The sequence below is a fragment of the Alkalibaculum bacchi genome, from assembly GCF_937875145.1.
GTDB lineage: Bacteria > Bacillota > Clostridia > Eubacteriales > Alkalibacteraceae > Alkalibaculum > Alkalibaculum bacchi_A.
Genome location: NZ_CALNCS010000107.1, coordinates 1 through 52859, shown reverse-complemented (window position 1 = coordinate 52859; position 52859 = coordinate 1). Strand labels below are relative to the sequence as shown.

49 protein-coding genes, 1 tRNA gene and 1 riboswitch are annotated in these 52859 nt (G+C 35.4%); of the genes, 7 read left to right on the top strand and 43 right to left on the bottom strand.

What is annotated here, in order from left to right; translation table 11 throughout:
* The 4 genes from Q7P22_RS07190 to Q7P22_RS07175 form a co-directional block, all read right to left on the bottom strand.
* A partial coding sequence (locus tag Q7P22_RS07190) for a cobaltochelatase subunit CobN (RefSeq protein ID WP_303862468.1) occupies positions 1-2544 on the bottom strand: 2544 nt, incomplete at its 3' end.
* A gap of 25 nt (positions 2545-2569) precedes the next feature.
* Positions 2570-3616, bottom strand: coding sequence for an ATP-binding protein (locus tag Q7P22_RS07185; RefSeq protein ID WP_303862465.1), 1047 nt, complete (start codon positions 3614-3616; stop codon positions 2570-2572).
* Positions 3617-3623: 7 nt separating this feature from the next.
* Entirely contained in the window at positions 3624-5552 is a 1929-nt protein-coding gene (locus Q7P22_RS07180) for a VWA domain-containing protein (protein WP_303862463.1), read from the bottom strand.
* A gap of 424 nt (positions 5553-5976) precedes the next feature.
* Positions 5977-6336 (bottom strand): DUF134 domain-containing protein, encoded by a 360-nt coding sequence (locus tag Q7P22_RS07175; RefSeq protein WP_303862461.1) that lies wholly within the window; start codon positions 6334-6336, stop codon positions 5977-5979.
* Between the two features lie 186 nt (positions 6337-6522).
* Between Q7P22_RS07175 and Q7P22_RS07170 the strand changes: the two genes are divergently transcribed.
* Positions 6523-6876, top strand: coding sequence for a NifB/NifX family molybdenum-iron cluster-binding protein (locus Q7P22_RS07170; RefSeq protein WP_113921158.1), 354 nt, complete (start codon positions 6523-6525; stop codon positions 6874-6876).
* A 274-nt stretch (positions 6877-7150) separates the two neighbouring features.
* Here the strand turns inward: Q7P22_RS07170 and nspC are convergent, their stop codons facing one another.
* From nspC to pyrR, 8 genes are all read right to left on the bottom strand, one after another.
* The gene (nspC, locus tag Q7P22_RS07165; protein WP_303862457.1) at positions 7151-8284 is read right to left on the bottom strand and encodes a carboxynorspermidine decarboxylase; all 1134 of its coding nucleotides are present in this window, start codon (positions 8282-8284) and stop codon (positions 7151-7153) included.
* Complete coding sequence (locus Q7P22_RS07160) at positions 8284-9483, bottom strand: saccharopine dehydrogenase family protein (protein ID WP_113921156.1); 1200 nt, start codon at positions 9481-9483, stop codon at positions 8284-8286. Before Q7P22_RS07160 ends, nspC begins: the two co-directional genes overlap by 1 nt.
* Before the next feature lie 16 nt (positions 9484-9499).
* Positions 9500-10345, bottom strand: coding sequence for an agmatinase (speB, locus tag Q7P22_RS07155; protein WP_113921155.1), 846 nt, complete (start codon positions 10343-10345; stop codon positions 9500-9502).
* Positions 10346-10348: 3 nt separating this feature from the next.
* A complete protein-coding gene (gene speE / locus Q7P22_RS07150; RefSeq protein ID WP_303862455.1) occupies positions 10349-11200 on the bottom strand; it encodes a polyamine aminopropyltransferase in 852 nt (283 codons plus the stop codon).
* Positions 11201-11224: 24 nt separating this feature from the next.
* The gene (locus Q7P22_RS07145; protein WP_113921218.1) at positions 11225-12667 is read right to left on the bottom strand and encodes an aminotransferase class I/II-fold pyridoxal phosphate-dependent enzyme; all 1443 of its coding nucleotides are present in this window, start codon (positions 12665-12667) and stop codon (positions 11225-11227) included.
* A gap of 21 nt (positions 12668-12688) precedes the next feature.
* Positions 12689-13456, bottom strand: coding sequence for an adenosylmethionine decarboxylase (gene speD / locus Q7P22_RS07140; RefSeq protein ID WP_113921153.1), 768 nt, complete (start codon positions 13454-13456; stop codon positions 12689-12691).
* Between the two features lie 633 nt (positions 13457-14089).
* On the bottom strand, positions 14090-14728 hold the full coding sequence (locus Q7P22_RS07135) for an HAD-IA family hydrolase (RefSeq protein WP_113921152.1): 639 nt from the start codon (positions 14726-14728) through the stop codon (positions 14090-14092).
* Positions 14729-14926: 198 nt separating this feature from the next.
* Positions 14927-15460: a bifunctional pyr operon transcriptional regulator/uracil phosphoribosyltransferase PyrR gene (gene pyrR / locus Q7P22_RS07130; protein WP_113921151.1), complete on the bottom strand. Its 534-nt coding sequence runs from the start codon at positions 15458-15460 to the stop codon at positions 14927-14929.
* Positions 15461-15883: 423 nt separating this feature from the next.
* Between pyrR and Q7P22_RS07125 the strand changes: the two genes are divergently transcribed.
* Together Q7P22_RS07125 and Q7P22_RS07120 are read left to right on the top strand one after the other, a co-directional pair.
* On the top strand, positions 15884-16153 hold the full coding sequence (locus tag Q7P22_RS07125) for a hypothetical protein (RefSeq protein WP_113921150.1): 270 nt from the start codon (positions 15884-15886) through the stop codon (positions 16151-16153).
* Between the two features lie 21 nt (positions 16154-16174).
* The gene (locus Q7P22_RS07120) at positions 16175-17671 is read left to right on the top strand and encodes a 4Fe-4S dicluster domain-containing protein (RefSeq protein ID WP_303862448.1); all 1497 of its coding nucleotides are present in this window, start codon (positions 16175-16177) and stop codon (positions 17669-17671) included.
* A 166-nt stretch (positions 17672-17837) separates the two neighbouring features.
* Here the strand turns inward: Q7P22_RS07120 and Q7P22_RS07115 are convergent, their stop codons facing one another.
* From Q7P22_RS07115 to Q7P22_RS07080, 8 genes are all read right to left on the bottom strand, one after another.
* The gene (locus Q7P22_RS07115; protein WP_303862446.1) at positions 17838-18461 is read right to left on the bottom strand and encodes a carbonic anhydrase; all 624 of its coding nucleotides are present in this window, start codon (positions 18459-18461) and stop codon (positions 17838-17840) included.
* Positions 18462-18531: 70 nt separating this feature from the next.
* The gene (locus Q7P22_RS07110) at positions 18532-19371 is read right to left on the bottom strand and encodes a DMT family transporter (RefSeq protein WP_113919679.1); all 840 of its coding nucleotides are present in this window, start codon (positions 19369-19371) and stop codon (positions 18532-18534) included.
* Positions 19372-19643: 272 nt separating this feature from the next.
* Positions 19644-21044 carry a hypothetical protein gene (locus Q7P22_RS07105; RefSeq protein ID WP_303862441.1) on the bottom strand — a complete coding sequence of 467 codons (1401 nt, stop codon included), beginning with the start codon at positions 21042-21044 and terminating at the stop codon, positions 19644-19646.
* Positions 21045-21079: 35 nt separating this feature from the next.
* Complete coding sequence (locus Q7P22_RS07100) at positions 21080-22378, bottom strand: FAD-dependent oxidoreductase (protein WP_303862440.1); 1299 nt, start codon at positions 22376-22378, stop codon at positions 21080-21082.
* 254 nt (positions 22379-22632) lie between these two features.
* A riboswitch (Lysine riboswitch) is annotated at positions 22633-22808 on the bottom strand.
* 197 nt (positions 22809-23005) lie between these two features.
* Entirely contained in the window at positions 23006-24235 is a 1230-nt protein-coding gene (gene pepT / locus Q7P22_RS07095; RefSeq protein WP_303862438.1) for a peptidase T, read from the bottom strand.
* A gap of 315 nt (positions 24236-24550) precedes the next feature.
* Entirely contained in the window at positions 24551-25249 is a 699-nt protein-coding gene (locus Q7P22_RS07090) for a superoxide dismutase (protein WP_303862436.1), read from the bottom strand.
* Between the two features lie 408 nt (positions 25250-25657).
* Positions 25658-25732 (bottom strand) — tRNA-Gln (locus tag Q7P22_RS07085).
* Between the two features lie 602 nt (positions 25733-26334).
* A complete protein-coding gene (locus tag Q7P22_RS07080) occupies positions 26335-27348 on the bottom strand; it encodes a 3D domain-containing protein (protein ID WP_303862433.1) in 1014 nt (337 codons plus the stop codon).
* 256 nt (positions 27349-27604) lie between these two features.
* Here Q7P22_RS07080 and Q7P22_RS07075 point away from each other — a divergent pair, with 256 nt between their 5' ends.
* A complete protein-coding gene (locus tag Q7P22_RS07075) occupies positions 27605-29353 on the top strand; it encodes a phosphoenolpyruvate carboxykinase (protein ID WP_303862431.1) in 1749 nt (582 codons plus the stop codon).
* Between the two features lie 151 nt (positions 29354-29504).
* Here Q7P22_RS07075 and Q7P22_RS07070 read toward each other — a convergent pair whose 3' ends face one another.
* The 7 genes from Q7P22_RS07070 to Q7P22_RS07040 form a co-directional block, all read right to left on the bottom strand.
* Positions 29505-29699, bottom strand: a complete 195-nt coding sequence (locus tag Q7P22_RS07070; protein ID WP_170128148.1) for a CooT family nickel-binding protein — start codon at positions 29697-29699, stop codon at positions 29505-29507.
* Between the two features lie 255 nt (positions 29700-29954).
* Positions 29955-31229: a nickel-dependent lactate racemase gene (larA, locus tag Q7P22_RS07065; RefSeq protein ID WP_303862426.1), complete on the bottom strand. Its 1275-nt coding sequence runs from the start codon at positions 31227-31229 to the stop codon at positions 29955-29957.
* A 113-nt stretch (positions 31230-31342) separates the two neighbouring features.
* On the bottom strand, positions 31343-32929 hold the full coding sequence (locus tag Q7P22_RS07060; protein WP_303862423.1) for an L-lactate permease: 1587 nt from the start codon (positions 32927-32929) through the stop codon (positions 31343-31345).
* A gap of 123 nt (positions 32930-33052) precedes the next feature.
* On the bottom strand, positions 33053-34474 hold the full coding sequence (locus tag Q7P22_RS07055; protein ID WP_113919857.1) for an FAD-binding oxidoreductase: 1422 nt from the start codon (positions 34472-34474) through the stop codon (positions 33053-33055).
* 71 nt (positions 34475-34545) lie between these two features.
* Complete coding sequence (locus Q7P22_RS07050; protein ID WP_113919689.1) at positions 34546-35763, bottom strand: electron transfer flavoprotein subunit alpha/FixB family protein; 1218 nt, start codon at positions 35761-35763, stop codon at positions 34546-34548.
* 10 nt (positions 35764-35773) lie between these two features.
* Positions 35774-36562, bottom strand: a complete 789-nt coding sequence (locus Q7P22_RS07045; RefSeq protein WP_113919690.1) for an electron transfer flavoprotein subunit beta/FixA family protein — start codon at positions 36560-36562, stop codon at positions 35774-35776.
* Positions 36563-36778: 216 nt separating this feature from the next.
* Positions 36779-37912 (bottom strand): sugar diacid recognition domain-containing protein, encoded by a 1134-nt coding sequence (locus Q7P22_RS07040; RefSeq protein WP_303862416.1) that lies wholly within the window; start codon positions 37910-37912, stop codon positions 36779-36781.
* Positions 37913-38081: 169 nt separating this feature from the next.
* On the opposite strand from Q7P22_RS07040, the gene Q7P22_RS07035 reads away from it, so the two are divergent.
* The gene (locus Q7P22_RS07035; protein WP_113919692.1) at positions 38082-38462 is read left to right on the top strand and encodes a zinc ribbon domain-containing protein; all 381 of its coding nucleotides are present in this window, start codon (positions 38082-38084) and stop codon (positions 38460-38462) included.
* Between the two features lie 124 nt (positions 38463-38586).
* On the opposite strand, the gene Q7P22_RS07030 is transcribed toward Q7P22_RS07035, so the two are convergent.
* The 4 genes from Q7P22_RS07030 to Q7P22_RS07015 all read right to left on the bottom strand — a co-directional run bounded on the left by Q7P22_RS07030 (position 38587) and on the right by Q7P22_RS07015 (position 41272).
* Entirely contained in the window at positions 38587-39417 is an 831-nt protein-coding gene (locus tag Q7P22_RS07030; protein ID WP_113919693.1) for an undecaprenyl-diphosphate phosphatase, read from the bottom strand.
* Positions 39418-39581: 164 nt separating this feature from the next.
* Positions 39582-40214 carry a Fe-Mn family superoxide dismutase gene (locus Q7P22_RS07025; protein ID WP_303862412.1) on the bottom strand — a complete coding sequence of 211 codons (633 nt, stop codon included), beginning with the start codon at positions 40212-40214 and terminating at the stop codon, positions 39582-39584.
* Positions 40215-40514: 300 nt separating this feature from the next.
* Entirely contained in the window at positions 40515-41123 is a 609-nt protein-coding gene (locus Q7P22_RS07020) for an HDIG domain-containing metalloprotein (RefSeq protein ID WP_303862410.1), read from the bottom strand.
* Positions 41120-41272, bottom strand: coding sequence for a CPC_1213 family protein (locus Q7P22_RS07015; RefSeq protein WP_170128150.1), 153 nt, complete (start codon positions 41270-41272; stop codon positions 41120-41122). Before Q7P22_RS07015 ends, Q7P22_RS07020 begins: the two co-directional genes overlap by 4 nt.
* Positions 41273-41620: 348 nt before the next feature.
* Between Q7P22_RS07015 and Q7P22_RS07010 the strand changes: the two genes are divergently transcribed.
* Both Q7P22_RS07010 and Q7P22_RS07005 read left to right on the top strand, forming a co-directional pair.
* Positions 41621-42700, top strand: a complete 1080-nt coding sequence (locus tag Q7P22_RS07010) for a hypothetical protein (RefSeq protein ID WP_303862403.1) — start codon at positions 41621-41623, stop codon at positions 42698-42700.
* Between the two features lie 352 nt (positions 42701-43052).
* Entirely contained in the window at positions 43053-44036 is a 984-nt protein-coding gene (locus tag Q7P22_RS07005; RefSeq protein WP_303862400.1) for a uroporphyrinogen decarboxylase family protein, read from the top strand.
* A gap of 214 nt (positions 44037-44250) precedes the next feature.
* On the opposite strand, the gene Q7P22_RS07000 is transcribed toward Q7P22_RS07005, so the two are convergent.
* The 12 genes from Q7P22_RS07000 to ftsY all read right to left on the bottom strand — a co-directional run.
* Positions 44251-44628 (bottom strand): YraN family protein, encoded by a 378-nt coding sequence (locus tag Q7P22_RS07000; RefSeq protein WP_303862398.1) that lies wholly within the window; start codon positions 44626-44628, stop codon positions 44251-44253.
* Between the two features lie 167 nt (positions 44629-44795).
* On the bottom strand, positions 44796-45578 hold the full coding sequence (locus Q7P22_RS06995; protein ID WP_113919699.1) for a ribonuclease HII: 783 nt from the start codon (positions 45576-45578) through the stop codon (positions 44796-44798).
* A gap of 171 nt (positions 45579-45749) precedes the next feature.
* Entirely contained in the window at positions 45750-46595 is an 846-nt protein-coding gene (ylqF, locus tag Q7P22_RS06990; RefSeq protein ID WP_303862395.1) for a ribosome biogenesis GTPase YlqF, read from the bottom strand.
* A gap of 245 nt (positions 46596-46840) precedes the next feature.
* Complete coding sequence (gene lepB / locus Q7P22_RS06985) at positions 46841-47371, bottom strand: signal peptidase I (protein WP_303862393.1); 531 nt, start codon at positions 47369-47371, stop codon at positions 46841-46843.
* Between the two features lie 302 nt (positions 47372-47673).
* The gene (gene rplS / locus Q7P22_RS06980) at positions 47674-48015 is read right to left on the bottom strand and encodes a 50S ribosomal protein L19 (protein WP_113919702.1); all 342 of its coding nucleotides are present in this window, start codon (positions 48013-48015) and stop codon (positions 47674-47676) included.
* A 141-nt stretch (positions 48016-48156) separates the two neighbouring features.
* On the bottom strand, positions 48157-48849 hold the full coding sequence (gene trmD / locus Q7P22_RS06975) for a tRNA (guanosine(37)-N1)-methyltransferase TrmD (RefSeq protein WP_303862390.1): 693 nt from the start codon (positions 48847-48849) through the stop codon (positions 48157-48159).
* Complete coding sequence (gene rimM / locus Q7P22_RS06970) at positions 48846-49352, bottom strand: ribosome maturation factor RimM (protein ID WP_303862388.1); 507 nt, start codon at positions 49350-49352, stop codon at positions 48846-48848. Before rimM ends, trmD begins: the two co-directional genes overlap by 4 nt.
* Before the next feature lie 278 nt (positions 49353-49630).
* Positions 49631-49867: a KH domain-containing protein gene (locus Q7P22_RS06965; RefSeq protein ID WP_303862386.1), complete on the bottom strand. Its 237-nt coding sequence runs from the start codon at positions 49865-49867 to the stop codon at positions 49631-49633.
* A 21-nt stretch (positions 49868-49888) separates the two neighbouring features.
* Entirely contained in the window at positions 49889-50131 is a 243-nt protein-coding gene (rpsP, locus tag Q7P22_RS06960) for a 30S ribosomal protein S16 (RefSeq protein ID WP_113919706.1), read from the bottom strand.
* Between the two features lie 138 nt (positions 50132-50269).
* Positions 50270-51607: a signal recognition particle protein gene (ffh, locus tag Q7P22_RS06955; RefSeq protein ID WP_303862380.1), complete on the bottom strand. Its 1338-nt coding sequence runs from the start codon at positions 51605-51607 to the stop codon at positions 50270-50272.
* A gap of 18 nt (positions 51608-51625) precedes the next feature.
* A complete protein-coding gene (locus tag Q7P22_RS06950; RefSeq protein ID WP_113919708.1) occupies positions 51626-51967 on the bottom strand; it encodes a putative DNA-binding protein in 342 nt (113 codons plus the stop codon).
* Positions 51968-52263: 296 nt separating this feature from the next.
* Positions 52264-52859 (bottom strand): signal recognition particle-docking protein FtsY (gene ftsY / locus Q7P22_RS06945; protein ID WP_303862377.1); only part of this gene is annotated, 596 nt, incomplete at its 5' end.

The following is a 52859-nucleotide window of genomic DNA, read 5'->3' as shown; positions in this document are numbered from 1 at the left end:
AGGCAGGACATCATTGCGCCCTCTTGTTATTACCCCAGCAGGTCCTGGCTCGACAAATTTTGAATCCATAGCTTCCATTAATGAATGGATTTCTTTTGATTGATCAATCCTTTTATTAATATCAAGAACACGCTCTTTTTGCATGTTTATTATGTTTATTTGTGATAAATCCCCAAGCTCATAATCTAGGAAAATATCCATTGTAACATCAATATCCATTCCAGCGAGAAAAACGCTGATGATATTTTTATTGATGGTATCTAAATCAGAAATAATAGCCCCATTTGACTTTAAATATTTTGTTGATATCTCAGCGCTATTTGCAAGCAGATACTGAAAATCAAGGCCAAAGAGTTTACACAAGGCAGATCGTAGGGAAGTTGTTTCTAATCCTTCATACCGTATAATAGAATTAATAAACTCCAAGCGCTCTTTACCCTGTGGAAGCTTTCCAAAAATGTGTTGACCATCCTGAATTTGCGTGTTTCTAATAACGGTCAACAGCTGATGGGCCTGCTCAGTAATCCGGTTAAATTCATCATGATAATTATCTAAATTAATCTGCTTATCTAAATTACATTTTTCAATTTCCTCTTTAATTAAATGCTCTAGCAAGTGGGCTTGAGTCTTATCTGACGTTTTTAATTTTTCATATTTTTCTAATAATGTGTTAAGTTCCTCTAAGTTGTCGTATAAACCACTTGTTGTAAGTACTGTTTGCATATGATCTACAAGTGTGCCTAAGCCTCTACGCTTTGCTATAATTCCTTCCGGAGGATTATCTGAATTATAAATATATAGAAAAGGCATATTTCCCACAACTATGTCCGGATAACATCCATCCGTTAATCCAGTCCCTCTTCCTGGCAAAAATTCGAGATTGCCATGGGTACCTACATGAATTAAAATATCTGCCTCATATTTTTTTTCATAATATTTATAGGTAGCAACATATTGATGTGTTGGCGGTACATTTGGATCATGAAGAATTTTGCATACTGTACCGTCGCATCTTGCTCCAGCGCAACCACGTTTCGGCTGCACACTAACTAATGCATTTTTGTAATTAAGGCCACTAATGACAATCTTATCTTCGTATATCATTGCAGGAGGAATATCGTCTATCTCTTCTCCTGGAGGATTACCCCAGCTTTCAGTCATTCTCTTGCGAGCACATTCTGGCAGCTCATTAAACCACTGCTGGTATTGTTCTTTAGACACATAGTCTAAAGCGCCCCCTTTGTTTATAATCTCCTTTACAGTAGTCCAGCGAAATTCTGAAATCGCCTTTCTCGACATGAGGGTATCGCTCAAAATTTTTCCGCTTTCTGGAACTTCTTCTAACTCATACCCTGCCTCTTTCATATTTTTTAGGATATGGACAATACTTTCAAAGGTGTCTAAATTTGCACCTCCGCCTACACCTGCTTCTACAGAAGCACAAGGGAAGCTATTTAAAACAAATACAACTTTTTTGTCTTTATTTTCTTTTTGAGCAAGATTTGCCCATTGTATTACACGGCTTATCAGCTTCTTACATCGTTCTTCAATGGCTTCCATATTATCTAAATCCGATGTTTTATGGGTGGCACCAATTAAAATTGGTTCAATAACACCTTCCATTTCTGGAAGAGCTATGGACCATCCCATATCACTTAAAGTACCAAAAGGATCATTTAGCCATTCATCCTTAGACATCGTAGAAGTAGTTACTGGATGAACGACAGGGCAGTTAAGGCGTTTTAACAGGTTTACAGATTCTGGTATATTATTTTCATCCACAATAGAACGGTCCATTAAAAAAGAACCCTGCATTTTAATCATTACATGTATATAGGGCATTCCCTGTTTATCAAAGAAAAATTCATTTACTGCTGAGGCTGCCCCTTTGCAGCCAAGGTCTAGATCTTCTTTTATAGCCGTAAATACAGGCAATACGGAATATCCATTTTCTTCAATCATACGTATTAATGTATTTTCGATGGCTAAATCATCATTTACCCAATTAGATCGAGAAAACAAGAGTCCTATGATGCCTTTTGGCGAAGGTGGACACTTCTCAAAATAAGCCTCTGATGACGTTATCATTTGAGAAAAATCCGGATGATAAATTCCCTCCCAGGGCATTTCACAGGGCTCTTTAAATGAGATTTCATCATCTAAAAGGCTAGCTAAATAGTTGACCATCTGTCCATAATTCTCGATTCCGCCATATGTAGTATATAAATTACATTTTGCTGTTTTTTCAATGTCCTCATAATCCTTAATATATTCTGTAGCATCGGTGCCCACATATAAGATTTTTTTGTTACAGCTTTTTGCTTTTTCTAATATATCTCCCCACATACTGAAACTTTGGGTAACATAATATACTACTAAATCAGCTTCTTCAATTTTATCAAGACATTCCTCTAAACTTGTCCATCCATCTTCTAACTCCTTTCCTGAAAAAATGGACAAATCAATTCTCGAATCTATAAAACTGGAAGCTCTCTTTATCATCTGATAACTTCCATGCCAAGTTGCAAAAAAAATCCGGCTCATGAGTATCTCCTTCCGCTATATAAAATCAATTTTCTCCACCAATAATTTGGTTGATCTTATCCATATCAAAATACTTTGTTTTTTCAAAGGGCATGGATTTTAAACGATGCAAAAACACCATCTTAACCACACTTTTCACGTCTTCCTCCGTCACATAATCCCTTCCATCAAAGGCCGCCATCGCTTTTGATGCTTTCATCATTGTTATATCCCCACGATGTCCGTCACTTTCTAAAGCAATAGCAATCTGAGCGTTGATAAGTAAAATGGCATCTGAAATAGAAACATTTAGTAATTTATCCATAGCATCAACAATTTTTTTCCTGAGACTTTCTTCAGCATCCTTGCATTTTTCAATATATTCTGCTGGTGACGCGTCAAATTCACTGCGAGATTTTACGATCTCAACTCGCTTTTCAGGATCACGAATTCCGTTAATCTCAATACTAAATCCAAAACGATCTAATAACTGTGGTCTTAAATCTCCTTCTTCTGGGTTCATCGTACCAACTAAAACAAAATTGGCGGGATGGGAAAATGAAACACCTTCCCTCTCAACCGTATTGACCCCCATTGCCGCTGAATCCAACAGCAAGTCAACAATATGGTCATCTAGCAGATTAATCTCATCTACATAGAGAATTCCCCTGTTGGCTTGCGCAAGAACGCCTGGTTCAAATTTTTTCTTTCCGCTTTTAATCGCTTCCTCAATGTCTAGAGATCCTACAACTCGGTCTTCCGTTGCAGAAACTGGCAAATCGACTACTTTCATCTTCATTTTTTCACTTTCCAATTTGTCTCCATGATTATATTTTTTCAAACAATCATCACACATTGTTTTTGGATCATTTGGATTACAATGAAATGGACATCCCTTTACTACTTCTATTTCTGGTAAGAGCTCTGCAATTGAACGTACTGCCGTTGATTTTGCTGTTCCTTTTTCTCCATATACAAGGATACCGCCTATCTTAGGATCGATTACATTTAATATCAGGCCCATTTTCATTTCCTCTTGACCTACGATTGCTGTAAATGGGAATGCATAAGTCTTTTTTATAGTTTTTTCCATTATTTTCCTACCTCACATAATCTATTAATTTAAGTATTGAATCACTTTTTAAGTCATCTAGTTTAAAATAGGAAGCTCCTAAACTATCCGCAAGTTTTTTTGCAATTCCAAAATTCAAAAGATTTCTCGCTTCAATATCGATCACCATAAATTCAAGGTCTTTGTTCTCTCTGATTTTTTCGGACATGGACATTAATTCTTTCCTCGGATTCTGTCCAGCATTAAGTGGCACATTTCCTTTACCGTCTGTAATAATAATAAGCATAGGCATTACATTTTGATTTTTGATTTGTTCGTTTTTTATGACTTGTAAACCTTTTACTATTCCTGCATTAAGGGGTGTCTTCCCTCCCGTTGCTATCGTTTCAAGTAGTTTATAACCTCTCACTACGCTTTTTGTAGGTGGAAGTACGACATCTGCCGAATCTCCCCGAAAGACTACAAGGGCAACTTGATCTCTTTTTATGTACGCATCCTGCAATAAAGAAAGAATTGCACCTTTTGTCTCCACCATTCTTTGGTTTGCACCCATGGAACCGCTTCCATCTACTACAAATACAAGCAAATTAGATATTTTTTTCTGACGAACCTTCTCACGGATATCGCTGCTGTGTACTGCAATAGCTAAATCTTTTTTATTACGGACTTTTTGAAAAGGTGCTGCAGCACGTATCGTTGCATCAAATGCTAGGTCATTATTTTTCCACTGCATTGTGCTATACAAGTACCGCCCTGATTTAACAGCTGAACGTATTGTAGTCCTCTTTCCTTGACCAGATCTAGCTTTTCTATCAGATTTGAAACCAAATTTTCGCACCTTATATGAATCTCCAGTTTCAAAGTTTTGAACATTAGTTTTGCTTTTACCCTGCTTTTGTGAAGGCTCATCTACATTATCTGTTTTGTCTTTGTCCTGTTCTGTCCCTTCATTTTGATCTTCTTGTTGTGAAACCTCAGAAGGATCTATGTTTTCATTTTCTAAGTTTTGATCATTCGTCTCCTGTTCTTCCTTTTGCTGGTCATTCTGCTGATCTTTTTGTTGATGTTCTTCTTGTTGCTCTTGCTTCTGTTCTTGATGGGATTTTTCATCTTCCGTTTTTTTTCTGTGCATTAGTACAAAATATGCAGCTTCTTCTATATCTTCCGCGATTACAGTTGTTCTAAGATTCATAGCTGCTATTGCCATAGCTGTTTCTCGCATAACTATATCTGCACGATGACCATCTACATTTGCTTGGATGCAAAGCTCTATAATTTTTTTTAAATCTGCCTCCGTGACGGTTACTCTTTTAAAGGTTTCGCGTGCTTGTTTTATGAATTGTTTCATCTGTAAATCTTTATTTTTAAACTCTTCATAAAGGGCACTTGGGTTGCAATCATATAACTGCCTTCGCTTTAAAATTTCAACTCGATTATTCGGGTTTTTTTCAGATTCAACATAAACATATAGCCCAAATTGATCCATAAACTGAGGGCGTAAAAACCCTTCCTCACTATTCATAGTCCCAATTAGTATAAAATCGCTTTCTTCTACAAGTGACATTCCTTCACGTTCAATGCGATTCACATGATCGGAAGCAACAGATAAAATCACATCCACAATATGATCGGGAAGTAGATTCACTTCATCCACATAAAGAATTCCATGATTGGCTTTTCCAAGTAACCCTTGTTGAAAGGAAATTTTTCCATTCTTTATCGTCTTTTCAATATTGATTGTACCAACCAGCATATCTTCCGAAATGGACAATGGCAACTCAAAAAACTTTTGATCGATTAAATCTGCTAGTGCGCGAACCATTGTTGATTTTGCTGTTCCTTTTTCTCCATTTATTAACAATCCACCTATCCGTGGGTTTATCACATTTAATAGCAAAGCCTTCTTCATTTTATCTTGACTAACAATTGCAGAAAAAGGAAATTTATAAGTTTGCATTTGTGACGACCTCCAACCTCTATTTCTAAAAAACCTTTGTCATATGAAACCACAAAAAAAGAGATCATAAAAAACGTTACCATTTTTTATGATCTCCTGATCACTAGACACTTCTCTTAAGCATCAGTTTAGTATAACATAACACCCATTATTTAATTATTAATAGGATTATAAAGTACAAAATTATATTTTATGTAGATAATCTTAGAGTTTTCTTAACTCGATTACAAAGTAGTATAGCATAATATAATATACCTTGTCTATAAAAAGTCAAAGTTTCCTGTTTTCATATCCATTACTATGCTTAACTGGTTTTCGTCCTTTACTATATTAGTAGCCTGTTTTATATCCTTTATCATACTTTATCCCTAATAAATTTTACATATTTATATATTCCTAGGTAATGATATTTTAAAAAGATTACTCATAAAATATTTTGTTTGCATTTCGCTTCACTGCAACAGGATTTGCCACATGGCTTGATGGTCTCATTACATAATTGATATTCCCCACCAGCAATATGAAGGACTTTGCCATTTACTAAAAATTCAGCAAGCTTTTTTCTAGCATTATTATAGATAGCCTGTACTGTAGTGCGAGCTACATTCATCCTAAGAGAACACTCTTCTTGATTCAATCCCTCAAAGTCGATTAACCTTATGGTCTCATATTCATCTACGGCCATAATAAGGTGATTATTCTCATCATTTTCTACGTCAAGTGGTCCAAATTTGCTATTATCCGGAAGGCAACAAACTCTTCTACATTTTTTTGGTCTTGGCATAATTACCTCCTAATTTATTTAAAACGATTATGTGTTATTTCCTATTTTAAATAAGTTTTTTATAAAATGAATTATTAAATTTATTGACATATGTCAATAACACTACTATAATTATAGTATAGCAAATATATTGAAAAAGTGGTATCTATTATCTAATTAATTTATTACTATTTAGGAGGGTTTACTATGAAAATTGCTTTACCATCTCGTCAAAATCGAATTGATGATCATTTTGGGCATTGTGAGTACTTTACAGTCTTCACAATAGAAGGCAAAGAGATTATATCTGAAGAAACGATTACATCACCTGAAGGTTGTGGATGTAAGTCAAATATTGCACAGCAATTAGCTCAAATGAACGTTACCATGATGCTTGCAGGCAATATGGGTGAAGGTGCTGTAAACGTCTTAAATCGCTCTGGAATAAAAGTAATACGGGGATGTTCTGGTGATGTAAGAGAAGTAGCATTAGCTTATATCAATGGGACACTAATAGACTCTGGAGTAGCCTGTGCTGCACACGAGCACGGCTGTCATTAAATGCTTTAGTCGCTAGACACTAGCCTATTAGTCTCTAGCATTAGGGTATTCCTTTTGGGTCAAGATCTTTCGCTTACGCTCAAGATGACTGGGTAGGAGTTAGAGTCAAAAGTAGAACTGTCTTAATATATAAAAAAGCGTATTAGATGCTTTTGCAGTTGTAAGTTCTATGTAAAATCTTTAGGCCACTAGTGGTGGCTATTAGGGGAAACGACGAGGGCGTCGTTCCCTAGTTTTTTTCCGCTTTCTGCATTCAGCTTTCAGCTTTCAGCTTTTACGAAAGTCTTCCCTTAAAATCCTCATAACCAAATTGGCGTACGATTTTGTTTTCTCCATCTATTCCATGAATCGCTATGGCAGGTAGTGGCATACCATTAAAGGTGTTGTTTTTAACCATACTGTAATGAGCCATATCACAAAATATTAGTTTATCTCCTTCTTTAAGGGGTTCATCAAAAGAATAATCGCCGATAATATCTCCTGCTAAACAGGTTGGACCTCCGAGCCTATAGGTATACTTTTTTTCATTTGGCAGTTTAGCGCCAATAATTTCTGGTCGGTAGGGCATTTCTAGTACATCTGGCATGTGGCAAGCTGCTGAAGTGTCTAATATAGCAATGTCTATTTTATTGTGCATGGTCTCTAGAACAGTAGTCACTAAATATCCTGTGTTTAGAACGACTGCTTCCCCAGGCTCTAAATACACCACTACATCATATTTTTCTCTAACTCGAATAATCTCAGAAACTAAAGTTTCTATATCGTAATCTTTTCTCGTAATATGGTGACCGCCACCTAAATTAATCCACTTCATCTGCTTCATATAAGAACCGAACTTTTCTTCTGCTACTCGAAGAGTGGTTACTAAATCATCCGAATTTTGTTCACATAATGTATGCATGTGAAGTCCTTCTAAATCTCCTAGTTGGTCAGGATAAAAATGTTCAATAGTTGTACCTAAACGAGAACCGGTAGCACAGGGATCGTAAATTTCATGTCCTTCTTGAGTAGACCATTCAGGATTAATCCGAAGTCCGCAAGAGCGCTCTTTTTTTAAAGCACGAGGACCAAATTTTCGCCACTGAGAAAAGGAATTGAAAATAATATGATCGCAAATTTCTACGATTTCAATAAATTCTTCTTCTTTATAAGCAGGGGAAAATACGTGATTTTCCCCACTAAAATGTTCATGGCCTAGTTTGGCTTCATAAAGCCCACTAGCTGCTGTACCACATAGATATCTTGAAATCAAAGGGTACATGCTAAACATAGAAAAAGCCTTTTGTGCTAGTAAAATCTTGCATCCGCTGCGATCCATAACATCTTTTAGTACCTCTAGATTAGAAATCACTTTTTTTTCATCTACTACATAACAAGGTGTAGGTAGATCATAAAAACGATCTTTCATTAGTCCACCAACTCTGGATTAAAGTCTTCCTTCCAAGGAAGTCCCCATTTATTTAAGGCTTCCATAAATGGATCTGGATCAAATTGTTCGATATTGAATACCCCTTCGCCTTTCCATGTTCCAGTCATGAGCATCATAGCTCCGATCATAGCTGGTACGCCTGTAGTATAGCTGATGGCTTGGCTTCCAACTTCTCTATACGATTCTTGATGATCGCAGACATTGTATACATAATAAGTTTTTGGCTCTCCATCCTTTATTCCTTTAAAGATGCAACCGATATTCGTCTTACCTACTGTACGAGGTCCTAAAGATGCAGGGTCTGGAAGAACAGCTTTTAAAAACTGTAAAGGCACAATTTGCTTTCCTTCAAATTCAATTGGTTCAATAGAAGTCATCCCTACGTTTTCTAAGCATTTTAAGTGAGTAAGATAGCTTTGTCCAAAAGTCATAAAGAATCGGATTCGTTTGATTCCCTTAATATTTAAGGCTAGACTTTCTAGTTCTTCGTGGTGAAGAAGATACATGTCTTTTGTGCCCACTTCTGGAAAATCATAAACCCTTTTAATTTCCATCGGCTCTGTTTCAATCCATTCCCCATTTTCCCAATAGCTTCCATTTGCGGTTACTTCACGTATATTGATTTCAGGGTTAAAATTTGTCGCAAATGGATAACCGTGATCTCCACCATTACAATCTAAAATATCGATCTCATGTATTTCATCAAAATAATGTTTCATAGCGTATGCAGAGAAGACTCCTGTTACTCCTGGGTCAAAACCACTTCCTAAAAGAGCTGTAATGCCTGCTTCTTTAAATTTATCTTGATATGCCCATTGCCATTTGTATTCGAATTTAGCGGTATCAAGAGGCTCATAATTTGCTGTATCTACGTAATTTGTCTTTGTCGCTAAGCAAGCATCCATTATGGTCAAATCTTGATATGGTAGTGCTAGATTTAAAACTACATCAGGTTTAAAATCATTGATTAATGCGATCAACTCGTCTACATTATCTGCATCTACTTTTGCAGTAGATATTTTTGTCTTTCCACCTTGTAGTTTCTCCTTCAGTTCATCGCATTTTGAAACCGTACGACTGGCAATGCAAATTTCTTCAAATACTTCTGAATTTTGGCAACATTTGTGAATTGCAACACTTGCTACGCCACCACAACCTATTATTAATGCTTTTCCCATTTTTCTACCTCCAATATCATTTGTTTTTAATACTCAATTCTAACAACAATTCTCTCATAATTTTTAAAGCTACGGCAGTAGAAACTCCACTTTGATCGTAAACAGGACACAGCTCGTTGATATCACAGGCTACAATATCTAGTTTACATACTTTTCTCACTGCCTCTAACAATTGTAAAAAATTCACTCCCCCAGGTTCAGGAGTACCTGTACCTGGAAAAACAGATGGGTCTAATACATCTAAATCTAAAGTAAAATAGATGGGCTTGCCCTGTAAAGACATAATGACATCCTCTAGTCCCATAAAATCAAACTTTTGTAAGTGTACATGGTCTTTTGCCCATTCAAACTCAACTCTTTCCCCTGAGCGAATACCAAACTGAAAAATCCGCCCATCTCCAACCAAATCCCAAGCTCGTCTCAAAACCGTAGCATGAGAGAGCGTAGCTCCTAAATAATCATTTCGCAAGTCTGTATGGGCATCAAAATGGATAATATGCAAATCCGAGTGTTTACTATGAGCAGCTCTAAGTGCACCTAAAGTGACTAAATGCTCTCCACCGATCATAACCGGCAATTTATGATCCTTTAAGATTTGTGCTGTTTTTTCTTCGATAGCGTCTAATGCTGACTTTGGATCACCAAAGCACAATTCTAAATCTCCATCATCACAAACCTTTTGGTCTTCCATGTCTGCATCTAAATAAGGGCTATAAGTCTCTAAGCCAAAGGATTCTGCTCGCATGGTTCTACTAGCAAAACGAGTTCCTGGCCGAAAGCTTGTAGTAGAGTCGAAGGGAGCTCCAAAAATTACGATATCTGCTTGTTCATAGTTTGTCTCACATCCAAGAAACTTCTCCATAGTTTACTCCACTTCCCTAATTAGTTCTTCTACATAAGTAGGCAATGCGAAGGATGCTTTATGCAATTTTGTATTGTAATACCGGGTTTTAAGACCTAGTTCTTCCCACTTTTGACAATCTAAATCCTTCACAGGATGGTATTTCTTAGAGGAAAATCCAAACAACCAATGACCAGAAGGATAAGTAGGAATATGAGCCTGATACACTCTGCACAATGGAAAACTAGTAATCATCCTCTTGTGTATTTGACGAACGGCAGAGGCATCTAATGGATAAAAGGGACTCTCATGCTGATTAGATAAAATGCCATCCTCTTTTAGGGCCTTATTGCAATTGCCATAAAATTCTTTTGTAAACAGCCCTTCTCCTGGACCAAAAGGATCTGTAGAATCTACAATGATAAGATCATAGTAATCCGTAAAACGTCTAATATAGCGTAAACCGTCTTCATAGTGAATTTTGACTCTAGAGTCATCTAAATCAGAAGCTACTGTTGGCAAATGCTCTTTGCACACCTGCACTACCTGCTCATCAATTTCAACTAAATCGATGCGCTCTACGCTTTTATAGCGACATAGCTCTCTTACTGCTCCTCCATCTCCTCCTCCGATAATGAGGATATTTCGAGGATTGGGATGAACGGCCATAGGCACATGGACGATCATTTCATGATAAATAAATTCATCCTTTTCCGTTAACATCATAAATCCATCTAAGGCTAAAAAACGCCCAAAATCTTCTGATTCAAAGACTTCTATTAGTTGAAATTCACTTTGTCCAGAATAAAGCTGACGTGTTACTCCTATAGATAAACCAACATTTTCTGTGTGCTTTTCTGTAAATACTAGATTCATAATACCCCTCCTTTCTGTTTCTAGCTAGCTTAAAACATTTAAATATTCTAATTCTAAGTCTTCAGGACCTGTTAAAGAACCGCCCTTTTCCTTAATGTACTTTATATAATCTAAAATTTCTCTTGTTATTCGCTCTCCAGGAGCGAGTATTGGAATACCTGGTGGATAACACATAACGCACTCTGCACAAATATAACCTGCTGTTTCTCCAATAGGCAAGGACTTGGTATCTGCATAAAATGCTTCGTTAGGAGTGGTTGCTACTTGTGGGCTGATATACTCCATTTTTAACATTCCGGATTTATCTCTTTTATAAAGGCGTCTTATTTCAGCTAATGCGCTAATCAAACGCTCTATATCTCGTTGTCTATCCCCCACCGAAATATAAGCTAATATATTTCCAAGATCCCCAAATTCTATTTGAATGCCATACTCATCTCTTAAAATATCGTATACTTCTAAACCTGCTAATCCTGTGTCAAAAGTGTTAATGCTAAGCTTAGTATGATCAAAATCAAATACAGAATCTCCATTGACGATTTCTTTAGAATAAGCGTAATAGTCCCCTATTTCATTGATTTCTTTCCGCGCGTAATCTGTTAAGGAGCATACTTTTTGGAAGATATCCTCACCATTTAGATACAAGTTTTTTCGAGACAAGTCTAAACTAGACATAAGCAAGTAAGAGCCACTCGTTGTTTGAGTTAAATTGATAATCTGTCTTATATATCCTTCACTCATATTTGGTCCAATAACCAGAAAAGAACTTTGGGTTAATGAGCCACCTGACTTGTGCATGCTGATACTCGCCATATCTGCTCCAGCAGCCATAGCATTTGTAGGCATATTTTTGCCAAAATAAAAATGAGTTCCATGAGCCTCATCTGCTAAAACATACATATTATATTGGTGCGCTAACTTTGAGATTTCCTTAATATTTGAGCAGATACCATAGTAGGTTGGATTATTGACAAAAACGGCTTTGGCATCTGGATTTTCTAAAATTGCTTTTTTGACATCTTCAAGTCTCATGCCAAGAGAAATCCCTAACCGTTCATCTGTCTGTGGATTGACATAAACAGGTATTGCGCCACAGATAATAAGTGCATTGATTACGCTACGATGCACATTTCGAGGCAGGATGATCTTTTCTCCCCTTTTACACACACTCAAAATCATACTTTGAACAGCTGATGTAGTCCCATTGACCATAAAAAATGCATGAGCTGCACCAAAAGCTTCTGCCGCCAACTCTTCTGCTTCTTTTATTACAGATATAGGATGACATAGATTGTCCAAAGGTTTCATAGAATTTACGTCTAATTCCATACACTGTTTGCCTAAAAAATTCGTCAGCTCTGGATTGCCTCTGCCCTGTTTATGACCTGGTACATCAAATGGAACTACTCTTTCTGATTTGAATCTTTTTAAAGCTTCGTAGATAGGGGCTTTTCTTTGTCTTTCAATAAACACTACTGTCACCTGCCTTTATTTTATATTTTGACCATAGTATATGTCGAGCATTTCTTTGCGTAAGCTATCTTTGATTTCATTTCGTTTATCTATAGATAATTCCTCTTCCTTTTTGTTGAAGAGGTAGTTTTTTAGTTCTAATTCTTTTAAAAGCATTTTTGTATGGAATAAATTTGCTTCTTTTACATTGATATCTACTTTTTCATACTTTTCAAGTGTTGAGTTTGCAATATAATCCTGAATGGAATTGATCTCATGATCCATAAATAATTTTTCCCCATTTACATCTCTTGTAAACCCTCTTACTCGATAATCCATTGTAATGATATCTGAATCAAAGCTATCAATCAGAAAATCTAAGGTACTCAATGGAGTAATTTCTCCACAAGTGGCTACATCTATATCGACTCTAAATGTAGCGATAAAGGTATCCGGATGATACTCTGGATAAGTATGAACGGTTACATGGCTTTTGTCTAAATGAGCTACTACGGCATCTCCTCGCATTCTCAGGCTATTTATAGCCTTTTCTGCAATAAGAATTGTAACACTAGCCCCTTCTGGATCATAATCCTGCTTTGAGATACTTAGTACTTGAGCCCCAATCATATCCGTCAAAGAAGTCAAAATGCCCGTAAGACGTTCTGAATTGTACTCCTCATCGATATAAGCTATGTACTCTTGTTGTTCCACAGCACTTTTTGCATAACAGACATCATATATGTTAAAACTTAATGATTTTGTTAGATTATTAAATCCGTATAGTTTAAGTTTTTTTTCCATTTATCAATCTTCTTTCTATTAGTAGGATAAGACTAGGCTTATAGCGTTAAATACGCAAGAACTCTATTTATTATTTCCTTCCTTATATGCAATCATACGCTTTGTTGAACGATGGTGAACGGTAGTTCAACAATCATTAAACAATTGTAAAATATTTCTCGCCACAGGCGAATTTCCGCTTTCAGCTTTTCGCATAAAAAAACCAAGTTTATATGTTACTCACATAAACTTGGTCTTCAATCGAATAAAATAATTCAAAACTCTATTGCCACATAGAATTAGTAGCATAAATTTTGTCCTCAGAGGCTAAGAGTTTATATAGCAAAGAATTACTTTTACTACTCTTATTGATTGATCCACAAGTTTAATGTGCTGCGATACACCTGGCTATTATTAGCCAACTTATCAAAATGAGCGTAACACTCAACCAATAAGGCAACAAAGTTGCCATTTCCGGCTTTTGACCCAGCTGTCCGTATGGCTATAAACTCTTTAAAAAAGAGATGGTCAAAAATTCTTTCTAGTAAAAACAATGAGAAGGCTCTTGCCTCTTGTCATATAAAGAACATTATAAAGAATCAAACAACAATTTACAAGCATTTTCTCGTAATATGTCGAAGAATATTTTATACATTATTTTGTTTGGACAATAGAAATCAAATCCTTCATAGTAGACAATAAATGTTTAATTCCATGCTCTTTTGCTAGTTCTATAGAGTTTGATTGCCAACCAACAAGGGCGGGTAGTACACCAGCATTTTGAGCACAAATCATATCAATACTTGCATCTCCTACATACATTGTCTCTTTTGGTTTGCTATCTAATAAGATCATAGCCTTTTCAAGAGGTTCCTTGTGAGGTTTTGGATTAACTACATCATCTGCTGTAATGATGCACTTAAAAAAATGCGCAATATCAAACTGCTCTAGTGCTTTAAGAGTACTATCTTTAAGCCTTGAAGTAGCAATACCCAATTTATATTCTTTTTCATATAGGTATTTTAAGGTCTCATATACTGAATCATATAGACTGACCTCATTATCAAACCTCTTTTCTTGATAATTTCTATAGGTTCTTAAAACCTCATCTACATCGTATTCCTTATAATCCCTACTAATAACACTAGCTAGTGGCTCTCCAAAAGTAGATAAGATATATTCTTCATTATATTCCTTATTGTACACCTGACATATGTGTTTAAATGAGTTTTTTACCAATTCTGTCGTTTCTAATAAAGTTCCATCAAAGTCAAAAATAATTGTAGTAATCATAAGTTCTCCTGTTTCTATATGTATTTTAAAATTATTATATTACCTAAAAGACACTGAATTTATAGTTCAGTGTCTCAGTTGTATGGTGGAAAGTGGAATGTGGAAAGCGGAAGCTCGTCTATAGGAGAGAGCGGTTTGAAATGATTGCCTTTCAACCGTTTAACCATTGTTCAACGATTGCTTAACAATCGTTTCAAATTATTGTTTCGTCAAAACGACTTCGTCTTTTCCATCTATATCTGTTGTCAGAACATGTACAATTTCATCCTTAGACGTTGGCAGGTTTTTTCCTACAAAATCTGGTCGAATGGGCAACTCTCTATGGCCTCTATCAACCATAACAGCTAATTGAACTTTTTGTGGGCGACCATACTCCATAACCGCATTCATGGCTGCACGGCAAGTTCTACCTGTATAAATAACATCATCTACTAAGACTACTGTTTTGTCTTTTACTTCTACTTTCAATGCATTGTTTACACGAGGCTGTTCTGTCTTTTTCTCTAAATCATCTCTATAATATGTGATATCTAATACATCTACAGGAATTTTTTCTCCTTCAAATTTTTCAATGTTTTCTGCTATGCGACGAGCGAGAGGTACTCCCCTTGTCTTTATACCAATAATAACTAAGTTTTTTACACCCTTGTTTTTCTCAATAATTTCATGAGCGATTCTAGTCAATGCCCTTTTCATTGCCTTCTCATCTACAAGTATAATTGAATCTTTCATCATAAATTCTCCTGCCCCATATTTTAAATTTCTTTTGTATAGTATACCATATATTCCTCTTAATCAATCAACTCAAACAATGAATTTTCTTTACTTTACACTTTAAAATCCTGCATTTTACATTTTCAATTCTATACTGCCTTTAAAGTTCCGCATTCAGCTTTCAGTATTCGGCTTTTTCGTTTTTTCCAGTCCAACGAACTAAACGACTAACCGTCTAATCATTGTATAAAAAATACATTATAATACATTGAATTACAAATCAGTTTTGTATATAATAAGTTTTCTTAGGATTGAAAATATTATTTATAATACGAGTGAATAGATGAAAAGAAATTGTCAATAATATAATAATCTAGTAGTTTAATTGCTCGATATTGTTTATAATATAACTAATATCATTCAATCTAAGGGGGCAAAATAATGAAATTAGAAATATGTGTGGGGTCTAAATGTACGATGTTCGGTGCAGATCATATTATACAAAGTGTTGAGGATTTGCAGGAAACCGTCTTAAAAGATATGGAGATTGCAGAAGGCTTCGAATTAGAAGTATCACTAGTAAAATGCAACAATAGATGTAAGGATGAAGGGGATGTTTATCCTAAAGTCTTTATCGATGGCGAAGTGATTAACAATGCTCACAGCCAGATGGTAATGGCTAGGATTCTGGAGGCAGCCAGAAAAGAATAAAAGTATTACATGGAGGTTTAGATGAAGGAAAGTTACGTTGATGTAATAAATATTCGAAGGATGGTATTCTCAGAAATTGCTCGATTGGCCTATGAAGATGGCGATTTGACCAAATTAGGAGATTCAACATACGCCTTATTGCCTGGTGAAAGGGCAACATACCGAGAGAGTATTTTTAGAGAGAGAGCTGTAGTTGGAGAAAGACTCCGTTTAGCCTTGGGTTTAGATGTAAGAAGTGCAGCAAATATGGGACCTATTGAAGAAGGTATTGACAAAATTAATCTAGATTATAGGGTTTATGAGCCACCTCTAGTCAACGTGATTCCTTTTGCATGTGAAGCATGTCCAACAAAGACTGTATGGGTTACAAACAATTGTAGAAAATGTCTTGCACATCCATGTACTAATGTGTGCCCTACAAATGCGGTGAGTATTGAAAAAAATGCAGCCTTTATCCATCAGGACAAGTGTATTAAATGTGGCAAATGTATTAGTGCCTGCCCTTATGCAGCAATAACTCAATACGAAAGGCCTTGCGCTGCTGGTTGTGGTGTAAACGCCATTGGTAGTGACGAATTAGGTAGAGCAAAAATATTTCACGACAAATGTGTATCCTGTGGAAGATGTATACAAGAATGCCCATTCGGTGCCATAGCTGATAAGTCTGAAATTTATCAATTAATCAAATCCATTAAAAGTGGAAAAGAAGTCTATGGTATTATCGCTCCATCCTTTGTAGGACAGTTTGGTGCATTGACAAGTCCTTCACAAGTAGTAGAGGCGATCAAAGAACTTGGAATCACTGAAGTTGTCGAAGTAAGCTTAGGTGCAGATATTACAACTGTCAACGAAGCAAAAGAATTTATTGAAGAAGTACCTGAGCACAGACCCTATATGGGGACAAGTTGCTGTAGCTCGTGGAGTTCTATGGTGAAAAAGTTTTATCCTGATCAATACCAGTATATTTCGGACTCTTCAAGTCCAATGGTATACGCAGCTCAATATGTTAAGAGAAACAATCCAGATGCTCTTGTGGTTTTTATTGGACCTTGTATTTCTAAAAAACTAGAAGCACTTGAAGAAAACGTAGCTGAGTATGTAGATTTTGTTATTTCTTTTGAAGAACTCATGGGTATGTTTATTGCAAAAGACATTGAGCCATCTGAAATCCAAGTAGACGAAGAAATTCAAGATGCCTCTGTCACAGGAAGAGGATACGCAATAGCTACAGGCGTAGCTAGCGCTGTAGAAGCTATGATCAAAGAATTAGATCCAGATAAAAAGATAGAAATTGAAAGCGCCAATGGTTTACATGATTGTGTAAAACTCATGAAACAAGCGAAGGCAGGCAAGAAAAATGGATGTCTAATAGAAGGTATGGCCTGCGAAGGCGGCTGTATCGGCGGACCTGGTACTCTTACTTCACTTTCACGAGCAAGAAAAAGTGTCACCAAATTCTCTAATGAATCGATCTATAAGACACCATCTGAAAATGATAAAATTCAGTCTAAAAAATAAAGAAGAGCAATCAGCGCTCTTCTTTTTTTGCTCTAAGTTCTATGTTAAAGCATTTTAGATACGAACAGTCGCTATATAAAATGACCGGAAGGGTCGTTTGCCTCTCCACTTTCTCGCCTTAAAGTGGAGCTCTCAGCAAAGTTCCACTTTCAGCTTTCCGCTATTTTTAATTCGACAATACAAATCCTTCTTCTTCAGGCTTATAAATATACACTTCTCCTGTTTCAATAATATAGTGCCAACCACTTAATTGCAATCTTCCACTATTTACCCTTTTTACTATATAGGGATAGGTCCCCAAATTCTTTAGTTGTTCTAGAACATTTCCCTGTTCCATCATCCATTTTCTAGCACCTGGTTCATTGTCTGGGATTTTATCTACGACTTTATTTCGGACAGGCTCAATAAGTTGTAACCATTTTTTCGTGTGCTCAAAATCGCTATGATCTCCTATGCCCTTCAGGCTTGCTGCGCAACCACCGCAATTTGAATGTCCACAGACAATAATATTTTCAACATTAAGAGCAAGAACAGCGTATTCAATCGCGGACATAATCGATACATACTCTGAGGTTTCACTATATGAAGGCACAATATTGGCCACATTGCGGACGATAAATAGTTCCCCCGGTAGAGCTCCTGTAATCATATTAGGATGAATCCTAGAATCACAGCAGGTAATAAATAAAGTATGGGGATGTTGACTTGTCTTTAGGTCCCGGAAGAGCTCCTTGTGAGTTTCATAATCTTTTCTTCTAAAATTGATGATTCCATCTAATAACTTTTGCATGATTCCCCCTCCCAAAGGTCTTTGTTTTGTTTTCATACTATATATTAAACTATTTTTGTTAATTAATAAACTACTTTTTTGCTCTATAGTTTAAATAAGCACCTATTAAAATCAAAGTTACGCCTATCATGCTTAAATAATTTGGAATTTCACTCCATATAGAAATGCCGATAAATATCGAAAATACAGTATTTCCATAGGAATAGATAGAGAGATCTCCTGCTGGCGCATAAGAATAGGCAATTGTCATAAAATATTGTGCAAAAGTGGCGAATATACCTACTGTAAGCAAAACGATGAAATCAAATAAAGTAGGCATGACAAAACCACCAAAAAACATAAATGGAATCGTCAGCAATGTTGAAATACCTGTAAAATAAAATACGATAGCATTAGAAGTATCTGTCTTACTTAAATACCGTATCATAGTATAAGCAGAGGCTGCAAAAATAGCAGACAATAAACCTGCAATAGCTGGAATAACAGTATAGTCAAATTGAGGTTGAGATACAAACACTACTCCTACAAGGGCCAATACAATTGCCCCGATTTGTAGTTTTTTAATTTTTTCTCCTAAGAATAATACTGCAAATATTATGACGAAGAAAGGGTTTATTTGATTGAGTACGACGGCATCTGCTAAAGGCAAGTTTCCTAAAGCATAAAAATAAAAAACAACCCCTAAAAATCCTAATATTGCTCGGTAGCTTAGGTAGTTTGTATTATTTCCTTTAAACCCTTCTCCAGATTTAATAATAGCATGAGCCGATACAACTACACCTACAATATTTCGAAAAAATACTTTTTCCATAGTAGGAATATCTCCAGCAAATTTAACTGCAGCTGCCATTAAAGCAAAAAAAAGCGATGATGCCAACATATATGAAATACCTTTACTGCGATCTGACATAGTGTGCCTCCTTTATTTAAAAAGTTTCCATATACTTATATTATACCATTATAAAATTTATACGCTCTCAAAATGTGCCTTCCGCACTTTTTGAGAATTAAGGTATTCCTTTTGCGTCAAGATCCTTCGCTAGCGCTCCAGGATAACTCCCGTGGAGGCTTGGGGCAAAAGTAACATTTTCAACTATATTAAAAAAGTGCCCATCAGGCACTTAAAATAATTAGTAAAACAATATCATAATTAAAGTTAGTAAGGTTTTTCCGTCCAATCATTTAAAGCAAAAACATAGCTACGATAAATGTTGCTGCAAAACCGATCATAACAGGTCTGAAATTTTTTCTAGCAAGTTCGAGTGGACTAACATTGCAAATAGCAGCTACTGGTATAATTCCCCAAGGGATAATTGTTCCTCCACCAATCCAAATAGTGCTTAATTGTCCAAGACCTGCAAGCACCTCTAAATCAAATCCTCCGCCAGTGGCAAAAGCACTCGCTAAAGATCCTACTAAAGGAAGACCAGAAAATCCTGAGCCATCGAGACCTGTAATGGCTCCTACTAACATTTGAATACCTGCAACAGATAATATAGATAAATCTACAGCATTAGATAGATATAAACCTAAATCAGATAATAAACCCGTCGCATTTGGATCTAAAATCTTCTTTGCCATGTCTTCATTTCCAAGAAAGAAGAAAGCGCCAATAATGATTACAGGGGCAAATACTTTAATGCCAAAAATAAAGCCTTCTTTAATATAATCTGTAACTTTTTCTAAACAGTCACCAGGTTTATGGCAAATCATTGACACAAAACACATTATTAAAATAGCCGTACCTCCTACTAAAGCTGTTGCATCTCCACCTTTTAGCTGGTATTTGTACATAAAAAACACATCTAAAAGAAATATTAGTGGAGTGGCAATAGAAACAAAGATTAGACCAACACTGCGTTTTTTACAGGTTTCCTCAGAATTTTTTTCTATTTTATCTTCTAATATATCAATGGAGGTAATTGCACATTCCATTGCACCTGATTTCATGTCTTTTTTTAGCATAATAAAACTACAAATAACGGTTACTATGCTCATAGTTAACCACAGTGGAAAACTGTCCTTACTAAGTATTAAGGAGTCGCTAATACCAGCTGCTTTAGCCGTTATTGCAGGAGCTCCCTGTATAAAAAAATCACTAGATAGGGCAATACCATGCCCAAAGATATTCATTGCTACTGCTGCCCAAATTGGCGATAAGCCTGCTTGTAGGGCAGCAGGTAACATAATAGCGCCTACTAGGGCCACAGCTGGTGATGGCCATATAAACCAGGAAAAAAAGAGCATAACGAAACCTAGTGCAAAAAAGGCAATCGTTGGACTTTTCATAATCTTTTTAATTGGTCGAATCATCACTTCATCAGCGCCAATATCTCGAAGAGCTCGACTCATAGCAATAACTAAAGAGATGACCACAATAATTCCCCAAAACTCGTTTCCCGAGGCAATAAGAGCATTATAAACTACTTGAACGCCCTTTATAAAACTCCCTGTATACATGGCTCCAATTACTAATATACCAATAATACAAGGTAGAAGAGTATCTTTTTTAAAGCCCATTGTTATAATGATTGTTAAAACAAAAAGATAATATACATAATGTAAAGCTGTTAATTGTATCATAATGGCCTCCCCAATTGATTTACAAGTACGAGATTTTAGCGCAATTGAGGCTTCTCTTCGACTATTTTATTTTCAAAAACATTTGATAAACCTGCATAGTGGACTCGATTCTCAATCTCTTGTACATCTGTAGAATATAATTGTAGCTCTTTCATCCTCTCGAAATACACAGAGCCTGAGAATGTAAACTTTTGTCCCATGCCTTCTTCTGTAGTCATAGCTTCTTTTACATAAGAAATAGCGTCACCTACCGCTAATTTATTTGGTAATTCAAGTAATTCCATACCTAAAGCATGACGCACGCTATTGTGTCCAGCTAAAACGCCTGTGCAAATAGCTTCTGTATGCCCAACAAGTAAACCTGCTTTTTCACCAGCACAGAATAAATTGCTTAGCCCGTCTACTTTAAGAGCATTGCTTCTTGGAGCCATACTCATGTATCTCATAGAATTCCCCTCACCACCTGCATACGGATCTTCATATCTAGCATTTTCAAAGCCAGGAATTTGGCGAAGTCTTTCTAGTGAATAAAAAGGTGTCATAAGCTTCGCATGGCCAGTATCTAGTAAAATGATATTGTCTTTAAAGGCTGGCAGCGCATACTGTTGACATGCTTTTACGCCAAGGTGATCTTCTTTTAAATTTTCAGGCACTGGAATAACAGCTACTCCCGTTTCATTTAATGTATCTTGTATCTCTTGAGATAATGATTCTTTATACAGTTTACAAGAACCACTCATAGCACCCACTGTCCCATTCGCCTTTTTACCAATCATCTCTTTAACGCCAGCTAAACCTGCTAAGCTAACACGGCCACCAAAGCTAGGACATCTTAAAATACACATTGCGCAGCCGTTTCCATATTTTACACAATTGTTCATAGGTCCAGCAGTACCTGTTGTATCTACAAATACATCTCCTTCAAAAATGCGACCCCTTTGATCTTCTACAGATAGGATTCTGTCTTCTTTCATGTGAATATTGTTTACTCTTCTTTGAAAGACGACTTCAACACCTAAATGAAGTAAATGATTGAGAACCTCTCCGTGAGTTGATGCAATATCATATAAACTTGCGTGTTTATGCCCAGGAAATTCAATACTTTTATGTCTGGCGGTCTTATCACATATTGTAAATAAATCTCCTCCACCCATAGCAATTAATTCTTCTGTTGCAGTAAATCGGCCATTATTTCTCATAATTCCGCCAACAAGTCCTGTCCCTAAGAGCATGTCTGTTCTCTCTAAAAGGGTTACTTCTGCACCTACTTTTTTAGCTCCTACTGCAGCTGCACAACCAGCCCAGCCTCCACCAATTACAATTACTTTTGTCAATGTATTTCCTCCTGTTGTTTGTTTTTTATAAATATCTTTTGAACCTCATAATAATAAGCGCCTTTGGCGCTTTAGTTCTAAGTTGTAAGTTCTATGTAAAACCTTCAGGTCACTAGTAGTGACCGTTACCTTTGATTATTTGCACTTGAATAAGAACTTTCTCAATATAGAGGGTTTCGCTTTGCTATTAAACGACAAAAACAGGCATTGGTAAGTACCAATGCCTGTTTTCTAGTTATGAATATCCCGAAATCAAACAAGATAGCACTCCACCTGCAATCGGTGACAGTCACAAAGTTATTCACCTTGTGCCCAGAAATAAGCAGTAGAGACTACTTATTTCTTCGGTGCTCTCCCCTTTCTTTAAGCTTTATCGACCCTCTACAGCCTCCACTTAAATACTCTTGTCAAGCACGCCTCTATCATGAAGCTTTTATTAAATTGTTTCTATGATAACATAATATTTGTGTTAATACAAGGATTTCATGTCCTTTGAATATATTCGATAAAGAGTCCTCCTAGAGCCCAGGGTCGGATCTTAAGACCCACGAAGCCAGCCTCTGAAGACTTTCCAATCCTTGAACAATTGTTTAACCATCGTTTCACTATTGTTCAACCATTGCTCGGCTACCGTTCACTAGCATTTAGCTCTGCTATCTTAACAATAACCTCCACTGCCTTTTTCATAGACTCTACTGGAATGTATTCAAATCTTCCATGAAAATTGTGTCCACCTGTAAAGATATTTGGACACGGTAATTCTTCAAAGGACAATCTAGCTCCATCTGTTCCTCCTCGGATTGGTTGAATTTTAGGCTCAATATGCACTTTTTCCATAGCCTCTTTTGCTAAGTCTACAATCTCTATAACGGGTTCGATTTTTTCTTTCATATTGTAGTATTGATCTCTAATATCTAATTCAATGAGATGATCTCCGTACTTTATATTTACTAAGCCAACAATTTTTGATAAGAGTTTCTTTTTTTCTTCAAATAACTCTCTATTGTGGTCTCTAATAATATAGTACATTTCTGTTTCTTCTACACTACCTCTAAAATCCGTTAAATGAAAAAAGCCTTCGTAATCTTCTGTATACTGAGGTTTTTGATTTTCTGGTAGTAAGCTATTAATTTCCATTCCAATTTCAATAGAGTTGATCATCTTATTTTTAGCACTACCTGGATGAACATTTCTCCCTTGAATTTTTATTTTTGCCCCAGCAGCATTGAAATTTTCGTATTCCAACTCTCCTACTTCCCCGCCATCTACTGTATATGCAAAATCTGCACCAAATTTCTTTACATCAAATAAATCCGCTCCCTTTCCGATTTCTTCATCAGGAGTAAATCCCACTTTAATAACTCCATGTGGAATTTCAGGGTGATCTATAAGGTATTCTATAGCAGTAAGGATTTCAGCTATTCCTGCTTTATCATCAGCCCCTAACAAAGTATTCCCATCTGTAGTAATTAAAGTTTGCCCTATATACTCCTTTAATTCTGGAAAATCCTTTGGAGATAAGATAATTTGCTTTTCTTCATTTAATAAGATCTCTTTGCCATCATAGTTAGAAACGATTTGCGGATTAACATTTTCTCCAGACATATCTGGGCTTGTGTCCATATGAGCAATAAATCCAATAGTAGGCACTTCTTCTCCTCTATTAGAAGGCAAAGTTGCCATAACGTATCCATTTTCATCTAAAGAAATCTCTTGTAAGCCTAATTCCTTTAATTCCTCCACTAACACCTTCGCTAAATCAAGTTGACAAGATGTGCTAGGATGTGAATTGGATTCTGAATCAGAGGTGGTGTGTATCTTTACATACTTTAAAAATCTCTCAACGATTTTATCCATTTTTATATCTCCTTTTTCTTTTGGTATTAGTATACCATAATTTGTAGGAACAATAATTGAACAGTTGTCCAACTATTGTTGAATGATAGGAATAATTGCTGAGACTGGCTGTGGAGGTATTAAAATCCTACCCTACGCTCCAAGATGCTCCTTTCAGAGTCTTAGTGACTTTTCCAACATACCAACTTAAGAGTTCCCCATTGCACATTTAGCTTTCCGCTGCACCTCTAAGATTAAATGATAAAAATATTACATCAAACTTCACTAATGCAAATAAAAAGCGCCGAAGCGCTTCTATAAAGTTTAACCACATATTCATCCTAGATATGGATGAAAGGAGCGAACACTTTGATTATATGCCTTTTCCTTTTCACGAGTTAACGGCACTTGACCCTTCATAGCGTAAAGTAAACGTCTTTCTACTTCTTGCCAATCGATTAAATCCCACCAGGCTTCAATGTAATCTCTTCTCTTGTTTTGATAATTTAAATAATAAGCGTGTTCCCACACATCACAAACTAGTATAGGAATACCACTCCATTGAGTGAGATTTTGATGCTTTCCAGCTTGTAAGATCTCTAATCGATTCCAAGTTGGTTGCCAAGATAAAACGCCCCATCCTGACCCTTCTACTTTATCAGATGCACTTATAAATTGATCTTTAAACTTTTGAAAGCTACCAAAGTACATATTGATTTGATTTAAGGTTTGAACTCCTACCTGTCTTGCTGCTCCTAAAGGAGCCATAATCGTCCAGTAAATGCTATGCAAGATATGACCAGAGCCATTAAAGGCTAGCTCGTTTTCCCAATATTTAATTAAATTATAATCCCCATTTTCTCTAGCTTCTACTAAATTAATTTCTGCATTATTTAAACCATCTACATAAGATTTATGATGTTTATCATGATGAATCCTAAGAGTCTCCTGACCTAATACCGGTTCCAAAGCATCATAAGAATAAGGCAATGGCGGTAGTACATGCTGTCCAGGAGGAATCATTCTAAATTCCATAAAAAGCACCTCCAATAGTTTTTTGTGCCATATTATTGTATTCGGATATAAGGAAATGTGGAACAGGAGATAAGAGGTGGTAAGGTGGTCAAATATACGACTTACGTCGCAGTGAACAATGAATATCGAACAATGAACAGTTTACAGTATAAAAGCTAAATATGTAGTCGTATATTTGTACTGTTCAATGTTCAGTGTTCATTTTTCATTGTTCAATTGGTTTTCCCGATTAACTATTTTTTCATTATAAATTTTTAATTCAACATTGCCTTTAAAGTTCCGCTTTCCGCTGTCAGCATTCAGCTTTTGAGGTTTTTCCCAGCTAACCTATAAAGCTTTCTGTTCATATATTTCTTAATACAAAAAGCACCCACTCTAATAGTAGGTGCTACATTTTGATTTAATTTATGGCTGAGGCGGTAGGATTCGAACCTACGAATGATGGAGTCAGAGTCCATTGCCTTACCGCTTGGCGACGCCCCAATAGTGTCTAGAAAGAATACATTAATTACTGTACTCCTTTTTTTCAAAAAAATCAAGAGCTTTCCCGAGTTTTACCCCGTTTTTTACTATAAACAAAAAATGATATAAGGGATGATTACATGTATTTCGTAATACATCCCTTATATCTCGTACTCACTCGTCATGTAATTTTCCTTTCCTATGGCTAGTATTTACAAGGTCTAGGCTTTTTAAGGGTGATTTTCTTATAAGCTTTTCATATAGGGAATACCATTGAATCGGATTCGATTTGCAAGCTAAGTTTTAGATAGCATTGTCGTCATCCTTAGTTGCCAATCTATATCATCAGGTAAAAACCTGTCATAGAGTAGGCTCCTATATCACTAGGAGGTTAATACATTCCCTATTGATCATTTCCCTATACAATTTGCTTATAAAACAAACCACAGTTGCTTTATTTCCTATCCTTGTATTTCTTATATACCCGATATCTTTTTAGTTAAACATATTTTTTGATTTAAAATTCTTTTTCAGACCAATAGGTTCTAACAATCGTTAAACAGAAGCTGAACCATTGTTAAGTAATAGCTCTTTAATCTCAAAACCATTCATAAAACTACAACCTAGTTAACTATCGTCGCCTCTAAAGTTCTTCTTCCAAACCGGAGAGCTTCTTGATGGCTGCTAAAGTAAATATCGATTCGATTTCCTTGAATAGCTCCTCCTCGATCTTCTACGACAAAGGTATTGCTAAAGTAAGGAATGTATACTTTTGTTCCAAAAGAATAATTCTTAGAAGCAGCAACAGTTCTTCCTTCTGCTGGAGAGATGCCTGATGCTGTAGTGCTTCCATCATATGGACCACAGCATTTATGACAAGAACAATATCCAGTGGCTTCAATTGTTATGGTTCTTCCTTTTACAGGAGTGTTTGTTGAAGATCTATTTGCCACTAATTTTGCCCTTTTACCTACTTCTTTGATTTCATCAACGGGATCAAGAGTTTTTTCATCTACTACTTCCCTGTTAAATTCTACTCCATCGTGATAGGTGGCCTTTTCCACAATGGTCTTTAATCCATCTACTCCCTTTTGGACAATTTTAAATTGTCCTTCCTCTAAAGAATTATTTTCTTTTACGATTTTTTCGTATTTAATTACGATTTCTGTGGTATCGAACTTTTCATCTACTCTCGTCACATGTATATTATCGCCTCTATTGACGCTTGCGTATAATGCGGGCTTGACAATATCATGGTCTTCTATGACAACATTTGCATCTTCTAAAATTTTTGCAACTTCCTTTTGTGTAGTGTATATTTCTCTGTACTCACCTTCAACGAAAATACGGACAGGTATAGCTCGGTCAATATTTATAACCGATCCGTCTTTTAACACTTCATTTCTTGCAGGCTTTACGATGTCTTCTTCTTTAACTGTGATTTGATTTGCTTTTAGCACTTCGGCTACGGTTTTATTTCCATTATATGCATATTGTACTTTTTGATTGTCTACCTCTATGATTACCTGCCGATACGAAAATATTAGAGCAAGCACAGCTGCCAAAACAAAAAGAGCAACTCCTATGAAGATCATTTTTTTTCTGATAAAGAAAAACCTAATGCATTCTAGGTTCACTATTCTTACCTCCTCAAATTAATTAAACATCTCGATTTCTTATCTGCAGTATTTTTACATATTCTTTACCTATTAAACATTATATTGTTACATATTTTATTTTATTCATAAAATCTTGACTTTTTGTAGACAAGAATAATATTTATAATAGAGTCTACAGATGTAAAATTTGGGTCTAATTAAAAAAATATATGATATTATATAAGGTACTCATTTTATGCCATAGATTAAAGTAGATATATAAAGGAAGGTTTACATGAAGAAAGAGTGGTCTATTAGCAATGATAAAATTCTATTAAATTTCTCCATGAAATATTGCCGCACGGAAGAGCAAGTCCTAAATAGCGATGCCTTTAGAGGTGTTTTAGAGCACTTCTTAAAAAAGAATAAGGAACAACCTAATCGGATATATCGCCTTATAAGTGAGACCTTGCAAAAAAATGATCTTGAGAGACAAATCTTTGCAATTACAAAAATCACGAAGCTTCTTACTATTATGACTTCAAAAGAGATTTCTGAGTCTTTCCCTGAGTTTTCTGTTTTATATGAACATAAAGAAAAATTCAGACATTTAATTGAAGCTGTTTATAAGTACTGGAGAAGTATTGAAAGGTATTGTATTATTCAGGAAGAAAAGGGAACAGAAGGTTTACAAAACATCAATTTTATAGAATCAAAACAAAAATTTGATGAGCTTATTCTCAATATGTATCGAAAGATTACAAACAATTTGTCTATGACTACTCCTAGCGTTTACCGCCAAGTTCCAGCTGGTACAAATGTAGGCCTGATCGTTGGTCAAAGCATTTGGCCCATCCCTCGAGAATACGTGATTTTAAAAGATATACCCTTTATTAAAAACATCGTTATGGAAACGCCCTTTATCACTTATCCAAAGCGAAATACTCGTGATGGTTTTTTTACAGAAGTGTTTACAAATCCTATCCGTCGAGCTGGAATTAATACAGATCACTTTTTCTGTTATCCAGCAAAAATAGGGAACTTGCTAGCTTATATTTTTATACACCGAGATTTTTTAACTCAAGGAGTTTCTCTCTCTAATTTATTTCAGATGGCTACAGAGCAAGAAATTGCTGGACGCAAACCCGATTTACTTTACGTTTATGGAGGTCACGACCCTAACCGAGAACCTAAAGATGTGTTTTACGTAGACGAAGTGAATCAAATGATGGTTGGATTTGTAACCTTAAATGAGAAATACGATTATTTTGGCTATTTAAAAAAGATGAGCCTTACTTTACACAATATCTTACAACTAAGAAGAGGAAATCTACCTATTCATGGTGCTATGGTCAATATTGTAATGAAAAATGGCAAGAGTTCAAATATTGTCATCGTCGGCGATAGCGGTGCAGGAAAAAGTGAGAGCATTGAAGCTTTTAGAAGCTTATCTGAAGATTATATAAGTGACTTGACGATTATTTTTGATGATATGGGTACATTTCATATTGGCCGCAAAGAAAATAAAATTGTAGCCTATGGAACAGAAATTGGTGCTTTTGTTCGACTTGATGACTTGGATACAGGTTATGCTTTTAAAGAGCTAGACCGATCTATCTTTATGAATCCAGATAAAATCAATGCTCGATTAATCAATCCTGTAGCTACCTATAAAGATATTATGCAAGGGCTTCCTGTAGATATTTTGCTCTATGCAAATAATTACACTAAGGTAAAAGAAGATGAGTCTTGTATAGACCGTTTTAAAACCGTACAAGAGGCCATAGAAGTATTTAAAGCCGGTAGAAGAATGTCTAAGGGAACGACTACCGAAACAGGATTAACTACTTCCTATTTTGCTAATCCCTTTGGTCCACAACAAAAACAAGATCTTTGCGATCCTCTCATCGAAAAATTTTTTACAAAGGCCTTTGAAACAGGTATATTTGTAGGCCAATTAAAAACTCAACTAGGGATCCAAGGAAAGGAAAAATCCGGCCCTGAAAAGGCAGCTATTGATTTGTTTAAAGTGATTAACGAATAAAAATGTTGAGTTCACTAAACCTTTTGGACTATTATTTTCATTGTTAAAAAAAGACAGAGTTAAAAAAAGACAGAGTTAAAAAAAGACAGAGTTAAAAAAAGACAGAATCTCGTAGGAGATTCTGTCTTTTTCTTAACTTATTTTAATGTAATTAGTTTGCTTCTTTAATGATAATTTTTGAGTTGCCAAAATCAATATGTTTTACTTCACCTGATACAGAGCATTGTTCTCCGAACAAAGAAGTTAAAACTAATAAACCATTTTCCATTGCAATTTGAGAAACATTTTCCATTATAGGATTTAATTCATTGTTGTTGTTTTCTACAAAAGCTTTACCTAGACACATATATGAATCCTCCCTTTCAAGATTTGATTTCATTTTAAAAGAGTATTTTATAATAAAAGTATTTAATATAATGCTTTTTTTATTATATGCCTTTTCCCCTCTTTAAATTCAGTATAATCCTAAAAGGTTCGACTGTCAATAAGAAACACGCTCCGCGAAGTTTCTCGCGGTTACGCCATAGTCGCCAAATGTTTGCGAGCAACCACTTGATTCATTATTTTGCGATAATAAGAAAGCACCACGCGGCGCTTTTCGTTACTCTACAATCATCGACACTCCATCAGAAACTACAGTGATTTTCCCATCCTTATTCCCGAGTATATCATTCGCTTTTTCTAGGGCTTCTTCTATAGAGTGAGCTGGAATCATGTGCATATCTTGAATCATCTCGTCTGGTGCATCGGAAATATAGATGACCTTATTCTTTAGTAAAATCCGAACTAATATTTGGGTTTCCCATTGATCGGGTATCGTTTTTTCCCTAGGTGTTGCTAAAATTCCTTCCATTAACTTGCTTAAATCTTCTGTTTCTTGAAAAGTTTTGTAGAATTGTTCTCCCCCGTGACCGTCGTTAGATTTTGCTAGCATGATGATGACACCGCCTTCTTTTACTGTGGCTTCAGCTGCGGTCATACCTTTTACTCCCTGGTAAATATTTTGGTCTAGAGGGTATCCTCCATTTGTTGATATGGCAATATCTGCTGGAACACTTTGTACTTTGCACTGGCTATTTAAAAAGTTTCGCCCTTCTATATGGGCTAAGTCTACATCTCCTGCTACTGCATAGACCACTTCTTTTTGCGCATTGATAACTACATTGACGATAAAATCTAATCTAGCAGCCCTTGCAGCATAAAGCATATCTTTATGTAGAGGATTTCCTTCTATGACTCCAGCTCTAGCGTAATCACTTGCAATAAACTCTGCATTGTGATTGTACATGACTGTAGTCCTGCTAGCAATCCCTGGAAGAACGCTTTTTCTGCCACCAGAATAACCTGCAAAGAAGTGAGGTTCAATAAAGCCTTCTGAAATCAATAAATCTGCGTCAACTGCTAATTTGTTGATGATAAGATCTCCTCCAGATGGAAGGGTACCTATTTTTACTAGCATACTTTCATCTAAGCAATCGTGAACGTAAATATTTTCTTCTTCTACAATTTTAGGGCCAAATTTTGAAATGAGCTCTTCTTTAGTAGTACCTCTATGGCATCCCGTAGAAATTAAAATGGTAATCTCTGCATTTGGATTTCCTCGTCTGATTTCCTCTAACATCAAAGGCATAATAACTTTGCTAGGAACTGGCCTTGTGTGATCACTTGCAATGATAATAATTTTATTCTTGCCCACTGCAATATCTTTTAGCCTAGGAGTGCCTATTGGATTTTCAAGAGCTTCTACCACGAGCTCTTCTTGGCTCTTCTTAGGTTTATAATAATGCATATTTGATTCTAAGACAGCATTTAATCTGCTATCAGGGATATTCGCTTCCATAAAATCTTTTCCATATGGTAGTTTAATAATAGACATATTCTTTCCTCCTTTTTGTATTAACGATAGATAAATAGTGGTCAAATGATTGTTTAAATACTAAACTCAAGACGAATAAACAAGTATAGGCGTCCAGATAATGGACGCTTTTTTTAGAAGAACAGCCAACCTACTACCAGTATTTCAATGCCAAGTAGTAGGGTATATCCTATACAGTAAGGTAATGTAGTATTTAAAATTTTTCCCTCTTTTCCAACTAAGCTGGTAGCAGAAGCAGCAATAGCAATACTTTGCGGTGAGATCATCTTGCCTGCTGAGGCACCGACAGTATTGGCTGCTGCTAACCAAGCAGGATTAGCTCCTATTTGGAGAGCTGTTTGGGTTTGCAATGCGCCAAACAAAATATTAGAAGATGTATCACTGCCTGTTACAAAGGTTCCCAAAGCTCCAATTAATGGTGCAATAAGAGGATATGCGCTTCCCGCAATAGTAGCAATAGAGACGGCAATAACAGATACCATTCCACTGTAACCCATGAGTTTTGCCATAGCTACAATGCTTGAAACCACAACAATGGTTGGAATGAGTTGTTTAATAGAAGCTATAAAAGTCTCTACTAAATCATGAATTTTTCTTCCTTGCTTTCCTTGAATCAGTCCTCCTATGACTGCAGATAAAAACATCAATGTTCCTGGAGTAGTTAACCATTGTAAAGATACAGGCTTTCCACCAGGTCCGAAGTAAAGTTGGACTTTTGAAGCTATATTATGTAATGGTTTTAAGGCAGGTATTAAATTGACAGACATGATTAAGACGAAGAGCGCAATATATGGTGCCCAAGATTTAAGTTGTTGCTTACCAGTAATGACTTCTAATTCGCTTACACCTGCAGCAATTTCTCGTTCATCTGGAAAACGCCAAACATTTTTAACAGGAAAAACTCGCACATATAAAATGATGGCTAGTAAGGATCCTAAAGAACCTACTATAGCTGCTAATTCTGGTCCCACATAAATAGCTACTAAAGTCTGAAGAACAGCAAAGATAAGCCCACTGATCAAGCACACCCCAAAGACGTCTTTTAATGTCTTAAAGGATTTTGTCAAGACGAGAACTAAGACAAATGGTAAAACGATTATAAAGAAAAATAATTGAAACGCCGTATAAGCAGATAATTGTTCTAAAGACAGTCCGGTTACCTCTGCAAGGGTAATAACTGGAATTCCTATTCCTCCAAAAGCTACTGGTACAGTATTGGCTATAAGGCAAATCACTGCTGCAAAGACCGGATTAAATCCCATACCTGCAAGTAAGCTAGCTGGTATAGCAACAGCAGTACCAAAGCCTGCAGATGCCTCTAAAAAGCCACCAAAAGCAAAAGCTAATATTAATACTTGGATTCTTTGGTCAGGAGATATGTTGGAAAGAGTCTTGTTAATCGTTCCCATAGCCCCTGTTTTTACTGTAATATTATAGGTAAAAATGGCTGCAATAATGACCCATATAATTGGCCACATAGCAGTAATTACCCCTTCTACTACAGCCTGACGCGCAAAATTTACAGGCATATTCCAAACAGTCACACTGAGTACAAAGGCAATAGCCATGGATAAAATAGTCGCCTTATAAGCTTTTATCTTTAAAATTGCTAAACAAACTAAAACACATAAAATTGGCAATAATGCTAAAATTGTCGATAAAAAGCCATTAGATAGTGGATCGTCAATTGGTTGCCACATAATAATCCTCCTTTTTAAAATAGCCATCAGCCGCCAACCTTCAGCTACCAGTAAACAAGCTACCTTCAGTAACAATAAAGGACCCGAAAGAAATACCCTAAGCCGGTGGCTGATCGCTTTTATTTAGTATAAACTCACTCTGTAATTAGAACCGAGCTTTCCAGGATTCATGATCTCATTTGGGTCAAAGGCTAACTTAATTCGTCTAAATAGTTCCATTCCCTTTTCGCCAAATTCTTCTTCAAGATATGGTAATTTTGCAAAGCCTATACCGTGTTCTCCTGATACAGCTCCACCCATTTCAAACGCTTTTTGATACATTCTTTCGAATACAGCGGCAGCTTTTTTATTCCAAGTTTCCTCGTCCATCTCGTCTCTTAATAGATATACATGAAGGTTTCCGTCTCCAGCATGGCCAAAACTGCTTATTCGAATATCACATTCTTTTTGGCATTGATCTGTAAAGATAATAAAGTCCGCTACTTTATTTCGAGGTACAACTACGTCACATTCATCCATTTGAGTAGTAGAAGCTTTAATGGCCTCTAAAAACGCACCTCTAGCAGTCCATAAGGAATCATGTCTTTCGTCTGTATCTGAAATAAGCACATCTAATGCGCCGCATTCTAAACAGATATCAGCTACTTTTTCATAGTTCATCTCAATTTCTTCTTTAGAATTGCCGTCAAACTGAAGCAAGAGATATGCATCAGAGGAATTATCCGGGAATTTCTTTCCTAAAAATTCTTCCGATGCTAAAATAACCTTTCCCTGCATAAACTCAATCGCTGTAGGGATGCTCTTTGACTTTATTATTTCTGGCACCGTTTTAATAGCGGAAGAAAGGTCTTTAAAAGGAACTAGTAAGCTCAATTTATGCTTTGGCAAAGGCAATAATTTTAAAATCAATTTGCTGATTACCCCAAGGGTTCCTTCTGAACCTACTACAAAGTCTTTTAAACTGTATCCTGAACTATTTTTAACGATTTTACCACCAAAGTTCATAACTGTGCCGTCTGGCATAACAAACTCTATACCCCTTACAAAGTCCCTAGTCACACCGTATTTTACCGCTCTCATACCTCCTGCATTAGTAGATACATTTCCACCTATAGAGGCGCTTTTCTCACCAGGATCTGGAGGATAAAATAAGTCGTGAGATTCTACAAAGGCAGTAAGATCCATAAGGAGTACCCCTGGCTCTACAGTTACTGTAAGATTCTCTTCATCCAGCTCTAATATATTATTCATCTTTTCTGTACTGAGCATAATTCCACCATAAAGGGCTACAGAACCACCTACTAGGCCTGTTCCTTGTCCTCTACTTGTAACTGGAATCCTGTTTTCGTTAGCATATTTTAGTATCTTGCTTATTTCTTGTGTGTTTTTGGGATACACTAACACCTCTGGATATCTTTCAATTCCAGCTAATTCATCTCCACTATAGTCATCATGTATATTGTTTTCTCCAACAAATAATCCTTCTTCTCCAACTATAGATAGTAAATAATTCACATCATTTTGATCAATCGCCTCATATTGCATAGTTGCCGTTGTCATCTTTTACCTCCTCTATTTCTTATTCCGAACAAACTCTAAGCTTTAAAATTCTTTACTTATACAAATACTTCTATTTTTTCCCTTTTTTCTAATTTCAATTTTTCTAGTAATTTTGGTATGACTTCATAAATATCCCCAACAACAGAATAATTAGCTATATTGAAGATTGGTGCATTAGGATCGGTGTTTATAGCAATGATTTGCTCTGAATTCTTCATTCCTGCTATAAATTGAACAGAACCGCTGACACCACAAGTAATAATTAATTTTGGTTTTACTGTTCTACCTGAAAGACCAATTTGCACTTTTGGATCGGTCCAGCCAGCTTCTATTAATGGTCTAGTACTTGCTACCATAGCCCCTAATTGATCTGCTAGCTCATAAATTATTGCAAGGTCTTCTTCTTTTTGAATGCCTTTACCTGCTACGACTAATACTTCTGCGTCTTCTATGTATTTTGCTTTTGGTTTTTCTTTGCTTTCTAATACAGTAATTCCAGATTTTAATAACTCTTTAGAAATAGAACAAATTTCAATAGTGCCTGCTCTTCTCTCGTCTTTCTCCATAGCAGAGAAGATCTTATAGCGAACTGTCGCAAATTGTGGTCTTTTATCTCGAGTTTTTATATGAGCCATAATATTTCCACCAAATGCTGGCCTAATCTGAGCTAAGTCCGTATTTTCATCGATGCTTAAGCTAGTACAGTCTGCAGTTAGGCCTGTTCTAAACCTAGCTGCTACTCTAGGAGCTAAACTTCTACCTACTGTTGTACCACCTACTAGGACTACAGAAGGCTTTTGATGCTTAATAAAGTCTTCAAAAACTGCTGCATAAGGTTCTACTCTATAGTCTTCTAACTCTTTTTCATCGTAAATATATACTCTATCCGCACCAAATTGAATTAATTCTCCTCCTTTATCGGCAATATTGTAACCTGCAAATAAGCATATTACTTCATGGTTAATCTCTTCTGCTAATTCCCGTGCTTTCCCCAAGAGTTCAAAAGTAACTGGATGTATTTTGCCATATGTATGCTCTACATAGACTACAACTCCATTCCAAAGAGACTTATCGATTTCTTCTCGTTCTTCATCTTCTACATATGTAAAATATTCTGGCTTTTCCTTTGTACAAATTTTGCACATTTTACATCCTGCGCTAATATCTAATTTTCCATCAATGTATTCTATAGCGCCAAAAGGACAAATCTCTTGAATTGCTGCTCCCTCTTGGGCACTAATCTCGCTTTTTTGAACAATCTCTATTTTTGCCATGATACCCCTCCTACAATATTTTTAACTCTACAATTTTGTCTGCAATTTTTGTTGCCAGCTCATCGGAAGTTCCTTCCCAGCTTTCCGTATTACTGTTTGAAGTTGGTGGGAATATACGAATGACTTGGGTAGCGGAACCATTCATGCCGTAGTGCATTTCATTTGAATCTTCAAAATCGCAAACGCCATAGGCCGTAATCTCTTTATTCTTTGTAGCTTTTTTGACCTTATAAGAAGGTAATCTCGGTTGATTTAAGTCTTTATCTACTGAAATGAGGCAAGGTAACTTTATTTCAATGGTTTGAATCATAGTAGGCATGTCTACATCTACTACCAAAGATTCTTTTTTTATTTCCTTGATTGCCAATATATTGTTGGCATGAGGAATATCTAATAATTCAGCAATTTCAGCACCTACTTGAGCTGTATCCCCGTCTGTAGTTTGTTTTCCACAGATGATCAAATCTGCCTTTCCAATTTTCTTTATTCCTTCTGACAAAGCTTTTGCCGTAGCCAGTACATCTGCTCCAGCGCATTTTCTGTCCGTTATTAAATATCCATGATCAGCACCTAATGTGAAGGCCTCATGTAAAATATCTGCAGCTTGATTTGGTCCCATAGTCACAACATTTATTGTAGCACCTGTCTGTTCTTTAATCTGAACAGCTCCCTCTATGGCAAATAAATCATAAGGATTAATTTTAGCGTCTACACCATCTCGCTTTAAATTTCCTGTCTCTTGATCAATTTCTACTTCTGAAGTACTTGGCACTTGTTTAATACACACTGTAATATCCATCTTTGCCCTCCCCTTTATTCATTCATTGCGTTTATACAATCTCTATGGAAACGTTTAATAAATTTTGAGAAAAATAAAACTAGCGCTAAGTTTGTATTTTTTCATTAATATACATTTTATAAGCTCATTTTATATGTTTATAAAAAAAAGATAAATGGCCTATAGACCATTTATCTTTTTCAAAATTTTGTTACGCGTAACATAAATAATATCCTTTTAAACCATCTTCTTTAGTTGAAAAGCAATGCTCAAAATTGCAAAGTCTCTAAGTTTCCTCATATCATAACCCGTTATTTCGTATAGTTTGTTAATTTTGTATTGAAGCGTATTTTTATGAATATAAAGTTCTTCTGATATCTTTTTAATGGATCCATTGTGTTTTTCATAAAGCCGTATAATTATTGAGTACTCTGTATATTCTTCCCTCTTTAAACCATTAAGGACCTTACCTACATATTCTCCTACAGTATTAGGCGAAATATTATTTAAGATAATTTCAAGGTCAAAATCTTCGTAATAGGTAATCTTCTCTTTTGAAATAAGTAGTGACCACTTTAAAGCGCTTATGGCTTTTAAATAGGAATTTCGAAGGGCATTCAGCTCCGTCTGGACATCTCCTATAGCGTATCTCATATTGAGGTTAAGCTTTTTATTTACAGCTTTGCTAATGCGACCAATCATTTCATTACAGTGTTCTCTAGAGCTATAGTCTATAATCGTAACGATATTGTTACCTGATAAAGAAATTATACAGTTGGTATTTTTCATGACAGATCGAAAAATCCTAAGAACTTTATCTTTATTATGAAATCTCTTGATTTCGTGTCCAACTATAGTAGAGGCTATGACAGTGCGAGAAATTTTATTTTTAATTCCATATAAGCTTTCATAGCGAACAATTTGTCTCTTATCTAATTGCCTTTCTGAATAAAGAAGAGCATCCATAATCAATTTATCTCTTTCAATTTCGTTGTCTTCTACATCTTTATTGTAACCCTCTTTGATGAGAATCTCTGTCAAACGCTTGATAATCTTCACGTATTTCATGACTTCGTCGCTATTTCCAGTAATGCCAATGACGCCAACGATGATGTTATTTAATTTTACAGGCATATTAATGCCTTTTTTGGCTCCTTCATATTCATTGTCACTATAAATAATTAAGTCAGACCCCGTTTTTGCAACCTTTTTACCTCCACGGTGAACTTGACCTTTTCGGGACTTGTCTGTAGAAGCAATAATGACCCCATCTGTATTCATGTAAATCAAGTCTTGTTCCACAACGGCTTTCATCTCATTGAGAATGTTTTGCAAGTAATTTTCCGATATATATGTATTCCCACTATTCAAGACCCTTCCTCCTTTACTTACTCTTAGTATCACTATATCACTTTTGAAAAGTAGGATGCTAGATGCTTGAAATTCGTTTATAGATTTTAGAATTGAGTTTCTCTTTATTGCAGGAATTTCCACATAAGGTATAATAAAGGTATACATTTTAAGTAAAGAAGGGTCAAGTATGTTTTTTATAGGAATTATGGGAGTAGATACAAAGGCAAAAGAAATTAAAGATATACACAATATTACCTGCAAATATTGTGGGAGACTAGGAATGTATAAGTTTATAAAACAATACAATTACTTTCATTTCTTTTTTATCCCCTTGTTTCGTTGGGGAGTAAAATATTTTTTAGTCAGCAGATGTTGCCATAGCGTCTTTTCTATATCAAAAGAGAAGGGAAAAAGGCTAGAAGATGGAACAGATGGTTTTGTAGACTCAGATGAATTACACTACGAGGATAATAATAGAGGACAAACTAGAAATAGTTGCCCTCATTGTGGAAATATGATTGACGCTTCCTTTGATTACTGTCCACGGTGTGGGAATAAGGCTAGGTAGGTGGTAAGGTGGTAAGGAAAACCATCGTCGCCTAAAGGGGAGACGGTTTTCCTTTCCGCTATCAGCATTCAGCTTTTGAGGTTTTTCCCGTCCAACCGACCAACCGCCCAACGAACCAACCCAATTACGCCAACAAACTAAAATACAATATAACCACAATCCCCAATACAATTCGATAATACCCAAAAGCTTTAAAGTCATTTCTCTTAATATAGCCTATTAAGAATTTAATCGCTATAATGGAAACTAGAAAAGATATGAAGGTTCCCGTCAGTAAGATGATTAGCTCTGCGCTTGTAAATACCAATCCGAACTTACGTAGCTTTAAAAGACTTGCTCCAAACATCACTGGAATGGCCAAGAAAAAGGTAAATTCTGTAGCTACAAATCTTGATGTTCCTACTAACATTCCACCTATGATCGTAGCTCCTGATCTAGAGGTTCCTGGAATCAAAGATAACAATTGAAACAGTCCAATTTTAAAAGCTGTAGCGTATGTAAGTTGTGAAAAATCGTTGATTGCAGGTTTGTAGTAGTTTTTCTTATTTTTGTTTTCGATTAATATAAACCATATACCGTAAACGATCAATGTAATAGACACTGTTTGGTAATTATAAAACAATTCATCGATTAGATCATCAAACAACAAACCAATAACAGCTGCCGGTAAACAAGCTACTACAACTTTAAACCATAATGTCCACGTTTCATTTTTTTCTCTTGCTGTTTTCTTTGAAGAGAAGGGATTTAGTTTATTAAAATACAATAACACTACAGCTAGAATAGCTCCTAATTGAACAACTACAAAAAACATCTCTTTAAACTCTGCTGACATATTTAATTGAATAAATTCATCTGCAAGTATCATATGACCTGTGCTACTAATGGGAAGCCACTCTGTTATGCCTTCAATCACACCTAAAATAATGGCTTTTAGGATTTCAATAAATTCCATAATCTGTCTCCTTTATATTATATAATCCTTTCATTACTATTCCGTAAGGTATACAAAAACCTTACGGAATAAAGTTTCACTTTATTATATAATACTCTATGACAAATCACAAAAAATATTATCTTACTTATCCGCAATTTTACTTAAGAAATTATAAATACTTTTTAAGGTTTCTTTATTGATTCAATGATCTTTTTCTCTACTTCAAACCAATTAATAAGATTCCACCAGTTTTCTAAATATTCTCGTCTTCCATATAATAAATTAGGGTACTCAGCCTCATCCTGTACATAACACGATAGAATGGGAATAATGGAGTTGTCTAAACATTTTCCCTCTTCTACTTGAAAAACCTTTAATTGCCCTACTTGTGGCAAATACATAAGTACACTCCAACCTGATCCAGAAAGAGTATCTGCTGCATTGATCAAGTGCTCCTTGAACTGGTTAAAATGTGCTAATGATTTTTTTATTAGTTTGATTGTTTTTGTTCCCGGATATCCCCCTAAACCTAATGGAGACATGATTGACCAGTAAACTTCATATAAGGAAAGGAGAAATTCTCCTTTTGTAATCTCCTCTTCCCAATAATCAAAGAATTGGTAGTTTTGTAAATTTTCTTTCGTTTGGGCAAGAGTATATTGAGAATCATTTAAATATTTTACACATTTTTCATAATCAGAATAAAACTTTTTTAGCATGCTTTTTGTTATAATTGGTTCTAATTCATCATATTCATAAGGCAGAGCCTTTGCCTCGTATATTATTTTCGGTTTTATAACGGATTCTATACTCATAAAGAATACCTCCTAACAGATCTTTACTGTATTAGTATATTCCATGAGAAGATTACTGTGAATAGAAGGCATTCGCTCTAATTTTAATTGTTAATAGAATATAGTAAGCTAAAAGCAGAAGGTGGAAAGCTGAAATTAAATTCGCCCATAGCGAATATGGTTTTTACTTTTCAAATAGATATAATCCTTTTAAGAGACAGTTAAACTTGTAGCTACTAAATCAAATTAGAAATCAACAACCTTCGTACGACTGAAAAACCATCCCACCCTTTTCCGCTTTCAGCAAAAAAGCAACGACTTTTACATCGTCACTTTTCTAATAAACTCCTTAATATTCTTTTCTTCCTTTGACGAATCCGCATTAAGTCTACCCATTCGATCACAGTAGCCTAAAAGAGCTATTTCATTTATGTCTACATGGTCTTTCATAGACGAAATAGCCGCAAAGGGTAAATTGTTTAGTACGAAGAGTATCTGCATATGGTAGCGAACCAAAGCCGTTACGTCTTTGATGAACTCCTCATCTTGCCCTACTTCTAATAAAAATTTCTCAGCTAACTCTGCCCCTACTTTATCGTGATCATAAGAAGTAATTTTACCTTTTCTCTTTCGAGTAGTACTTGGCTTTCCTATATCATGAAGGAGGGCTGCCCACATGAAAGCTCTTTTATTTTTGCTTTTGTTTTTTACTTTAGCTGCTCCATCCACCACTAACATGGTATGATTCCAAACACTTCCTTCTGGATGGTATTTAGGTGATTGCTCGGTTTGAATTAATTTATTGAGATAATCATAAGGATGCTTTTTAAATTCTGGATTATCTTTAATGGAATTGAGATACTCAGACGGTTTAGAATCATTTAATAAATGCTCTTCTATTTTTTCGAAAAAATCCATTGAATCTGTCATCTCTGTTTTAATTGTGGGTTGTCATCTTTCATACCAAATACTGCGCGAGCACTTTCTGCCTGAGGATCATGCTTAACATTTTTTGAACGAAATTTACCATCTTTCTTATTATGTTTTTTGTTCCCTTTTTTCTTATTATGTTCTGCCATAATTTTATACCTCCTATTTTGATTATACTAAATAGTATTTGAATTTACCAAAACAGTATGCGCATTAGTTGTAAGTTCTATATTCTAAGTAAAACCTTTTAAGTCACTAATAATTGTAGAAATGTAGTGTTAGCCTATATTTTTAGATCTTTTTAGCCAACAACTAACCGACTTTCCATGTTTGCATCTTGTGAGTAGCTACGTCAAAATAGATTTTCACTAAAAAGTAGAATTTTTTTATTAAATAAAAGTTTTCTACTTATAATTTCATAAGTTGAAACACACATTTTGGGAAATACTAATATTATGATTAGTAAGATGATGTTTATTGAAAATAGGAGGTTTACTATGAAAAACAATAAATGCAAAAAATTATTTCCAGGTGGAAATACTACACAAGGTTTTTTTTCTTATTTTGATTACATAATAAGACCAGATGCGAATCGTTTTTTTATACTCAAAGGTGGGCCAGGAGTTGGAAAATCATCTTTTATGAAAAAAATTGGAAATGAAATGCTTCAAAAAGGTTTTACTATAGAAGAACACTACTGTTCTTCTTCTAATGATTCTTTAGACGCTTTAGTGATTAAAGAGCTAGATATTGGCATTGTAGATGGTACAGCTCCACATATGATTGACCCCAATAATCCAGGTGCTGTAGATGAAATTGTCAATTTAGGAGATTATTTAGATGAATATCATTTAGTAAAGCATAAGACAGAATCTATGGCCATGAATCAAGAAACAAACAAATGTTTTCGAAGAGCATACAAGTACTTGAACGCAATTGTACCATTTATTCAAGATATAAGAGACATTTATGAAAATGGTATGGATACTTATCGTTTTCACCAGTTATATGACAGTATGCAAAAGAATATTTTTGAACATGTAGATAAAAAGAACAAAATTGGTTTTACAAGACATTTATTCGGTAGTTCTATCACTCCCAAAGGATTTATCGATTATCAAGAGACTGTTTTTGACGGTATTGATGATATCACTTATATAAAAGGAAATTGGGGAACAGGCTGGGATACACTACTAGAAAGTTTAGGACAAAAAGCCACTTTACTAGGATATGATGTAGAAGCCTACCATACCCCTCTAGCTCCAAATATTATCGAAGATTTGATTATACCTGAATTAAATATTGCTTTAACTACAAAAGTAAAATTTATTGATCAATCTAGTTGCGTAATTGACTTGGATGCATTGGTAGATTCTAAAATCCTTCAGAAGTATAAAAAAGAAATAGAATACGATAAAAAAATGATTGATGAGCTCATAGCAAAATCAATAGAGTATGTTAATGAGGCTAAACTTGCCCACGATAAATTAGAGTCTTTCTATATTCCAGCAATGGATTTTAATGCAGTAAATGAAAAACGAAAAGAAATTTTAAAACGAATCTTACAATACGCTTAATAGTCCCTCCTTTTTAAAAGCCTTTCGCTGATATTTTAAAGTGAAGGGTTTTTAGCATCTATATCACTTGACTAAATTCATTGTACATTTCCTTTATCTCACTTATATAAATCCTATATTTTTATTATTATTTTATTTTTAATAAATATCATAAAATTTATATATAATTATGCTTGACCAATATAATAAATTGATGTTAAAATATAATTATACTTAAATTTTATTTTACAAATTATTTACTATATTCACTAATGTATTGATATTATAAATACATTATTTAGTATATCACTGCGTACTACAGCTGTAGATTACAGCTCTATATCATACAATTATATATTAAGGAGGAGATCATATGTTAACAGCAAGACAAAATTTATTGGAAACGATTAAAGGTGGAAATCCAGACCGCTTCGTCAATCAATACGAATTTATGGAACTTATTGTAGAAATTCCTCTAGCGGGAGCTCCTATTGCACCTGGCGAAGAAGGAAAAGACGTATGGGGTGTCACCAAGAAATGGTATGAAGGGCAACCTGGTCAATTTCCTGTACACGGAGATGGTTATACCGTCTTAGAAGATGTAACACAATGGAAAGAAATCATTAAAATGCCTTCCGTTGACTATCCAAACGAAGCTTGGACAGCCGCCATTGGACACGCCAATAGTGTTAATCGCAATGAAAAATTTGTTACTGCGACATATTTCGGTGGTGTTTTTGAAAGATTACACTATCTAATGGGTATGGAAAATGCATTGATGTCCTTCTATGAAGAACCTGAAGCTATGAAAGAATTAATTGACTTCATTACTGAATATGAACTGGCTTACGCAAAGGAAACGATCAAACGTATTAAACCAGATGCACTATTCCACCATGACGACTGGGGTACTCAAAAATCCACATTCTTATCACCTGAAATGTTTTCAGAGTTCATAGCCCCTGCTTATAAGAAAATCTACGGTTATTGGAAAGAAAATGGCGTTGAAGTAGTAGTCCATCATGCAGATTGTTATGCTGCCACATTAGTGCCTTCTATGATTGATATGGGTATTGATATCTGGCAAGGTTGCATGACTACAAATAATGTTCCGGAGCTCGTAAAAAAATACGGCGGAAAAATCAGCTTTATGGGTGATTTAGATAATGGCCAATTAGACAAAGCGGATTGGACTGTAGAAGAAGTAGTAGAACATGTAAAAAGAGCTTGTACATCCTCTGGTACATTATACTATATCCCATCTATGATTATGGGCGGACCAGATAGTATATACCCAGGCCTTTATGATGCTGTTAGTGCAGAAATCGATAAAATGAGTAAAGTAGTATTTAAATAAAGCACAGTAGAAACATAAAAGTGCCTCTGGTGCTTTAGTCTTCAGCTTGAAAGATAGATACCAGCAATCAGTATCAGTTCTTGTGCTATCCAATGGATAGCACAAGAGAAAGACCTTATAAAAATTCCAATTTTAATTCCAATTTTAATGATAGTTTTAAGCTGGAATTTTACAGGGTCTTTCTTTAACTACATACTGGACTAGGTGGCTTTCTTTATACTGTTAATTCAAATGCATTTATTATATGATTCACCTTCACATCTTCAAGATAATCTAAAATCTCGATTACGTCAAAGCGAATATTGTAGTCATAATCAAATAATTTTTTGCTTTGGAGATAATAAAGAGCTACTTTTGAGATTTTACGTTGCTTATGATAGTTCACAGCCTCACTAGGGTAGCCATACTGATTGCTTTGGCGGGATTTTACCTCTACGAAGACGATAGTAGATTTGTCCCTTGCTACAATATCAACCTCCCCTATTTTGCAACGAAAATTGATGTCTAAAATTTTATACCTCTTTCTCTTTAAAAACTCTACGCTTGCTTCTTCGCCAAATCTTCCTTTTACTACATTTTGTTTTTTACTCATAAAATCCCCCCCCATAGAGCGCTTTGCGCTCAAGTAGATACTTAGTGCTAGTCTTTAGTCTCTAGCATTAATGCATTCCTTATGGGTCGATTTTTCGGTTCTATTTCCGCTTTCAGCTTTCTACTTTCCGCTCAAATTATTTATTACTTACTCAAATATCATCTCATCTAAACATTTTTTAGTATATTATTCAAAAAAGACATTCTATGAATTGGGCAGGTGCCGTATTTGTGAATGGCGTCTATATGTTCTTGGGTGCCGTAGCCTTTGTTGGATTTGAAGTGATACTCTGGATACATCTCGTCATACGTATCCATCATTTTATCTCGGGTCACTTTTGCTACAATACTAGCTGCAGCAATGGAATAACATTTTTCATCACCTTTAATAATAGACTTTTGAGGTATATGAAGTCCATCTATATGCATTGCATCGATTAATACGATTTGAGGAGTCAACTGAGAATTGTCGATGGCGTCTTTCATGCTCTGTTTTGTTGCTTCATAAATATTGACTTCATCAATCATATCCTTATCGACGATTCCAACGCCTATAGAAATAGCTTCTCGTTTTATTTGCTCATGAAGAGCTTCTCTTTTAGCAATGGATAATTTTTTAGAATCATTAATGTATAATAGATGTGAATCTTGGGGAAGTACGACGGCACAACTTACAACAGGTCCAGCTAAAGGTCCCCTGCCAACTTCATCAATACCCGCAATGTACTCATAACCTTGCGCATATAACTTATCTTCAAATTGCTTCATTTGATCAATTCTGATACTTTCTTTGATATAAGACTGGTATTTCTTTTCTAAAGATATAGCTATTTGCTGAACACCAGCCCTCTCATCTCTTTTGAGAAGAAGTATGTACTCTGGATAATCTTCGATGTTTACTTTAGTAATTTCCGATTTTATTTGAGATATGCTCATTTCTTTTGTGTTCATGAATTAGCTCCTTTTGATTAATCACTGAAAGTCGAAAGTGGAATCCGGAACTCTCTACGTAATTTAGTAGTAAAACCATTGAATCGTCTCTATTAAAATATCCTATTTCCACATTCCACTTTCTACTATAATAACATAGAACTTACAACGAAAGCGCCCATTGAGGGCGCTTTAAGGTCGTTCAAAACTAATTTTTCCTATCTTTGTCTTTCTCAACTCATCTAAAAGCATTTCTGCTGTTCTTGCGTAATCGATATTATTGCCCTTTTGAATAAAGCCTCGTTTCTGAGCAATCTTTTCATAAACGGTGATATCCTCATCATCAGAATCTATTTCAATATTGTAGCGTTCTATCAAGTTTTGAGGATAATATTCTCTTAAAAAAGAGATTAAACGAAGTGTGGCGCCTTCCCTATCGTATATAGTATCTTTTATAGATCCTATCCATGCTAGTTTTAAACCAGTTTCTGTATCTTCAAATTTTGGCCACAGTATCCCCGGAGTATCTAAGAGAAGTATTTTGTTGCTTACCCTAATCCATTGATTAGCTCTTGTCACGCCAGGAATATTACCTGTTTTAGCAGAAGATCGACCAGCCATTTTATTAATGAGAGTAGATTTGCCTACATTAGGAATTCCTAAGATCATACATTTTATTTGTCTGTTCATTCTGCCTTTTTTGGCATCTCGTTCTAAAACATGAGCCATTTTGCTTTCCATTGCACTGATTAATTCTCTTACCCCTTTGCCTGTAATAGAATTAGTAAAAATAAAATCCTGTTTATTCTCTATATAATAATCTGCCCATAGCTTGTTTACTTCTGGGTCTGATAAATCACTTTTATTTAATAAAATAATTTTACGTTTATTTTGAATAATACTGTCTACCTCTGGATTCTTGCTGCTAATAGGTATTCTCGCATCTAATAGTTCTATTACTACGTCGATGAGCTTTAGCTCTTCTTGTATTTTTCTCTTGGTTTTGGCCATATGACCTGGATACCATTGAATTTCCATTGTACTACACCTCTTTAATAAAGTGCCTACGGCGCTTTAGTTCTAAGTTCTATGTTGTAAGCTCTAAGTAAAAGCATGACCCTGTGGTCCTAAGATTCTTCGCTGCGTTCAAGAATTACTAGACCAGAAGCTGAGCGACTTACGTCGCAGTGAACAATGAATTTGGAACACTGAACAGTTATATATAAAAGCTAAGTGAATAGTTATATCTTTGTACTGTTCCACTTTCAGCATTCAGCATTCCGCTATTTTATTTTTCCAAAATCCTCAAAGGGATATACTCTATACACAACTTTTCCTACGATTTCATCTTCCTCTACAAAGCCTACATCCTCATATCGACTATCCTTACTATGATTTCTATTATCTCCTAATACAAAATAAGATCCTTCTGGTACTATTACTTCTGGATAGTCTGGATATGCTTCTGTATTAATATAATCTTCTTCTAGTGGTGTGCCATTTATATAGACGATGGAATCCCTAATTGCTACAGTATCTCCAGGCATACCAATTATTCTCTTTACAAATTCTATATGTGTGCTCTCTGTATTGTACTCTAATATAATAATATCTTGAAATTGTGGATTATTAAGACGGTACTCCAATTTATTGACAATTAAGCGATCACCGTCGTGAAGAGTTGGAAACATTGAGGCTCCATCAACTAATACAAACTCAAATAAAAAGAATTTGATGATCAAAGCCAAGACCACAGCAATAGCCGCAGACTCCAACCACTCTCTAATTTCACTCTTCTCTTTTTTGCTTTCCAAGCAAATCACCCCTATGAAAGTGCCTTTGGCACTTTAGTTCTAAGTTTTATGTTGCAAGTTCTAAGTAAAAGCATGACCCGGTCGATCCTAAGATTCTTCGCTACGCTCAAAATGACTAGGATTACTGCTCTAGGGTTTTTATCTCACCCGAAGGCAAGTATTGCTTTGCAAACCAACTAACTACTTTTTCGAACTATCTAACATACTAATATTCCAACTTAAAAGTTCCGCTTTCAGCTTTTTACTTTTAAGTTTTTCCGTCCAACCATATTTAAATACAAAGAAAGGACTGATAGACAGTCCTATATTCTTTCTTTAACTTTTGCAGCTTTACCTACTCGGTCTCTTAAGTAGAATAATTTTGCTCTTCTTACTTTACCTTTTCTTGTTACTTCGATTTTATCGATTCTTGGTGAATGTAGTGGGAATGTTCTCTCTACACCAACACCATAAGAAATTTTTCTTACTGTAAAAGTCTCGTTTATGCCACCGTTTTGTTTCTTTAAAACGACACCTTCAAAAATTTGAATTCTTTCTCTTTTTCCTTCTACTACTTTTGCGTGAACCTTTACTGTATCTCCAACATTAAATTGTGGGATATCGTTTTTAATTTGTTCTTTTTCAATTACATCGATGATATTCATTTGTTTTCTTCCTTTCTTTCTTAGACGTTCTTATCATATTCTCGATAGCGGACCGCCCAGGATAACAGATTAATTATAGCATAAGGCTATATAGTTTTCAATGGATTTTTATTTAAATTATTCACAAAATATACGCTGGAGTTATTGGTCCTTTTTAAACAATTCATATAAATCCGGTCTATTATTTTGAGTGATTTCTTCAGATTTGCTTAATCTCCATTGTTTGATTTTCTCATGATTGCCTGAAAGAAGAACTTCAGGCACCTCCAAATCTTCAAATACTCTAGGTCTAGTATACTGTGGATGTTCTAGTAAAGGCTTGGTGAAAGATTCTTCTACAGCACTTTCTTCATTTCCTAATACTCCTTCTACATATCTAGAAACGCTGTCGATAAAAACCATAGCAGGCAATTCGCCACCAGTTACAATATAATCTCCAATAGAGATTTGTAAATCAATGTATTTTTCGACAATACGATAGTCAATTCCCTCATAATGACCACATAAAAGGATTATATCTTGTTCTTTTGCCAAGTTAGATACCATGCTCTGCCTCAGTACTGCACCATGAGGCGAAAAATAGATGACTTTTCCATTATTTGATCTTTCTTTAGCATATTCAATGGAGCTAGCTAACGGTTGTGGGGTCATGACCATGCCAGGTCCTCCACCAAAGGGATAATCATCGGTTTTGTTGTGCTTATCTTCAGTGAAATCTCGAATATTGATAAGCTCTACTTCAATGAGGCCTTTGTCAATGCTCTTTTTTAAAATACTGGTGTTTAAAAAGCTATCAAACATCTCAGGAAATAATGTCAGCACGAAAAATTTCATAGTTCTTTTAGCCCTTCAGGAATACTTGCTTCTATTCTACGATTGTCCATATCTATCTTTAGAATGTATTGTGATACTGCTGGAACGAGTATCATTTTTTCTTCTGTCTGAATTTCATAAAGATCTGTTCCACCAGTGCTTATAACATCTTTTAATACACCTAGCTTTACACCGTCTTCATAGACCTCTAATCCAATCAAATCTACAATATAATACTCATCTTCTTCAAGAGAAATGCCATCTTCTCTAGAAATCTCTAAATACTTATTCTTTAATCTATCAGCGTCATTTCGATCGTTAATTTCTTCTAGTTTAAGGATAAGATGAGGTCCATTATACTTTACAGAACTAATTTCAAATTCTTCATAATCTTCTTTTGATTTTACATATACTTTCCTTAGGGCTTCGAATCTTGAAGGATCATCCGTCAATGGAAATACCTTAATTTCGCCTTTTATGCCATGAGGGGCTCCAATTTTTCCTACGATTAGCTTTTCATTCATATTATCACCTGCTTTTTTGATAGAGACACACTTAAGCAATCCGTATTTTGCTTAGCTTTTCACTTTTTTACTTACAAAATAGAGTTAGGCATAGCCTAACTCTATTTTTATGATTGCGAAGTAATAATCCAAGCGACTGCTTGCAGTCATAGTAGACATCACTTTCTCAGGCAAATGGCTTGCCAATTTGACAAAGAAAGTCTTATGGATACGTGATGGTTGCTTGCAAGCATTTGGGAACTACCGCATAACCATGAAAAACCCGCCAAGCGCGTTTCTTATGGTTTATTGACAATTTCTAAAGTCGCTCGCTTATTTTCTTTTGTAGCTGCAGCTTTTAAGACTGTTCGAATAGCCTTCGCGATTCTCCCTTGCTTGCCTATAACCTTACCCATATCTTCAGAAGCTACAATAAGTTCTAAATCAATTAAATCTTGGTCCAGCGTTTCGTTAACTACAACGGATTGTGGATTATCTACTAAAGATTTTGCCAAAACTTCAATTAGTTCCTTCAAAAGATGCACCTTCCTCTTTCATTAGATGATGCCATTTTTTTTGAATAAATCTCTTACTGTGTCAGATGGTTGAGCACCATTTCCTAACCATTGTTTTGCTTTATCAGAATCAATCTTTAATTGGACTGGTTCCGTTAAAGGATTAAAATAACCAATTTCTTCGATGAATCTTCCGTCTCTTGGAGCTCTGGAATCTGCAACGACGATTCTATAAAATGGTTTTTTATGTGCACCCATTCTCTTTAATCTAATTTTTACTGCCATGTATCGTTCACCTCCTTTAAGTAGTCGCTAGCCACAAGTCATTCGTCACCAGCTTGCATCTATTCCTCTTAAGTAGCTACTAATTACTAATCGCTAGTCGCTAGTTATTGGCTTATATAATACAATGAAGCTTTTGAGCTATCGCATAAATGGTAATTTAAATTTACTCATTTTTTTGCCACCCATACTACTTAACTGCTTCATCATCTTTCTTGATTGCTCAAAACCTTTTAAGAGTTTATTTACATCTTGTACTCTAGTACCTGATCCTTGGGCAATCCTTTTTCTTCTGCTGGCATTGATGATATCTGGGTTTAACCTTTCGGCTTCTGTCATAGAGTCAATAATCGCTTCTGTTTTTACCAGCTCTTTGTCACTCATATCTAAACCTTGTAGTGCTTTTGTGTTAGCACCAGGCATCATTTGAAGAATATCACTTAGTGATCCCATACTCTTCATTTGCTGCATTTGCTCTTTAAAATCTACTAATGTAAATTCTTGTTTTCGAATTTTCTCTTGTAGTTCTAAAGCTTTTTGCTCATCAAAGTTTGCCTGAGCCTTTTCAATTAATGACAACACATCTCCCATACCTAGTATACGAGAAGCCATTCGATCTGGATAAAAGGGTTCTAAATCAGCGATTTTTTCACCCATACCGACGAATTTTATGTGTTTACCTGTTACAGCAGTAATAGATAATGCTGCTCCACCTCGTGTATCGCCATCTAACTTCGTCATGATAATCCCTGTAATGTCTAGCTTTTCATTGAAGCTTTCTGCAACAGTTACTGCATCTTGACCCGTCATAGCATCTACATTTAATAAGATTTCTACAGGTTCTATTTCATTTTTTATATTGTAAAGTTCATCCATGAGTTGTTCATCTACGTGCAGTCTACCTGCTGTATCCACAATGACTACATCGTATAAATTGTGCTCTGCATGTTCAATCGCTTTTTTTGCAATTTGAACAGGTGATTCTTTATCTCCTAAAGAAAATACATCAACACCAATTTGTTGACCTAATACTTGAAGTTGTTTGATAGCAGCTGGTCTATAAACATCACAGGCTACTAGCAAAACTTTTTTTCCTTTTTCTTTTAATAGATTTGCTAATTTTCCTCCTGTAGTAGTCTTACCTGCTCCCTGCAATCCTACAAGCATAATTGGCGTAATACCTTTTTTAGAAAATTCTAATTTTGTATTTTCTTTGCCCATAAGAGAAGTCAATTCATCATTGACTATTTTTATGACTTGCTGGCCTGGAGTTAAACTTTGTAAAACTTCTACCCCTACAGCTCTTTCATTAATTTTTTTGATAAAGTCTTTTACGACTTTAAAATTAACATCAGCTTCAAGTAAGGCAATCTTAATTTCTCTAGTAGCTTCCTTTATATCTTTTTCAGTAAGCTTTCCTTTTCCTCTGAGTTTCTTAAATGTATCTTGGAGTTTATTACTTAAACCATCAAATATCATACTCTTAAAAATCCTCCATTAAAGTTGTTTGAGCAACTGTTCTAAATCCTCTTTTACTTCATCAAGGATATCAGGTTTATTCCCGTCATAATGTTTTAAATTTTCTATAGCCTTCTTTAGCAATTCTTTATTGACTTTATATTTTTCCATAAGCTTTAATTTACTATCGTATTCTCGAAGCAATTCTTCTGCACGCTTTAAGGAATCGTACACTCCTTGACGGCTGATATTCACTTTTTCTGCAATTTCCCCTAGGGAAAAGTTATCATTATAGTAACAGTCCACAACTATTCTTTGCTTTTCGCTCAACAATTCACCATAAAAGTCATACAATATGGACATCTCAATAAATTTTTCCAAGAAACTCACCACACTTCATCTGTCAAGCTCTTTACTTGACAGGTGTTATTGTACAATACTTTCTTTTAACTTGTCAAGAAAAATATTAGTTGAAAGCGGAATGCACTAATTTATAAGGAAATGCAAGGTTGAACGGTTGGACGGGAAAAACCTTCAATGAACAATGAAAAATAAACATTGAACATTAAACAGTACAAATATGCGACTTTTATTACTCTTTTAAATTGTTCATTATCCATTATTCTATATTCATTGTTCACTGCGAAGTAGGTCGCATATTTGGCCACCTGACCACCTTAAAACAATGCTTCCACAAAGCTCCCTGCATCAAACTCCTGCAGATCATCCATTTGCTCTCCTACGCCAATATAGCGAATAGGGATGTTTAGTTGAGCTTTTATTGGGATGACGATGCCGCCTTTTGATGTGCCATCTAATTTCGTTAATATAATACCGTCAAGTTTCGTAGCTTCATGGAATACCTTCGCTTGATTCACAGCATTGTTTCCACTAGTAGAATCTAATACTAAGAAATTATATTGAGTAAAATAATCTTTTTCATTTTCAATTACTCGGTTAATTTTTGATAATTCCTTCATTAGATTATCTTTATTATGAAGCCTTCCAGCCGTATCGCAGATCACTACATCAGAGCCCCTAGCTTTTCCTGCTTGTAGCGCATCAAAAATTACTGCTGCAGGGTCTGCGCCATTATCATTTTTTATTAAATCTACACCTAATCGCTCTGCCCAAATGGTAATTTGTTCTACTGCTGCAGCTCTAAAAGTATCTCCTGCCGCTAATAAAACCTTCTTGCCGTCTTTTTTAAAGATATTTGCTAATTTAGCAATGCTCGTAGTCTTTCCTACTCCATTGACTCCAACTACTAAAA

Coding starts and splice junctions, on each gene's coding strand:
- Q7P22_RS07185 (WP_303862465.1), bottom strand. CDS start 3,616: ATGGAAAAAACTATAAAAAAGACTTATGCATTCCCATTTACAGCAATC.
- Q7P22_RS07180 (WP_303862463.1), bottom strand. CDS start 5,552: ATGCAAACTTATAAATTTCCTTTTTCTGCAATTGTTAGTCAAGATAAA.
- Q7P22_RS07175 (WP_303862461.1), bottom strand. CDS start 6,336: ATGCCAAGACCAAAAAAATGTAGAAGAGTTTGTTGCCTTCCGGATAAT.
- Q7P22_RS07170 (WP_113921158.1), top strand. CDS start 6,523: ATGAAAATTGCTTTACCATCTCGTCAAAATCGAATTGATGATCATTTT.
- nspC (WP_303862457.1), bottom strand. CDS start 8,284: ATGAAAGATCGTTTTTATGATCTACCTACACCTTGTTATGTAGTAGAT.
- Q7P22_RS07160 (WP_113921156.1), bottom strand. CDS start 9,483: ATGGGAAAAGCATTAATAATAGGTTGTGGTGGCGTAGCAAGTGTTGCA.
- speB (WP_113921155.1), bottom strand. CDS start 10,345: ATGGAGAAGTTTCTTGGATGTGAGACAAACTATGAACAAGCAGATATC.
- speE (WP_303862455.1), bottom strand. CDS start 11,200: ATGAATCTAGTATTTACAGAAAAGCACACAGAAAATGTTGGTTTATCT.
- speD (WP_113921153.1), bottom strand. CDS start 13,456: ATGGAAAAAAAACTTAAACTATACGGATTTAATAATCTAACAAAATCA.
- Q7P22_RS07135 (WP_113921152.1), bottom strand. CDS start 14,728: ATGATTACTACAATTATTTTTGACTTTGATGGAACTTTATTAGAAACG.
- pyrR (WP_113921151.1), bottom strand. CDS start 15,460: ATGAAAGATTCAATTATACTTGTAGATGAGAAGGCAATGAAAAGGGCA.
- Q7P22_RS07125 (WP_113921150.1), top strand. CDS start 15,884: ATGAAATTAGAAATATGTGTGGGGTCTAAATGTACGATGTTCGGTGCA.
- Q7P22_RS07120 (WP_303862448.1), top strand. CDS start 16,175: ATGAAGGAAAGTTACGTTGATGTAATAAATATTCGAAGGATGGTATTC.
- Q7P22_RS07115 (WP_303862446.1), bottom strand. CDS start 18,461: ATGCAAAAGTTATTAGATGGAATCATCAATTTTAGAAGAAAAGATTAT.
- Q7P22_RS07110 (WP_113919679.1), bottom strand. CDS start 19,371: ATGTCAGATCGCAGTAAAGGTATTTCATATATGTTGGCATCATCGCTT.
- Q7P22_RS07105 (WP_303862441.1), bottom strand. CDS start 21,044: ATGATACAATTAACAGCTTTACATTATGTATATTATCTTTTTGTTTTA.
- pepT (WP_303862438.1), bottom strand. CDS start 24,235: ATGGATAAAATCGTTGAGAGATTTTTAAAGTATGTAAAGATACACACC.
- Q7P22_RS07090 (WP_303862436.1), bottom strand. CDS start 25,249: ATGGAATTTAGAATGATTCCTCCTGGACAGCATGTACTACCGCCATTG.
- Q7P22_RS07075 (WP_303862431.1), top strand. CDS start 27,605: ATGAAGAAAGAGTGGTCTATTAGCAATGATAAAATTCTATTAAATTTC.
- Q7P22_RS07070 (WP_170128148.1), bottom strand. CDS start 29,699: ATGTGTCTAGGTAAAGCTTTTGTAGAAAACAACAACAATGAATTAAAT.
- larA (WP_303862426.1), bottom strand. CDS start 31,229: ATGTCTATTATTAAACTACCATATGGAAAAGATTTTATGGAAGCGAAT.
- Q7P22_RS07060 (WP_303862423.1), bottom strand. CDS start 32,929: ATGTGGCAACCAATTGACGATCCACTATCTAATGGCTTTTTATCGACA.
- Q7P22_RS07055 (WP_113919857.1), bottom strand. CDS start 34,474: ATGCAATATGAGGCGATTGATCAAAATGATGTGAATTATTTACTATCT.
- Q7P22_RS07050 (WP_113919689.1), bottom strand. CDS start 35,763: ATGGCAAAAATAGAGATTGTTCAAAAAAGCGAGATTAGTGCCCAAGAG.
- Q7P22_RS07045 (WP_113919690.1), bottom strand. CDS start 36,562: ATGGATATTACAGTGTGTATTAAACAAGTGCCAAGTACTTCAGAAGTA.
- Q7P22_RS07035 (WP_113919692.1), top strand. CDS start 38,082: ATGTTTTTTATAGGAATTATGGGAGTAGATACAAAGGCAAAAGAAATT.
- Q7P22_RS07030 (WP_113919693.1), bottom strand. CDS start 39,417: ATGGAATTTATTGAAATCCTAAAAGCCATTATTTTAGGTGTGATTGAA.
- Q7P22_RS07025 (WP_303862412.1), bottom strand. CDS start 40,214: ATGAGTATAGAATCCGTTATAAAACCGAAAATAATATACGAGGCAAAG.
- Q7P22_RS07020 (WP_303862410.1), bottom strand. CDS start 41,123: ATGACAGATTCAATGGATTTTTTCGAAAAAATAGAAGAGCATTTATTA.
- Q7P22_RS07015 (WP_170128150.1), bottom strand. CDS start 41,272: ATGGCAGAACATAATAAGAAAAAAGGGAACAAAAAACATAATAAGAAA.
- Q7P22_RS07010 (WP_303862403.1), top strand. CDS start 41,621: ATGAAAAACAATAAATGCAAAAAATTATTTCCAGGTGGAAATACTACA.
- Q7P22_RS07005 (WP_303862400.1), top strand. CDS start 43,053: ATGTTAACAGCAAGACAAAATTTATTGGAAACGATTAAAGGTGGAAAT.
- Q7P22_RS07000 (WP_303862398.1), bottom strand. CDS start 44,628: ATGAGTAAAAAACAAAATGTAGTAAAAGGAAGATTTGGCGAAGAAGCA.
- Q7P22_RS06995 (WP_113919699.1), bottom strand. CDS start 45,578: ATGAACACAAAAGAAATGAGCATATCTCAAATAAAATCGGAAATTACT.
- ylqF (WP_303862395.1), bottom strand. CDS start 46,595: ATGGAAATTCAATGGTATCCAGGTCATATGGCCAAAACCAAGAGAAAA.
- rplS (WP_113919702.1), bottom strand. CDS start 48,015: ATGAATATCATCGATGTAATTGAAAAAGAACAAATTAAAAACGATATC.
- trmD (WP_303862390.1), bottom strand. CDS start 48,849: ATGAAATTTTTCGTGCTGACATTATTTCCTGAGATGTTTGATAGCTTT.
- rimM (WP_303862388.1), bottom strand. CDS start 49,352: ATGAATGAAAAGCTAATCGTAGGAAAAATTGGAGCCCCTCATGGCATA.
- rpsP (WP_113919706.1), bottom strand. CDS start 50,131: ATGGCAGTAAAAATTAGATTAAAGAGAATGGGTGCACATAAAAAACCA.
- ffh (WP_303862380.1), bottom strand. CDS start 51,607: ATGATATTTGATGGTTTAAGTAATAAACTCCAAGATACATTTAAGAAA.